The organism is Serpentinimonas barnesii, from assembly GCF_000696225.1.
Lineage (GTDB): Bacteria > Pseudomonadota > Gammaproteobacteria > Burkholderiales > Burkholderiaceae_C > Serpentinimonas > Serpentinimonas barnesii.
In genome coordinates this window covers 1-55,761 of sequence record NZ_BAWN01000005.1, presented here as the reverse complement: position 1 = coordinate 55,761, position 55,761 = coordinate 1, and the positions used below count along the sequence as shown (strand labels likewise).

Annotated in this window: 54 protein-coding genes, 1 tRNA gene and 1 pseudogene (1 of these 56 only partly in view); 16 read left to right on the top strand and 40 right to left on the bottom strand. The window is 65.8% G+C overall.

The features are described from left to right. The 3 genes from aceA to hemN form a co-directional block, all read right to left on the bottom strand. Positions 1-463, bottom strand: the 5' portion of a protein-coding gene (aceA, locus tag SRAH_RS01485; RefSeq protein WP_029461587.1) for an isocitrate lyase. 869 nt of this gene lie to the left of the window's left edge; 463 of the gene's 1,332 nt are visible here — the first part of the coding sequence; the start codon lies at positions 461-463; the stop codon falls past the left edge of the window. A gap of 262 nt (positions 464-725) precedes the next feature. Beyond that, on the bottom strand, positions 726-1,436 hold the full coding sequence (locus SRAH_RS01480; RefSeq protein ID WP_045475789.1) for a sulfite exporter TauE/SafE family protein: 711 nt from the start codon (positions 1,434-1,436) through the stop codon (positions 726-728). A gap of 91 nt (positions 1,437-1,527) precedes the next feature. Continuing rightward, positions 1,528-2,907 (bottom strand): oxygen-independent coproporphyrinogen III oxidase, encoded by a 1,380-nt coding sequence (hemN, locus tag SRAH_RS01475; protein WP_029461585.1) that lies wholly within the window; start codon positions 2,905-2,907, stop codon positions 1,528-1,530. A 149-nt stretch (positions 2,908-3,056) separates the two neighbouring features. Here hemN and fnr point away from each other — a divergent pair, with 149 nt between their 5' ends. Next, a complete protein-coding gene (gene fnr, locus SRAH_RS01470) occupies positions 3,057-3,788 on the top strand; it encodes a fumarate/nitrate reduction transcriptional regulator Fnr (protein WP_029461584.1) in 732 nt (243 codons plus the stop codon). 4 nt (positions 3,789-3,792) lie between these two features. Here fnr and SRAH_RS01465 read toward each other — a convergent pair whose 3' ends face one another. From SRAH_RS01465 to SRAH_RS01430, 8 genes are all read right to left on the bottom strand, one after another. Beyond that, positions 3,793-4,095, bottom strand: coding sequence for a hypothetical protein (locus SRAH_RS01465; RefSeq protein ID WP_045475785.1), 303 nt, complete (start codon positions 4,093-4,095; stop codon positions 3,793-3,795). A gap of 66 nt (positions 4,096-4,161) precedes the next feature. After that, complete coding sequence (gene ccoG / locus SRAH_RS01460; RefSeq protein ID WP_045475812.1) at positions 4,162-5,580, bottom strand: cytochrome c oxidase accessory protein CcoG; 1,419 nt, start codon at positions 5,578-5,580, stop codon at positions 4,162-4,164. Between the two features lie 38 nt (positions 5,581-5,618). Further along, positions 5,619-6,527 (bottom strand): cytochrome-c oxidase, cbb3-type subunit III, encoded by a 909-nt coding sequence (ccoP, locus tag SRAH_RS01455; RefSeq protein WP_029461581.1) that lies wholly within the window; start codon positions 6,525-6,527, stop codon positions 5,619-5,621. 31 nt (positions 6,528-6,558) lie between these two features. Then, positions 6,559-6,696, bottom strand: coding sequence for a CcoQ/FixQ family Cbb3-type cytochrome c oxidase assembly chaperone (locus SRAH_RS01450; protein WP_029461580.1), 138 nt, complete (start codon positions 6,694-6,696; stop codon positions 6,559-6,561). 21 nt (positions 6,697-6,717) lie between these two features. Then, positions 6,718-7,371 carry a cytochrome-c oxidase, cbb3-type subunit II gene (ccoO, locus tag SRAH_RS01445; RefSeq protein ID WP_029461579.1) on the bottom strand — a complete coding sequence of 218 codons (654 nt, stop codon included), beginning with the start codon at positions 7,369-7,371 and terminating at the stop codon, positions 6,718-6,720. Between the two features lie 13 nt (positions 7,372-7,384). Then, entirely contained in the window at positions 7,385-8,875 is a 1,491-nt protein-coding gene (gene ccoN / locus SRAH_RS01440) for a cytochrome-c oxidase, cbb3-type subunit I (RefSeq protein ID WP_045475783.1), read from the bottom strand. Positions 8,876-8,947: 72 nt separating this feature from the next. Continuing rightward, a complete protein-coding gene (gene ccoS / locus SRAH_RS01435) occupies positions 8,948-9,085 on the bottom strand; it encodes a cbb3-type cytochrome oxidase assembly protein CcoS (protein ID WP_029461577.1) in 138 nt (45 codons plus the stop codon). 4 nt (positions 9,086-9,089) lie between these two features. After that, positions 9,090-11,462, bottom strand: coding sequence for a heavy metal translocating P-type ATPase (locus SRAH_RS01430; RefSeq protein WP_045475780.1), 2,373 nt, complete (start codon positions 11,460-11,462; stop codon positions 9,090-9,092). 219 nt (positions 11,463-11,681) lie between these two features. On the opposite strand from SRAH_RS01430, the gene SRAH_RS01425 reads away from it, so the two are divergent. Next, positions 11,682-12,125, top strand: a complete 444-nt coding sequence (locus SRAH_RS01425) for a universal stress protein (protein WP_029461575.1) — start codon at positions 11,682-11,684, stop codon at positions 12,123-12,125. 56 nt (positions 12,126-12,181) lie between these two features. On the opposite strand, the gene lgt is transcribed toward SRAH_RS01425, so the two are convergent. The 3 genes from lgt to nadC all read right to left on the bottom strand — a co-directional run bounded on the left by lgt (position 12,182) and on the right by nadC (position 15,976). After that, positions 12,182-12,985: a prolipoprotein diacylglyceryl transferase gene (gene lgt, locus SRAH_RS01420; protein WP_029461574.1), complete on the bottom strand. Its 804-nt coding sequence runs from the start codon at positions 12,983-12,985 to the stop codon at positions 12,182-12,184. 19 nt (positions 12,986-13,004) lie between these two features. Beyond that, the gene (gene ilvD, locus SRAH_RS01415) at positions 13,005-14,915 is read right to left on the bottom strand and encodes a dihydroxy-acid dehydratase (RefSeq protein WP_029461573.1); all 1,911 of its coding nucleotides are present in this window, start codon (positions 14,913-14,915) and stop codon (positions 13,005-13,007) included. A gap of 134 nt (positions 14,916-15,049) precedes the next feature. Next, on the bottom strand, positions 15,050-15,976 hold the full coding sequence (nadC, locus tag SRAH_RS01405; RefSeq protein WP_045475778.1) for a carboxylating nicotinate-nucleotide diphosphorylase: 927 nt from the start codon (positions 15,974-15,976) through the stop codon (positions 15,050-15,052). A gap of 272 nt (positions 15,977-16,248) precedes the next feature. Between nadC and panB the strand changes: the two genes are divergently transcribed. Continuing rightward, positions 16,249-17,124: a 3-methyl-2-oxobutanoate hydroxymethyltransferase gene (panB, locus tag SRAH_RS01400; protein WP_029461571.1), complete on the top strand. Its 876-nt coding sequence runs from the start codon at positions 16,249-16,251 to the stop codon at positions 17,122-17,124. 11 nt (positions 17,125-17,135) lie between these two features. Next, the gene (gene panC / locus SRAH_RS01395) at positions 17,136-18,020 is read left to right on the top strand and encodes a pantoate--beta-alanine ligase (RefSeq protein ID WP_029461570.1); all 885 of its coding nucleotides are present in this window, start codon (positions 17,136-17,138) and stop codon (positions 18,018-18,020) included. Positions 18,021-18,023: 3 nt separating this feature from the next. Here panC and SRAH_RS01390 read toward each other — a convergent pair whose 3' ends face one another. The 4 genes from SRAH_RS01390 to SRAH_RS01375 all read right to left on the bottom strand — a co-directional run bounded on the left by SRAH_RS01390 (position 18,024) and on the right by SRAH_RS01375 (position 20,358). Continuing rightward, complete coding sequence (locus tag SRAH_RS01390) at positions 18,024-19,088, bottom strand: NAD(P)H-dependent glycerol-3-phosphate dehydrogenase (protein ID WP_029461569.1); 1,065 nt, start codon at positions 19,086-19,088, stop codon at positions 18,024-18,026. Between the two features lie 21 nt (positions 19,089-19,109). Then, positions 19,110-19,574 carry a protein-export chaperone SecB gene (gene secB, locus SRAH_RS01385; protein WP_029461568.1) on the bottom strand — a complete coding sequence of 155 codons (465 nt, stop codon included), beginning with the start codon at positions 19,572-19,574 and terminating at the stop codon, positions 19,110-19,112. Positions 19,575-19,652: 78 nt separating this feature from the next. Beyond that, positions 19,653-19,907: a glutaredoxin 3 gene (grxC, locus tag SRAH_RS01380; RefSeq protein WP_029461567.1), complete on the bottom strand. Its 255-nt coding sequence runs from the start codon at positions 19,905-19,907 to the stop codon at positions 19,653-19,655. A gap of 25 nt (positions 19,908-19,932) precedes the next feature. Next, the gene (locus SRAH_RS01375) at positions 19,933-20,358 is read right to left on the bottom strand and encodes a rhodanese-like domain-containing protein (protein ID WP_029461566.1); all 426 of its coding nucleotides are present in this window, start codon (positions 20,356-20,358) and stop codon (positions 19,933-19,935) included. Positions 20,359-20,438: 80 nt separating this feature from the next. On the opposite strand from SRAH_RS01375, the gene gpmA reads away from it, so the two are divergent. From gpmA to SRAH_RS01360, 3 genes are all read left to right on the top strand, one after another. After that, positions 20,439-21,182, top strand: a complete 744-nt coding sequence (gpmA, locus tag SRAH_RS01370; RefSeq protein ID WP_029461565.1) for a 2,3-diphosphoglycerate-dependent phosphoglycerate mutase — start codon at positions 20,439-20,441, stop codon at positions 21,180-21,182. Positions 21,183-21,313: 131 nt separating this feature from the next. Continuing rightward, the gene (locus tag SRAH_RS01365) at positions 21,314-22,780 is read left to right on the top strand and encodes a S41 family peptidase (RefSeq protein WP_029461564.1); all 1,467 of its coding nucleotides are present in this window, start codon (positions 21,314-21,316) and stop codon (positions 22,778-22,780) included. A gap of 44 nt (positions 22,781-22,824) precedes the next feature. Then, a complete protein-coding gene (locus SRAH_RS01360; protein WP_029461563.1) occupies positions 22,825-23,592 on the top strand; it encodes a HesA/MoeB/ThiF family protein in 768 nt (255 codons plus the stop codon). On the opposite strand, the gene SRAH_RS01355 is transcribed toward SRAH_RS01360, so the two are convergent. From SRAH_RS01355 to SRAH_RS01340, 4 genes and pseudogenes are all read right to left on the bottom strand, one after another. Further along, entirely contained in the window at positions 23,576-24,001 is a 426-nt protein-coding gene (locus SRAH_RS01355) for a BLUF domain-containing protein (protein WP_029461562.1), read from the bottom strand. The two genes, SRAH_RS01360 and SRAH_RS01355, sit on opposite strands and share 17 nt — an antisense overlap. Beyond that, the gene (gene folE / locus SRAH_RS01350) at positions 24,002-24,727 is read right to left on the bottom strand and encodes a GTP cyclohydrolase I (RefSeq protein ID WP_029461561.1); all 726 of its coding nucleotides are present in this window, start codon (positions 24,725-24,727) and stop codon (positions 24,002-24,004) included. Between the two features lie 109 nt (positions 24,728-24,836). Continuing rightward, positions 24,837-26,059: pseudogene (clsB, locus tag SRAH_RS13225) on the bottom strand (cardiolipin synthase ClsB). After that, the gene (locus SRAH_RS01340) at positions 26,056-26,787 is read right to left on the bottom strand and encodes an endonuclease/exonuclease/phosphatase family protein (protein WP_029461560.1); all 732 of its coding nucleotides are present in this window, start codon (positions 26,785-26,787) and stop codon (positions 26,056-26,058) included. Before SRAH_RS01340 ends, clsB begins: the two are co-directional and overlap by 4 nt. A 195-nt stretch (positions 26,788-26,982) precedes the next feature. Between SRAH_RS01340 and SRAH_RS01335 the strand changes: the two genes are divergently transcribed. The 8 genes from SRAH_RS01335 to fliS all read left to right on the top strand — a co-directional run bounded on the left by SRAH_RS01335 (position 26,983) and on the right by fliS (position 37,351). Continuing rightward, positions 26,983-27,834 (top strand): flagellin N-terminal helical domain-containing protein, encoded by an 852-nt coding sequence (locus SRAH_RS01335; RefSeq protein ID WP_029461559.1) that lies wholly within the window; start codon positions 26,983-26,985, stop codon positions 27,832-27,834. 196 nt (positions 27,835-28,030) lie between these two features. Beyond that, complete coding sequence (gene fliD, locus SRAH_RS01330) at positions 28,031-29,482, top strand: flagellar filament capping protein FliD (RefSeq protein ID WP_149028899.1); 1,452 nt, start codon at positions 28,031-28,033, stop codon at positions 29,480-29,482. Between the two features lie 185 nt (positions 29,483-29,667). Continuing rightward, the gene (locus tag SRAH_RS01325) at positions 29,668-30,519 is read left to right on the top strand and encodes a flagellin N-terminal helical domain-containing protein (RefSeq protein WP_029461557.1); all 852 of its coding nucleotides are present in this window, start codon (positions 29,668-29,670) and stop codon (positions 30,517-30,519) included. A gap of 76 nt (positions 30,520-30,595) precedes the next feature. Next, positions 30,596-34,294 carry a glycosyltransferase gene (locus SRAH_RS01320; protein ID WP_029461556.1) on the top strand — a complete coding sequence of 1,233 codons (3,699 nt, stop codon included), beginning with the start codon at positions 30,596-30,598 and terminating at the stop codon, positions 34,292-34,294. Then, complete coding sequence (locus SRAH_RS01315; RefSeq protein WP_029461555.1) at positions 34,291-35,070, top strand: class I SAM-dependent methyltransferase; 780 nt, start codon at positions 34,291-34,293, stop codon at positions 35,068-35,070. Before SRAH_RS01320 ends, SRAH_RS01315 begins: the two co-directional genes overlap by 4 nt. Before the next feature lie 73 nt (positions 35,071-35,143). Further along, positions 35,144-35,749 (top strand): GNAT family N-acetyltransferase, encoded by a 606-nt coding sequence (locus SRAH_RS01310; protein WP_197537839.1) that lies wholly within the window; start codon positions 35,144-35,146, stop codon positions 35,747-35,749. Further along, complete coding sequence (gene rffA / locus SRAH_RS01305; RefSeq protein ID WP_082210003.1) at positions 35,746-36,927, top strand: dTDP-4-amino-4,6-dideoxygalactose transaminase; 1,182 nt, start codon at positions 35,746-35,748, stop codon at positions 36,925-36,927. The genes SRAH_RS01310 and rffA overlap by 4 nt, the downstream gene beginning before the upstream one ends. A 34-nt stretch (positions 36,928-36,961) precedes the next feature. Next, positions 36,962-37,351, top strand: coding sequence for a flagellar export chaperone FliS (fliS, locus tag SRAH_RS01300; RefSeq protein ID WP_029461552.1), 390 nt, complete (start codon positions 36,962-36,964; stop codon positions 37,349-37,351). A 12-nt stretch (positions 37,352-37,363) separates the two neighbouring features. Here fliS and arfB read toward each other — a convergent pair whose 3' ends face one another. The 8 genes from arfB to tolB form a co-directional block, all read right to left on the bottom strand. Further along, positions 37,364-37,765, bottom strand: coding sequence for an alternative ribosome rescue aminoacyl-tRNA hydrolase ArfB (gene arfB, locus SRAH_RS01295; RefSeq protein WP_029461551.1), 402 nt, complete (start codon positions 37,763-37,765; stop codon positions 37,364-37,366). 62 nt (positions 37,766-37,827) lie between these two features. Beyond that, the gene (locus SRAH_RS01290; RefSeq protein ID WP_029461550.1) at positions 37,828-39,198 is read right to left on the bottom strand and encodes a Fic family protein; all 1,371 of its coding nucleotides are present in this window, start codon (positions 39,196-39,198) and stop codon (positions 37,828-37,830) included. Between the two features lie 352 nt (positions 39,199-39,550). Further along, positions 39,551-39,626, bottom strand: a tRNA-Lys gene (locus SRAH_RS01285). A gap of 65 nt (positions 39,627-39,691) precedes the next feature. Further along, positions 39,692-40,552, bottom strand: coding sequence for a tRNA threonylcarbamoyladenosine dehydratase (locus SRAH_RS01280; RefSeq protein ID WP_045475773.1), 861 nt, complete (start codon positions 40,550-40,552; stop codon positions 39,692-39,694). Continuing rightward, positions 40,545-41,654, bottom strand: coding sequence for a YeeE/YedE family protein (locus SRAH_RS01275; protein WP_029461548.1), 1,110 nt, complete (start codon positions 41,652-41,654; stop codon positions 40,545-40,547). The genes SRAH_RS01280 and SRAH_RS01275 overlap by 8 nt, the downstream gene beginning before the upstream one ends. Positions 41,655-41,742: 88 nt before the next feature. Then, positions 41,743-42,582: a tol-pal system protein YbgF gene (gene ybgF / locus SRAH_RS01270; protein ID WP_029461547.1), complete on the bottom strand. Its 840-nt coding sequence runs from the start codon at positions 42,580-42,582 to the stop codon at positions 41,743-41,745. After that, positions 42,582-43,202, bottom strand: a complete 621-nt coding sequence (gene pal / locus SRAH_RS01265; RefSeq protein WP_082210001.1) for a peptidoglycan-associated lipoprotein Pal — start codon at positions 43,200-43,202, stop codon at positions 42,582-42,584. The genes ybgF and pal overlap by 1 nt, the downstream gene beginning before the upstream one ends. A 38-nt stretch (positions 43,203-43,240) precedes the next feature. Next, on the bottom strand, positions 43,241-44,539 hold the full coding sequence (tolB, locus tag SRAH_RS01260) for a Tol-Pal system beta propeller repeat protein TolB (protein WP_029461545.1): 1,299 nt from the start codon (positions 44,537-44,539) through the stop codon (positions 43,241-43,243). Positions 44,540-44,725: 186 nt separating this feature from the next. Between tolB and msbA the strand changes: the two genes are divergently transcribed. Next, positions 44,726-46,513 (top strand): lipid A export permease/ATP-binding protein MsbA, encoded by a 1,788-nt coding sequence (msbA, locus tag SRAH_RS01255; protein WP_029461544.1) that lies wholly within the window; start codon positions 44,726-44,728, stop codon positions 46,511-46,513. Positions 46,514-46,543: 30 nt separating this feature from the next. On the opposite strand, the gene SRAH_RS01250 is transcribed toward msbA, so the two are convergent. From SRAH_RS01250 to SRAH_RS01205, 10 genes are all read right to left on the bottom strand, one after another. After that, positions 46,544-48,214 carry an Rne/Rng family ribonuclease gene (locus tag SRAH_RS01250; RefSeq protein WP_029461543.1) on the bottom strand — a complete coding sequence of 557 codons (1,671 nt, stop codon included), beginning with the start codon at positions 48,212-48,214 and terminating at the stop codon, positions 46,544-46,546. A 23-nt stretch (positions 48,215-48,237) separates the two neighbouring features. Further along, entirely contained in the window at positions 48,238-48,870 is a 633-nt protein-coding gene (locus SRAH_RS01245) for a Maf family protein (protein WP_029461542.1), read from the bottom strand. Between the two features lie 6 nt (positions 48,871-48,876). Next, positions 48,877-49,344, bottom strand: coding sequence for a 23S rRNA (pseudouridine(1915)-N(3))-methyltransferase RlmH (rlmH, locus tag SRAH_RS01240; protein WP_029461541.1), 468 nt, complete (start codon positions 49,342-49,344; stop codon positions 48,877-48,879). Then, positions 49,341-50,135 (bottom strand): ribosome silencing factor, encoded by a 795-nt coding sequence (gene rsfS, locus SRAH_RS01235; RefSeq protein ID WP_082210000.1) that lies wholly within the window; start codon positions 50,133-50,135, stop codon positions 49,341-49,343. Before rsfS ends, rlmH begins: the two co-directional genes overlap by 4 nt. Beyond that, positions 50,132-50,809 (bottom strand): nicotinate (nicotinamide) nucleotide adenylyltransferase, encoded by a 678-nt coding sequence (nadD, locus tag SRAH_RS01230; protein WP_029461539.1) that lies wholly within the window; start codon positions 50,807-50,809, stop codon positions 50,132-50,134. Before nadD ends, rsfS begins: the two co-directional genes overlap by 4 nt. After that, positions 50,806-51,726 (bottom strand): oxygen-dependent coproporphyrinogen oxidase, encoded by a 921-nt coding sequence (gene hemF, locus SRAH_RS01225; protein ID WP_029461538.1) that lies wholly within the window; start codon positions 51,724-51,726, stop codon positions 50,806-50,808. Before hemF ends, nadD begins: the two co-directional genes overlap by 4 nt. Beyond that, a complete protein-coding gene (purD, locus tag SRAH_RS01220) occupies positions 51,723-53,012 on the bottom strand; it encodes a phosphoribosylamine--glycine ligase (RefSeq protein ID WP_029461537.1) in 1,290 nt (429 codons plus the stop codon). The genes hemF and purD overlap by 4 nt, the downstream gene beginning before the upstream one ends. 8 nt (positions 53,013-53,020) lie before the next feature. Continuing rightward, positions 53,021-53,746, bottom strand: coding sequence for a YebC/PmpR family DNA-binding transcriptional regulator (locus tag SRAH_RS01215; protein WP_029461536.1), 726 nt, complete (start codon positions 53,744-53,746; stop codon positions 53,021-53,023). A gap of 112 nt (positions 53,747-53,858) precedes the next feature. Then, positions 53,859-55,328, bottom strand: a complete 1,470-nt coding sequence (gene sbcB, locus SRAH_RS01210) for an exodeoxyribonuclease I (protein WP_029461535.1) — start codon at positions 55,326-55,328, stop codon at positions 53,859-53,861. 110 nt (positions 55,329-55,438) lie between these two features. Next, positions 55,439-55,761: DUF4351 domain-containing protein (locus SRAH_RS01205; RefSeq protein WP_029461534.1), on the bottom strand; the 323-nt coding region annotated here is incomplete at its 5' end.

The following is a 55,761-nucleotide window of genomic DNA, read 5'->3' as shown; positions in this document are numbered from 1 at the left end:
ACTCGGGCGAACCGGGCTCGATGCCACGGCTCCACTGGATTTCGTCGGCGCGCTTGAAGGTGTTGTTGATGCGGCGCACCATGGTGGGCACCGAATCGTAGGCGTAGAGCGACTGGTCCGGGTACATGGTTTCGCTGGTGTTGCCGTCGGCCGCCACTTGCCAGCCCGACAGGTACACCGCTTCCAGCCCGGCCTTGGCCTGCTGCATCGCCTGCCCGGCGGTGATGGCGCCAAAGGCGTTCACATAGCCTTTTTTGGCGCCGCCGTTGACCTTTTCCCACAGGGTGCGGGCACCGTTTTGGGCCATGGTGTACTCGGGCTGCACGCTGCCGCGCAGGCGCACCACGTCGGCGGCGCTGTAGCCGCGCTTGACGCTTTTCCAGCGCGGGTTTTGTGCCCAGTCGAGTTCCAGCGCCTCGATTTGTTGCTGGCGGCTGAGTTGCTTGTTGATGGCAGAGGTCATGCTCACTCCTGAAGGTTAAAAAAAAGTCGGGGGCTTGGGTGCTACCGGTTTGGCACAGGACCGCTGGGGGCCTAGGGGACTCGGCTGCACATCCTTGAGCACTAGTGTACGCCCGAGCAACGGCCGTCGCCAATCTTATGTCTTATATAAGACAAAAATAATTTCAATAAAAATCAATCAGTTGCTTTTTCATTTCCACATTGCAAAATTTTGTTTTCAATATGAAAAAATTTATTGCAGCGCAACAAGTGTGCGTTTTATATTATGAAACTACACAGCCGGCATATAAAAAAGCCACCGGTTCGTCGCACCACAAACCCGTGGGGTGCGCCATGCCCATCCACAGCGCCACTCCCGAGACCAGCATCAGCGCCAGCCCCGCCAGCCGGATGCCCCAGCCGCCGCTGCGCCCGTCTTTGAGCTTGAGCAGCAGCCACGGCGCTGCGGTGAGCGAGACCATGGTGCCCAGCGCAAAAGCGGCCATGATGGCAGCCCCGTTGAGCGCATGGGCCGAGAGCGAGGCCACCAGCAAGGCCGAATACAGCAAGCCGCAGGGCATGAGCGCCCAGCCCACCCCGAGCACCGCCGGGGCCTTGGGGCCGAGCTTGTTAAGCACCGGGCGCGCGCGTCGCCACAGCCCTTGGGCCCAGCCATCGATGAAGGCCGGCTGGCGCGCTTGCAGCAGCAGCATCAGGCCCAAAAACAGCGCCGCCACGTGCATCAGGGTCCAGAGCGGGCGGATGATGGCGGTGTGCTGCCCCATCACAGCCAAGCCCTGCACGGTGCCCGCTGCCACGGCGCCCAACAGCGCATAGCCCAACATGCGGCTGAACTGGAAGGTGAGCAAGGCGCGCGCACGGTGCGGCTCGCCAGCGTGGGCAATGCCGGCACACGCGGCGCCACACATGGCGATGCAGTGCGGGCCACCCACCAGCCCCATCAGCAGGGCCGAGAGCAACATGGACTCAAACATAGGTCTTAGACTCTAACACCATGCTGGGGACATGCCCTAGGACAGGGGCAAGCACAGGGAACGCAGCCAAGCGACCGATGGGCCATCGGGCTCAAATGATCTTGGAAAAGCGCGCCCGATCCCGATCCAGCTGCAGATACTTGTCGAACACCATGGCGATGGCGCGCACCAAGTACCAGCCGCTGTCGCTGATTTCAATGCTGCCCTCGCTCAGGCGCAGCAAGCCCATGGCCTCGAACTCGTGCAGGCGCTCCAGTTCACGCGCGAAATACGACTTGAAATCGATCAGATGCGCCAGCCCGACGGACTCGAAATCGAGCCGCCCCTGGCACATCAGGGCCATGATGACGGCGCGGCGCAGCAGGTCGTCGCGGTTCAAGGCCAGCCCGCGCACGATCGGCAGCCGCCCTTGATCGAGGCTATCGTAGTACTCCTCCAGCGTCTTGGCATTCTGGCTGTACGTGGCCCCGATGCGGCCGATGGCCGACACACCGAGGGCGATCAGGTCGCAATCGGGCTGGGTGCTGTAGCCTTGAAAGTTGCGGTGCAGCCGCCCTTGGCGCTTGGCCACCGCCAGCGCGTCGTCGGGCAGGGCAAAGTGATCCATGCCCACGTACACATAGCCCGCTTGGTTGAACACATCGAGCGAGATCGCCAGCATGGCCAGCTTGTCGGCCGCGGGCGGCAGCTCGGCCGCTACGATGCGCCGCTGCGGCTTGAAGCGCGCCGGCAGGTGGGCGTAGGCGTAGAGCGCGATGCGGTCCGGGCGCAGCTCGCGCACGCGCTCCAGCGTGTGTCTAAAAGACTCGGGCGTTTGCTGCGGCAGGCCGTAGATCAGATCAACGTTGACCGACTCGAAGCCGATGCGCCGCGCCGCCGCCACCAGCTCGAACACCTGCTCGGCGGGCTGTATGCGGTGCACCGCCTTTTGCACCGTGGGATCGAAATCTTGCACCCCAAAGCTCAGGCGGTTAAAGCCGAGCCGGTGCAGGTGTTCCAGCCGTTGCGGCGTGACGGTGCGCGGATCGACCTCGATCGAGTATTCGCCCCCCGGCACCAAGGTGAAGTGGCGCTGCGCCATGGCCACCAGATCGGCCAGTTCCTCGTCGTTCATGAAGGTCGGGGTGCCGCCGCCTAGGTGCATCTGCGACACGGTGTGGCCTTGCCCCAGTTGCTGGGCCTGCAACTCAAGCTCGCGCGTGAGGTAGCGCAGGTACTCGGCCGACTTGCTGTGGTGCTTGGTGATGACCTTGTTACAGGCGCAGTAGTAGCACAGCGACTCGCAAAAGGGAATGTGGACGTAGATCGACAGCGGCAAGGCCAGCGAACCGGCTTGGCGCTGGCGCAGCGCCTGCAGATAATCCGGCTCGCCAAAGGCTTCCACGAAGCGATCGGCGGTGGGGTACGAGGTGTATCGGGGGCCGGGCACATCAAAGCGCCGCAGCAACCCCTCGTCGATCACATGTTTCACAAATGGCTCTCCTAGCGGTGGACTATGCACGGGTGCGCCCTCGACACCCTTGACTTGAGTCAAATCCGCAGCATTTTTCCCTATTTTTTGTGCCGACCAGGCCAGTACCGCACTTGGGTTAAGCTCAAGGCTTGTCTAGCTGCCTTTCTATGGATATCCAGAGCCTCAAAGTTGCCTGTTCCAGCTGCAATCTGCGCGAGCTGTGCCTGCCGATGGGCTTGAGTGCGCCCGAGATGCTGCGCCTCGAAGACGTGGTGTCGAACCGGCGCCGGGTCAAGCGTGGCGCGGCGTTGTTTACTGCCGGTGAACCGTTTACAGCCCTCTATGCCGTGCGCTCGGGCTTTTTCAAGACCTGCATCACCAGCATCGACGGACGCGATCAGGTCACGGGTTTTCAGATGATGGGCGAGATTATCGGCATGGACGGCATCGTGCACGACCAACACGCCTGCGACGCCGTGGCGCTTGAAGACGCCGAAGTCTGCGTGCTGCCCTTTAACCAAATCGAACAACTCTCGCGCGAGTTCAGCGCCCTGCAGCACCACGTACACAAGATCATGAGCCGCGAGATCGTGCGCGACCAGAGCGTGATGCTGCTGTTGGGCACCATGCGCGCCGAGGAACGGCTGGCGGCCTTTTTGCTCAACCTGGTGCAGCGCCTGCACGCGCGCGGCTTTTCTCAATCCGAGCTGGTGTTGCGCATGACGCGCGAAGAAATCGGCAGCTACCTGGGCATGAAACTCGAGACAGTGAGCCGCACCTTCTCGCGCTTCATGGATGAAGACATTATTGAAGTCAAGCAGCGCTATGTGCTGATCAAAAACACCCAAGCGCTGGAGGCGCTGGTCAACCCCCCCAATGGCCGCGAGGCCTTGCTTTAACGATCTAGGGACGGGGCGGAGGCATTTCCGGGCTGGCCGCGTGGTTGCGCGCCTCGCGCGCCGGGCGCAAGCTGGCTTCGTAAATGGCCCGTTGCTCGGGCGTGAGCACCCGCAGCTTGTGCGGATCGAGCTGCACCATGGGCACATCGCGGTCAAGCACTGGGTCGCGGTTGTTGACCGCGATGGTGACGAGCGTCAACGAGGTAACGATCGAGGTGGCTGGCAGACCAAACACCAACCACGTGAAGGGCTCGCGATACCACGGGCGCGACGGCTTGGCTGGAACTGACGAAGTGACTTGGGTCATGATGCGCTCAGTGTAGAGGAAGTTTGAAACAAACGCAATAAACGGGTGATTTGAACACCCAATGTATCAGCGCGGCACCATGAAAACCGAATCGGTTGTGGCACGTAAGGATGGATCGGCTTCGGCTTGCACCTCGATGCGAATGGGGTGCGCGCCCGCTGCGCTGCTGCCCGGTGGCACCCTCAAGGTGAGCGCCATGCTGCGCGCCGCAGTGGGCTCTAGGCTAAAGCGGCTTTCAGACTCAATCTGCACGCCTGGCAAGCCCTGCACCGTGATGCGGTAGTGCTGCACCTGCTCGGTGGCATTGAGCACGCGCAAGCGGAACACGTTTTCTATGTATCCTTGCTGCACCAAGCGCGACATGACACCGGAATCGCGCACCACATCGATCTTGAGCGGGGTGCGCATATACAAGCTCGCAAACAGGGCCACTGTCAGAAGCAACAATATGGCACTGTAGACCAAGACCCGGGGCCGCAGCACCCGGCGCCAGATCTGCCGCGAAGACCATCCCTGCTGCAAGCCGTTTTGGGTGGTGAAGCGCACCAGCCCCTTGGGGTAGCCCACCTTGTCCATGACCGCATCGCAGGCGTCGGCGCACACACCGCAGCCTATGCACTCGTACTGCAAGCCTTTGCGGATATCGATACCCGTTGGGCAAACCTGCACACACAAGGTGCAATCCACGCAATGCCCGAGCTTGAGCTGCGACAAGTCGGCCGTGCGCGAGCGCCCTCCCCTGGGTTCACCGCGCCCGGCGTCGTAGGTAACGATCAGGGTATCGCGGTCAAACATCGCGCTTTGGAAGCGCGCATAGGGGCACATGTATTTGCAGATTTTCTCGCGCAAAAACCCGGCGTTGCCATAAGTGGCAAAGCCATAAAACAAAATCCAGAAAGTTTGCCACGGCCCGAGCGAGGCTTGCAAAACCGCTTGCCCAAGCTGGTCGATGGGCGTGAAATAACCCACAAAGGTGAAGCCGGTCCACAGCCCAAAGCCCAGCCAAAGCAGGTGCTTGAGCGTTTTTTTGCCGAACTTCTGGAATGAATGCCCGGCTTGATCAAGCCGCATGCGGGCTTGGCGATCGCCTTCTACCAGCTTTTCCATCCACAGATAAATTTCGGTGTAAACCGTCTGAGGACAGGCAAAACCGCACCACAAACGCCCGGCTACGGCGGTAAACAAAAACAAGGAGAGCGCCGAAATGATCAGCAAGACCGTCAGGTAAATCAGGTCGTGCGGAAATAGAACGAGGTTGAAAAGATAAAAGGTTCGGACTTCGAGATCGAATAAAACCGCTTGGCGATTGTTCCATTCGACCCATGGCAGGCCATAAAAAATGATCTGGGTGACCCAAACCATGATCCAGCGCCAATTGGTAAAGACACCAGAAACCGAGCGCGGGTGAATTTTGTCTTCCGCCGCCACCACCGGGACCGGAAAAGGCTTGGTGGTAGCGACAGAAGATGCGCTTTTTTTATTGATGCTTGACTCAGTCAATGGAACACCGCAAAGGGCCCTGCTTAGTTAGGCGCTGGGTTGGACTTGGCCCAAACGTAGGCGGTCAACACATGAATCTGATCTTCAGACAGCAGCACGTTTTGCGGCGGCATGACGTTCATGATGCCCATGTTGATGCTGCGCACCACTGCATCGACCCCAAAGCCGTGCAACCACACGTCGTCGGTCAGGTTGGGTGCACCCATGGCGGTGTTGCCCTTGCCTTCGGCGCCGTGGCAGGCAATGCAGGTGGCGAAGTTGGCCTTGCCTGCGGCCGCACGCACGCTGTCGTGCGGCGCACCCGACAAGCTCATGACGTAATGGGCCACGTTGGTGACATCATCCGGCGTGCCCACCGCTTCGGCCAATGGCGGCATCACAGCCACACGTCCTTGGGTGATGGAAACCTTGATCGCCTCTGGATCGCCACCCCACAACCAATCGCCATCCGTTAGGTTGGGAAAGGTCAGGCTACCGCGCGCATCGACGGCGTGGCAAACCGCGCAATTGTTCATGAACAGGCTCTCACCGATTTGCAGCGCTGCGGGGTCGCGCGCCAATTGCTCGACCGGCATTTGGCTGAAAGCGGCAAACTTGGGCGCGACTTCAGCCAAGTTGGCTTCTTTTTCAGCCTGGTACTGGCCCGCAGAAGTCCAGTTCAACAAGCCCGGAAACTTGCCCAACATGGGATACAGCAGTGCGTAGATGAGGCCGAACAGCAAGGTAATGACGAACATATAAACCCACCACTTGGGCAGCGGGTTGTTCAGTTCGGTCATGTCTTCGTCCCAGACGTGGCCGGTGGAGTTGCCTTCGTTGGACTTGACATCGACTTTGCCGCTGTACCACAGCAGAAAGAAGCAGGCCAAGATACTGATCAGGGTCACACCGGCCACCCAGTAGTGCCAGAATTCGCTTGTGAAGTCGCTCATGATGATTCTCTAGTTAATGAGGTCGCGCGGCTCAATCTTCCTTGAAGGGCAGTTGGGCGGCGTCATCGAACTGCGCCTTGTTGCGCTTGGACCAAGCCCACCAAACGATGCCCAAAAACAGCACCAAGCTGATCACGGTCACGATGCTGCGGTAGTCGTTTACGTCCATATCCCATGCCCTCCCATTCAATCAGCGGACCGCTGTGCCCAAAATTTGCAGGTAAGCGATCAGGGCGTCCATCTCGGTTTTGCCCTCTACCGCCTGAGCCGCTCCGGTAACTTCCTCGTCGGTGTAGGGATGGCCCAAGAGTTGAAGCGCATTTAAGCGTGCCGGCATCGATTGGGCGTTCACCATCCGGTCAGCCAACCATGGGTAGGCCGGCATGTTCGAGTACGGGCGCAAAGTGCGCGGGTCCATCAGATGCTGGCGGTGCCATTCGTCAGAGTAGCGGCCACCGATGCGGTGCAGGTCGGGGCCGGTGCGCTTGGAACCCCACTGGAACGGCCGGTCGTAGACGAACTCACCCGCCAGCGAGAAATGCCCGTAGCGCATGGTCTCGGCGTGGAAGGGGCGAATCATCTGCGAGTGGCAGGTGAAGCAGCCTTCGCGGATGTACACATCGCGCCCGGCCAATTGCAAGGCGGTGTAGGGCTTGAGGCCATCGACCGGTTGCGTGGTGGATTTCTTGAAGAACAGCGGGACGATCTCGACCAAGCCGGCGACCGAGATCACCGCCAAGATGAGCACGATCATCAGGAAGCTGTTGGTCTCGATCTTGTCGTGCGAGCGCCCAATTCTGGAGCTCGGGCCAATCTTGGCGCTGGAATTGTTGCTATCAGCCATGTTGTGATTCTCCTCAAGCGTGAGCCGGGGCTACTGTGGGGATGCGAACTTGCGGCACCGGGCCGGCTTTCAGCCCCATGCGCACCGTCATCCAGACGTTCCAAGCCATGATGCACATGCCCGCAAAGTACATGGCACCGCCCACCAGCCGAATGGCGTAGAAGGGATAGGTGGCACGCACCGACTCGCTGAAGGTGTAGGCCAAGGTGCCGTCTTCGGCCAGGGCACGCCACATCAGGCCTTGGGTCACGCCGGCAATCCACATCGCGGCGATGTAGAGCACGATGCCCACGCAGGCAATCCAGAAGTGCAATTCGATGGCCGGCACCGAGTACATTTTCTTCTGGCCAAACAGGCGCGGAATCAGGAAGTACAGCGCACCCATGGAAATCAGGCCGACCCAGCCCAGCGCGCCGGAGTGCACGTGGCCAATGGTCCAGTCGGTGTAGTGGCTCAGGGCGTTGACGGTCTTGATGGACATCATCGGCCCTTCGAAGGTCGACATGCCGTAGAAGGACAGCGAGACGATCAGGAAGCGCAGGATCGGGTCGTCGCGCAGCTTGTGCCAAGCACCCGAGAGCGTCATGATGCCGTTGATCATGCCACCCCAAGAGGGGGCCAGCAGAATGAGCGAGAACACCATGCCGATGGATTGGGTCCAGTCGGGCAGCGCGGTGTAGTGCAGGTGGTGCGGGCCGGCCCACATGTAAGTGAAGATCAGGGCCCAGAAGTGGACGATCGAGAGCCGGTAGCTGTAGATCGGGCGCTCAGCCTGCTTCGGAATGAAGTAGTACATGATGCCCAAGAAGCCGGCTGTGAGGAAGAAGCCCACCGCGTTGTGGCCGTACCACCACTGAATCATGGCGTCTTGCACCCCGGCGTAGGCCGAGTAGGCGTGCCAGAAGCTGGTTGGGATCGCCGCGCTGTTGACCACGTGCAGCAGCGCCACCGCCAGAATGAAGGCCCCGAAGAACCAGTTGGCGACGTAGATGTGCTTGATCTTGCGCGTAGCCAAGGTGCCAAAGAACACCACCGCGTAGGAGACCCAGACCGCCGTGATGAGGATGTCGATCGGCCAGATCAGTTCGGCGTACTCTTTGCCAGAGGTCAGGCCCAGCGGCAGCGTGATGGCGGCCAGCACGATGACGAGCTGCCAACCCCAGAAGGTGAAAGCAGCCAGCGGGCCCAGAAAAAGCCGGGTTTGGCAGGTGCGCTGCACCACATAGTAACTGGTGGCAAACAGGACGCAGCCGCCAAAGGCGAAGATCACCGCGTTGGTGTGCAAGGGTCGCAAACGACCAAAGGAGAACCACTCCAGACCGAACTGCCCAAGGTTGAGTGCGGGCCAAATCATTTGGGCGGCGATGATCACGCCGACCAACATGCCCACCACACCCCAGACCACCGCCATCACGGAGAACTGTCGGACGACCTTGTCGTTGTAGATGCCGGTCTGGGCATCCGGTTGGGCCCTAGACAGGGCATCTGCCGTTATTGCACTCATGGTTACTCCTCTACTCTAAAAAACACACTGGGCGAGTGTCACCGCTGGGGGGACGCTGCCACTTGACTTAGATCAATCGTCCTTCAAAATCCGCTCGCCCTCGCGCTCGATGTTGTCGTACTGCCCGTTGTAGAGCGCCCACCAGAACAGGCCCATGATGGCCAGCACCAGCACCACCGACAAAGGGATGAGCAAAAACAAGGTTTCCATGGCTTTACCTCACAGAAAGGGCCGCAGCCGCAGCGGCTGGCTCGGGCACAGGCATGTCCGGCAAGCTAGACAGGCGCATGGCATTGCCAATAACCACAAATGAACTCAGGGCCATACCCAAACCGGCCAGCCAAGGAGGCACATAGCCTGCGATCGCCAGCGGAACCATGCTGGCATTGTATCCGCCGGCCCAGCACAAATTCTGTTTGAGGATGCGCAAAGTGCGGCGCGCCTGGCGCACGGTTTGCACCAATTCGGACAGCCGGCCGCTTTGCACCACAAAGTCGGACTGCGACTGCGTCAGCGGCGCCCCGTGGCCGAGGGCAAACGAGACCTGGGCACGCGCCAGCACAGGCCCATCGTTCATGCCGTCGCCGACCATGGCAATTTGCGCGCCCTGCTGCTGCAAGGCCGCGACCACTTCGAGCTTGCGCTCGGGGCTGGCACCGGCCACCACCTGCTCGATGCCGAGCTGTTGCGCCACCCGCTGCACCGCACCAATCCGGTCTCCCGAAAGCAAATGCACCGAAAAGCCCATGGCTCGCAGCTCGGCCACCGCAGCGGGCGCATCGGCGCGCACGCCTTCGTCCATGACGAAGGTGGCGACCCAGCCGTGCTCGTCGCACAGGTAAGCGCAGGGCGAATCGGATGCGCTGCGCCCCTGCGCCAGCAGTTGCGCCTCGTCGAGCCCGCACAGGGCCGCCGAACCGAGCCGCCACTCACCCCCGCCCGCACGCTCCAGCACCAGCCCTGCCCCGGGCCGCTCTTGCACCAGATCGACTGGCTCTGCGCTTGGCGTTGCACCAGGCCCGGCTGGATTGGGCGCGCTGACCAAGGGCTGCGCTTGCACCGCAATGGCGCGCGAGACCGGATGCAGCGAAGCCGAAGCCAGCGGCCATGCCATGCGCAGCGCCTGCTCGCGCGCCAAGCCGGGGCGCACGATCACTTCGCGCAGCACCACCCGATCCTGTGTGAGGGTGCCGGTTTTGTCGAACACCACGGTGTCGATCTTGCACAGGGCTTCAAAAGCCAGCAGGCGGCGCACCAAGATGCCGCGTTGCGCCAACGCCCCGGCTGAGGCCAGCATGGCCGAGGGTGTGGAGAGCGCCAAAGCGCAGGGACAGGTGACCACCAGCACCGCCACGGCGATCGGCACCGCCAGCGCCGGGTCGATCTGCCACCAATACCAAGCGCCAAACCCAGCACTCAACAACACCACGATCAAGAACGGGCCGGCGATGCGGTCGGCCAGCTTGACCAAATCGGGCTTTTCGGTCGAGGCCTGCTCCATGAGCGAGACGATCTGGCCAAAGCGGGTGTCGCGGCCGATTTTGTCTATGCGCACCAAGGCTGTTCCGGCCAGGTTGTAGCTGCCGGCGACCACGGTCTGGCCACGCAGGCGCGTGACGGGCTGCGACTCGCCAGTGAGCAGCGCCTCATCGACGGTGGCGCTCTCACCCAGCACGGTGGCGTCGCCGGGGAAGGCCTGGCCGGCCTGCACCCGCAGCACATCGCCCACGCGCAGCCGCTTGAGCGAGATGGTCTCGAAACCGCCGTCGGACAGTTGGCGCTCGCACTGCTCGGGCAGGCGGTTCATGAGCGCGTCGAGCGAGCCGGCGGTGCGGTCGCGCATGCGCGACTGCAGGTAGCGCCCGCCGAGCAGGAAGAACACGAACATGGTGAGCGAGTCGAACCAGATTTCGTGCCCCCAGACGCCGGTCGGGTCGAAGGTGGCGCCGGTGCTGGCAATAAAGGTGACCAAAATACCAATGGAAACCGGCATGTCCATGCCGATGCGCCCATGCCGCAGATCGCGCCACGCGCTCTGGAAAAAGGGCATGCTGGAAAACATCACCACCGGCACGCTCAGCATCCAGTTGGCCATGCGCAGCAACTGGTCGTAGACGGCCGGGATCTCGCCCGGTTCGGTGACGTAGAACGGCCACGAATACATCATGACCTGCATGGTGCAAAAGCCGGCCACGAACAGGCGCCACATGAGCATGCGGGTTTCGGCCAGGCGCTGCTCGACACTGAGCGCGTGGCGCATGGGCAGCAAGCGGTAGCCGGTTTGCCCCACGTCGCGCGCCAGCGCCGAGAGCAGGGTTAGCGCCGGATCCCAGCGCAGCGTGACGCGGCGCGTGGCCGCATGCACCAGCACCGACACCACGCCTTTGCGGCCTGCCAAGGCGGCCTCAACGGTTTCGGTGCAGGCCGGGCAGTACATGCCCTGCACCATCAGGACCGACTCTTGCAGCGGCCGGCCATCGACCTCCACCGCATGACTAAAGTCTTCCTGCTCCAGCGGGTCGTCGAGCACCAAAAAATCGTCATCGACCGTGAGCGGACCCCGGTGCTGGCCCAGCAGGCCCGACAAACCGGCCGGCGATTCGGGCCCAAGGGGGCCCGGTACCGCAAGCGCAACCTGACCAGCGACAGAAGAATTTGCCATGCAGTCGAGCATAACATTGCCCTGCGCTCTGCACGCTTGATTCATATCAAAGCAAGGGGAATTATGAACACCGCTGCGCTTCAATTCCGCCTCCAATGCAGGCACAATGGGCGCATGGCTTGCACTTAAAGGAGAAACTGCACCATGTACCAACGCATACTCGTCACCACCGACGGATCGGAACTGTCAGATCAGGCCGTGGCACACGCCCTTCAGTTGGCCAATGCCACCTGCGCCGAATTGATTGCGCTGCGGGTGGTGCCGCCCTACCCCAAAACCTACTTTGAGGGTGGCGTGGCTTTGGGCGAAGAAGAAATTGCACGCATCGAGCAACAATGGCACGAGGAGGCCATGAGCAGCCTGCACACCATTCAAGACCAAGGCCAGAAGCTCGATGTGAAGGTGCGGCCGGTGGCGATCAAATCGGACCTGATCGCTGAGGCCATCATCGCCGCCGCGCAGCAGCACAAGGCAGATTTGATCGTCATGGCCTCGCACGGGCGGCGCGGGCTCAAGCGGCTGCTGCTGGGCAGCGAAACCCAGCAGGTGCTGACGCACTCGCACACGCCGGTGCTGGTGCTGCGCTAAGCCAGAGCCTAGGGGGCTGGTGCCGCCCCCTCCTGCCCTCTGCGGTTTTTGACCACTCAGGTGGCGCTGCGTTGCTGCCGGTGTGCCCAGCCCCACAGGGCGGCCCCGGCCAGCACCATCGGCAGGCTCAGCCATTGGCCCATGCTCAGGCCCAGCCCGAGCAGGCCAAGGTGCGCGTCGGGCTCGCGGAAAAACTCGGCGATGAAGCGAAACGTGCCATAACCCATCAAAAACGCCGCCGACACCTCGCCTAGGCTGCGTGGCCCGCGCGCGTACAGCCACAGCAGCACGAATAGCAACAGCCCTTCGAGCAAGGCTTGGTAGAGCTGCGAGGGGTGGCGCGGCAAGTCGCCAGCGCCACGAAACACCATGCCCCAGGGCAGCGTAGGGTCGGCCACCCGGCCCCACAGTTCGCCGTTGATGAAGTTGCCGATGCGCCCGCTGGCCAGCCCGATGGGCACGCAGGGCGCAATGAAGTCGGTCACGCGCAGCCAGTTGACGCGCCTGCGGTAGGCAAACCAAGCCATGGCCAGCAGCACGCCGATGAAGCCGCCGTGAAAACTCAGGCCCCCTTCCCAGACCGCCACGATGCGCAGCGGATCGGCCAGAAACTCCAGCGGCCGGTAAAACAGCACATAGCCGAGCCGGCCGCCGATGATGATGCCCAGCACCCCAAAAAACAGCAAGTCTTCGACGTCGCGCCGGCCCCAGCCCAAGCTGGCGTAGGTGGGGTGCCGCAGGCGGCGCAGCGCCAGCAGAAAAAACAGCCCGAAGGCCACCAAGTAGGTCAGCCCGTACCAGTGGATGGACAGTGGCCCCAGTTGCAAGGCAACCGGGTCGATTTGCGGGTGAATCAGCATGGTGGTGGGCGGTGGCCGATCAGTCGAGCAGCGACAGGTCGCGCACCGCGCCCTTGTCGGCCGAGAGCACGAACTTGGCGTAGACCTTGAGCGCCGCCGAAACCTTGCGCGGGCGCGGCGCGGCCGGCTTCCAGCCCAGCGCGTCTTGCTGCAAGCGGCGCTGCGCCAGCTCCTCGTCGCTCACCAGCAACTCGATGCGGCGCTGCGCGATGTCGATGCGGATGCGGTCGCCCTCGCGCACCAGCCCGATCGTTCCGCCCGCAGCCGCTTCGGGCGAAGCGTGGCCGATCGACAGGCCCGAGGTGCCGCCCGAGAAGCGCCCGTCGGTGAGCAGCGCGCAGACCTTGCCCAGCCCCTTGGACTTGAGGTAGGAGGTGGGGTAGAGCATTTCCTGCATGCCAGGGCCGCCGCGCGGGCCTTCGTAGCGAATCACCACCACGTCGCCCGCGACGATGCGGTCGCCCAAAATCGCCTCGACCGCCGCGTCTTGGCTCTCGAACACGCGCGCCGGGCCTTCGAAAGCGCGCAGGGTCGAGGTCGGGACGCTGGTGGTGTAGCGCAACTGCTCGGCCTCGAACATGCTCTGATCAACCCCGGCTGTTTTGACGATGCAGCCATCCTGCGCCAGGTTGCCGTACAGCACCGCCAGCCCGCCGTCGCGCGAGTAGGCGTGTTCCAGGTTGCGGATGCAACCGCTGGCGCGGTCGGTGTCTAGGCTGGGCCAGCGCTGGCTCTGGCTGAAGGCGATTTGGGTGGGCACGCCACCGGGGGCGGCGCGGTAGAAGGTTTGCACCTCGGGCGCGGGGGCGCGGGCGATGTCCCACTGCGCCAGCGCCGCCGCCAGCGTGGGGCTGTGCACCGTGCCACAGTGGGCGTGCAGCAGCCCGGCGCGATCCAGTTCGCCCAAAATGGCCATGATGCCGCCGGCGCGGTGCACGTCTTCGATGTGGTAGCGGTCGGTGTTGGGGGCTACCTTGCACAGCGTGGGCACGCGGCGCGAGAGGCGGTCGATGTCGGCCATGGTGAAGTTCACCTCGGCCTCGCGCGCGGTGGCCAGCAGGTGCAGCACGGTGTTGGTCGAGCCGCCCATGGCGATGTCGAGCGCCACGGCGTTCTCAAACGCCTCGAAGGTGGCGATCGAGCGCGGCAGCACCGAGGCGTCGTCGCCCTCGTAGTGGCGCCGCGCCAGTTCCACGATCAGGCGCCCGGCGCGGCGGAACAACTGCTCGCGGTCGGCGTGCGTGGCCAGCACGGTGCCGTTGCCGGGCAGGCTCAGGCCCAGCGCTTCGGTTAGGCAGTTCATCGAGTTGGCGGTGAACATGCCGGAGCAGGAGCCGCAGGTGGGGCAGGCGTTGCGCTCGACTTCGGCCAGTTCGGCGTCCGACACCTGGTCGTTGGCGGCCATGACCATGGCATCGACCAGATCGAGCTTTTTGAACTCGATGGTCTGGCTGCCGGGGGCGCTGCGCTGCACCTTGCCCGCCTCCATCGGCCCGCCCGAAACGAACACCACCGGAATGTTGAGCCGCATGGCGGCCATCAGCATGCCGGGGGTGATTTTGTCGCAGTTGGAGATGCACACCAGCGCGTCGGCGCAGTGGGCGTTGACCATGTACTCGACGCTGTCGGCGATCACCTCGCGGCTGGGCAGCGAGTACAGCATGCCGTCGTGCCCCATGGCGATGCCGTCATCGACGGCGATGGTGTGAAACTCTTTGGCCACGCCACCGGCGGCCTCGATTTCGCGCGCCACCAGTTGGCCCAGGTCTTTGAGGTGCACATGACCGGGGACGAACTGGGTGAAGCTGTTGGCAATGGCGATGATGGGTTTGTCGAAATCGCCATCTTTCATGCCGGTGGCGCGCCAGAGCGCGCGCGCACCCGCCATGTTGCGGCCAGCGGTGGAGGTTTTGGAGCGGTAGGTGGGCATGGGAGGCGTCTGCAAAAAAGGGGGGAGCTCAGGGCAGTGGGCACTGGTTTGCACAGAGTTGGTGCGGCATTATCGCTTGCAAAAAGCGCAGCCGATGCGATTCAAAGCCTTTGGCACCAGCGCCCAAGGGCGCATCAAAGGGGCGGGGTTGGGTCGAAACGCAAGGAAAAATCCACCGCCTTGATGTCTTTGGTCAAGGCCCCGATGGAGATGCGATCGACCCCGGTTTCGGCCAGTGCGCGCACCGTGTCGAGGTTCACCCCGCCCGAAATCTCGAGCAGCGCCGGACCGCCCGGGTGGGTGGCATTGCAGCGCACGGCCTCGCGCAGGGTGGGCAAATCCATGTTGTCGAGCAAGACCATGCGCGCCCCGGCGGCAAGCGCTTGGTCGAGCTGGGCCAGCGTTTCGACCTCGATCTGCACGAAGCGTGCTGCGGCCTTGCCTGGCTGGACGGCCTGCTGCGCTTGGCGCAGTGCCAGCGTCACGCCCCCGGCGGCGGCAATGTGGTTTTCTTTGATCAGCACCGCGTCGTACAGACCCAGGCGGTGGTTGCTGCCACCGCCCACGCGCACCGCGTATTTTTGCGCCAGCCGCAAGCCCGGCAAGGTTTTGCGGGTGTCCACGATTTGCGCCCGCGTGCCTGCCACGCGCTCCACGTAGCGCGCGGTCTGGGTGGCCACGGCGCTCAGGGTCTGCAAAAAGTTGAGCGCGGTGCGCTCGGCGCTCAGCAGGGCGCGCGCTTGGCCTTCGATGCGCAGCACCACCTGGTTGGCGGCGCAGCGCTGGCCCTCGGGCACCAGCCAGTGCAACTGCGCCTCGGGGTCGAGCGCCTGCATGGCCGCCTGCACCCACGGCGCGCCGCAAAGCACGGCGGACTCGCGCGCCAGCAGGTGGGCGTGGGCGCGGCGCTCGGGGGCGATCAGGGCGGCGCTTAGGTCGCCATCGCCGAGGTCTTCGGCCAAGGCACGGGCCACGTCGGTGCGCGCCAGCTCGGCCACGGCGGCGGGGGTGAAGGGGTCGGGGTCGGGTGCAGAGGTGGGGGCGGGGTTTGGATGGCTCATGGTGCGCGAAATTTAACCCGGATTGTCCCTCAGAGCGCGCTGGGGGCGTCCTGGTAGCTTGTGCCCTGTGCCTTTGCGCAGCGCTGCTGCCTTGGCCCAAACCAGTAGGCGCATCGTGTGGCTCAGCACCTGTAGCTCAAACCGCGTAGCTCAGCCCGCAGGCGCAGATTAAACTCGCCCCCGCATCCACCGGGCCACCAGCCCGCCTGAGTCACAATCCGGGTCATCGCCCCCTACCGCCTCCAGCCACAGCCTTCAGCCGCACCCACACCATGAGCGAAGCCACCGCCAGCACCCCCTACGGCACCCTGCCCACCGCCTCGCCGCTGCCGCCGCGCAAGCCGGTGAGCCTGCCGCGCCTGCACGAGCTGCGCCAGCGCGGCGAAAAAATCACCATGCTCACCGCCTACGACGCCACCTTTGCCGCGGTGGCCGACAGCGCCGGGGTTGAGTGCCTGCTGGTGGGCGACTCGCTCGGCATGGTCTGCCAGGGCCTGAGCAGCACCGTGGGCGTGTCGCTCGAAACCATGTGCTACCACACCCAGAGCGTGACGCGCGGGCTGCGCCGCGTGCAGGGCACCGCCTGGGTGATTGGCGACTTGCCCTTTGGCAGCTACCAGGAGTCGCGCGAGCAAGCCATGCGCAGCGCCATCGCCCTGATGCACGCCGGCGCGCACATGGTCAAGCTCGAAGGCGGCGGCTGGACCGCTGAGGTGGTGCGCTTTTTGGTCGAGCGCGGCATCCCGGTCTGCGCGCACCTAGGCCTGACGCCGCAAACCGTACACGCCTTGGGCGGCTACCGGGTGCAGGGGCGCAGCGAGGCCGACGCCCAGCGCCTGCAAGCCCACGCGCTCGAACTGCAAGACGCCGGGGCCTCCATGCTGGTGCTCGAAATGGTGCCCGCCAGCTTGGCCAGCGCCATCACGGCGCAGTTGCCGCACTGCCACAGCATCGGCATCGGCTCGGGTGCTGGCACCGCTGGCCAGGTGCTGGTGATGCACGACATGCTGGGCGTCAATCTGGGCAAGGCACCCAAGTTTGTGCGCAACTTTATGGACGGGCACAGCAGCGTGGCCGCCGCCATGGCGGCCTACGTGCGCGCCGTGAAAGACGGCAGCTTCCCCGACCCGGCCCTGCACGCCTGGTGAGGAAGGGCGCTATGCACATCTTCCACCGCATCCCCGAACTGCGCGCGCACCTGGCGCGCTTTGACCGCCCCGCTTTCGTGCCCACCATGGGCAACCTGCACGCCGGCCATTTGGCGCTGGTGCAGCAGGCGCGCCCGCTGGGCGACGTCACGGTGGCCAGCATCTTTGTCAACCGCTTGCAATTTTTGCCGCACGAAGATTTCGACAGCTACCCGCGCACCTTCGAGGCCGACTGCGCCCAGCTCGAAGCCGCGGGCTGCCAGGTGCTGTTTGCGCCCTCGGAGCCCGAGCTGTACCCGCAGCCGCAGCGCTACCAGGTGCAGCCCCCGCCGGATCTGGCCGATATTCTGGAGGGCCAGTTTCGGCCCGGCTTTTTCACCGGCGTTTGCACCGTGGTGATGAAGCTGTTCCAGATCGTGTTTGGGCAGAGCAAGGGCGGCGGCCACGCCGTGTTTGGGCAAAAGGATTACCAGCAGTGGCTGGTGCTGCGCCAGATGGTGCAGCAGTTTGCGCTGCCGGTCACGGTGCATGGCGCACCCACCGAGCGCGCCCCCGATGGCTTGGCTTTAAGCTCGCGCAACGCCTATTTGTCGGCGGCCGAACGCGCCGAGGCGGTGCAATTAAACCAGGCGCTGCGCAGCTTGGCCGATGCCGTGATGGGCAGTGTGGGCGGCGCGATCGATCTGGCCGCACTGGAGCAGCAAACCGTAGCGCGCCTAAACGCACGCGGCTGGCAGACCGACTACCTCACGGTGCGCCGTTGCAGCGATTTGCAGCCGCCGACAGCCACGGAATTGGCGGGTGCAGGTGCGGGTGGGAGCCATCCCGGCCAGTTGCTCGCCCTCGGGGCCGCGCGGCTTGGACGCACGCGCCTGATCGACAACTGGGTGTTTTGAGCCTCAAGGCCGCTCGGGCGTGGGCTCGCGCCCCATCAGCTGCTGCACCGCCTGCGCCGGGCTGAGCTCGGCGTCGAGCAGCGCCACCACGGCTTGCGTGATGGGCATGTCCACGCCCAAGGTGCGGGCGCGGTGCGCCAGCGTGCGCGCGCAGTAAACCCCTTCGGCCACATGGCCCAGGGCATCGAGCGCTTGCGCCAGGCTCTGGCCCTGCGCCAGCCGCAGCCCCACTTGGCGGTTGCGGCTCAAGTCGCCCGTGGCGGTGAGCACCAGGTCGCCTAGGCCACTCAGGCCCATGAAGGTCTCGGCGCGCGCGCCCAGCGCCAGCCCGAGGCGCACGGTTTCAGCCAACCCGCGCGTGATCAGGGCCGCGCGCGCGTTGTGCCCCAGTTGCAGGCCGTCGCACAGGCCGGTGGCAATGGCCAGCACGTTTTTCACCGCGCCGCCCACTTCCACGCCCACCACGTCGTCGTTGGCATACACGCGCAGCGTGCGGCTGTGCAAGGCCTGCACCAGCCGCTGGCTCACGTGCGCATGCGCGCTGGCGGCCACCAGCGCGGTTGGGGCGGCGGCGGCCACCTCTTTGGCAAAGCTGGGGCCGCTGAGCACGCCCACGGCCAAGCCCGGGGCCTCTTGCAGCGCAATCTCGTGCCCGAGCAAGCCGGTGCGCTGCTCAAAGCCCTTGCACAACCAGACCACGGGCACCTGGAGCCCGCGCAAGCGGCGCAACAAGCCGCGCAGCGCCGCCATCGGGGTGCCCAGCACGATCAAATCTTCACCGGCGCACAGCGGCGCCAGCTCGGCCTCATCGGCCGCGCACAGCTCCAGCGCAGCGGGGAAGGGGCTGCCCGGCAGGTAGCGCTCGTTGCAGCGCGCGGCCTGCATGGCGGCCACCTGAAGCGGGTCGCGCGCCCACAGCCGCACGCGCTGCACCTGCTGCACGGAGTCGCCTGCAAGCGCCGCTGCGGCTTCTTGCGCAGCGCCGACGGCATCCGCACCCGGTGTGCGCGCCGCCGCAATCGCCAGCGCCGTGCCCCAGGCACCGGCCCCCAGCAGGGTGATCTTCATGCCCAAGCGCCGCGCCGTGCCTTACTGCACCGTGGGTGCAGCAGCGGCCGCCTCGCCTTCGCGCGGCAGTTGCTGGTCGTACATGCCTTGGAAGTTGATTTCGGCCAGGTGCACCGGCGGGAAGCCGCCGCGTTGGATCAGGTCGGCCACGTTGCCGCGCAAATAGGGGTAGATGATCTGCGGGCAGGCAATGCCCAGAATCGGGCCGATTTGCTCTTGCGGCAGGTTGCGCACTTCAAAAATACCGGCCTGCTTGGCCTCCACCAGATACAGGGTTTTGTCCTTGATCTTGGTCGTGACGGTGCAGGTCACGGTGACTTCGTACACACCCTCGGCCAGCGGCTCGGCCGCCACCCCGAGCTGAATATCCAGCGCGGGCTGCTCTTGCTGCAGCAGGATGTCGGGCGAATTGGGCTGCTCCAGCGAGGCCTCTTTGAGGTACACGCGCTGGATTTGAAACACCGGGGCGGCGGAGGTATCGGTCATGATGAATCTCTTGGTGACAAAAATAAACCCACTTGGGGCAAGCAAGCTAACGCGCGCCGGTTGCGCAACAGCGCTGGATTATCTCAGCAAGGGCAGCAGCCCCCCGCGCGCATCGAGCGCGTGCAAGTCGTCGCAGCCGCCGATGTGCTGCCCGGCTATAAAAATTTGCGGCACGCTGGTGCGCCCGGCGCGCTCGGTCATGGCGGCGCGCAGATCCGGCCGGCCATCGACCACGATTTCCTCCCACTCTTGCACTCCGCGCGCGCGCAGCAGCGCCTTGGCGCGGTGGCAGTAGGGGCAGTAGTCGCTGCTGTAGACCGTAATGTGTGCCATTTGCCAAGGCTCCCTGCGGCAGTGCTCAGTTTTTACCCGGCGGCCCTTTTTGCACCGGCAGGGCGGCAGCGCGCCAAGCACCCATGCCGCCAGCGAGCGAATGCACCTTTTCGTAGCCCAGCTTTTTGGCCACGCCCACGGCGCGCTTGGAGCGCATGCCCGCGGCGCAGACCATGATCAGCGGCGTGGCCTTGTTTTTCACCACCTGCGCCAGGCGCTTGTCCAGCTCATCGAGCGGCACGTGCTTGGCCTGCCCGATGTGCCCGGCGGTGTATTCGTCGGCCGAGCAGACATCGATCACGGCCGCCTTTTCGCGGTTAATCAGCTGCACCGCCTCGGCCGCCGTGAGGCTGCCCGCGCCGCCCCCGCCCGTGACCATAGGCCACAACAACAGCGCCAGCGCCGTCACGGCAATCAGCACCAGAACCCAATTTTGTACGATGAAATCCACGACTGTCCTCAAAAACACAAGCAGCCGGTATTTTAGAATCACATGTTCACCCTGCCCCGGCCCCTCAGCAGAAATTCCTTATGCACAAGCTTGTCCTGATCCGCCACGGCGAATCCACCTGGAACCTAGAAAACCGCTTCACCGGCTGGACCGATGTGGACCTCACCCCCACCGGCGTGGCGCAGGCGCTGTCGGCTGGGCAGTTGCTCAAAGCCGAAGGCTGGACGTTTGACTGCTGCCACACCAGCGTGCTCAAGCGCGCCATCCACACCCTGAACCACTGCCTGGATGCCATGGACTGCGCCTGGCTGCCGGTGCTCAAAGACTGGCGCCTCAACGAGCGCCACTACGGCGCCCTGCAAGGGCTGAACAAAGCCGAAACCGCGCGCCAGTACGGCGAGGCGCAGGTGCTGCTGTGGCGGCGCAGCTACGACACCCCACCCCCGCCCTTGGCCGCCAACGACGCGCGCAGCGAGCGCTCCGACCGCCGCTACGCCGCCTTGGCACCCAGCCAGGTGCCGCTCACCGAATGCCTGAAAGACACGGTGGCGCGCATGGTGCCCTACTGGGAGCAAACGCTGGCGCCGGCCATAGCCAGCGGGCAGCGGGTGCTGGTGTCGGCGCATGGCAACTCCATTCGCGCCCTGATCAAGCACCTCGACGGCGTGTCGGATTCCGACATCGTGCAACTCAACATCCCCAACGGCATTCCGCTGGTCTATGAGTTCGACGCCGCCCTGCGTCCGCTGCGGCGCTACTACCTGGGCGATGCCGCTGCAGCCGAGGCAGCCGCCGCCGCCGTGGCGCGCCAGAGCCGCGGTTGAACTCGGCTTGGGCGCACCAAAGCCTGACCCCCTGCTTGCGGACACGGTTTTTCTCGGAACGCCGCGCCCCCAAGGCCCTCCAAGCGCTATAGTGTGATGCAAATGGCCCGCTGCGGGCCGAGGTTGAGGCAATGGGATACAAATTGAAAGTTGCGGGCTGGGTCGCCATCGGGGCCTTGGCGGGCGCGCTGACCACCATGCAATTGCAAGCGGTCGCGCGCGGTGCCGTCACGCCGCTGCCACTGGAGCAGTTGCAGCAGTTGGCCGCCGTCTATGGCATCATCAAAAGCGATTACGTCGAGCCGGTTGACAGCGCCGAGCTGCTCAACGACGCCATGTCGGGCATGGTGGCGGGGCTCGATCCGCACTCGCAGTTCCTCGATCCGCGCCATTTCCGCGAATTCCGCGAAGGCACGGCGGGCCGCTTCGTCGGCGTCGGGATCGAAATCTCGATGGAAGACGGGCTGGTCAAAGTGGTCTCGCCCATTGAGGGCTCGCCCGCCTTTCGCGCCGGCCTGATGGCCAACGACCTCATCAGCCAGATTGACGACACCCCGGTGCGCGGCATGACCATCGGTGAGGCGGTGCGGCGCATGCGCGGCGCGCCCGACACGCAGGTGCGCCTGATGATCATGCGGCGCAGCGAAAACCGCAGCTTCAGCGTGACCATCACGCGCCAAGAAATTCGCACCCAAAGCGTGCGCAGCCGCATGGTCGAGCCCGGTTTTGCTTGGGTGCGGGTGTCGCAGTTCCAAGAGCGCACGATCGAGGACTTTGCGCGCCAGGTGCAGGCGCTGTATCAGCAAGACCCGCAGCTCAAGGGTTTTGTGCTCGATTTGCGCAACGACCCGGGCGGCCTGCTCGACGCAGCCGTGGCCATGTCGGCGGCTTTTCTGCCCGAAAATGCGGTGGTGGTCACCACCAACGGCCAGTTGCCCGAAAGCCGCGCCACCTTCCGCGCCGCGCCGCGCTACTATTTGCGCAGCGGCCCTGACCACATCCAGCGCCTGACCGAAGCCACCCAAGGCCGGCTGCGCACCGTGCCGCTGGTGGTGCTGGTCAACGAAGGCTCGGCCTCGGCGAGCGAGATCGTCGCCGGCGCGCTGCAAGACCACCGCCGCGCCACCATCATGGGCAGCCAGACCTTTGGCAAGGGTTCGGTGCAAACGGTGCGCCCGCTCGGCCCCGAAACCGCTGTGAAGCTCACCACCGCGCACTACTTCAGCCCCAGCGGGCGCTCGATTCAAGACCGTGGCGTCGTGCCCGATGTGTGGCTAGACGAAACCGCCGCCGGTGATGTGCTCGCCGCCCTGCGCCCGCGCCAGGCCGACATCAGCGCCGGCCGCAGCGACGCCCCGGCGCGCGAACTGAGCGAAGAAGAACGCGCCCGCGAACGCCAGCGCGAGCAAGAACGCGAAGCGGCGCGCCAGCGCTTGGAAGAGCAGCAGCGCCTCAACCCGGGTCAGCGCCTGCTGCCCGAGTTCGGCTCGGCCGACGATTTCCAACTGCGCCAGGCGCTGAACCACTTGCAAAACCTGCCGGTGCAAGTGAGCCAGACCGGGCGCGAGCGCCCCGCCCCTGAGCGCACCCGCAACTGACACGGCCGAGGCACCCCAGCGCCGCCGTGTCTGCCCTGCCCGATCTGAGCGACGCGCAACTGCTGCGCTACTCGCGCCACATCCTGCTGGAAGAACTCGGCATCGCCGGGCAGCAGCGGCTGCTGGCGGCGCACGCGGTGGTGGTGGGGGCCGGGGGCTTGGGCTCGCCGGTGGCGCTGTATCTGGCGGCAGCCGGCGTGGGGCGCATCACTTTGATCGACCACGACACGGTCGATGCCACCAACTTGCAGCGCCAGATCGCGCACACGCTGGCGCGCGTGGGCCAACCCAAGGTGCATTCGGCGCAAACCGCCATGCTGGCCATCAACCCCGAGCCGCGCATCGAAGCGCTGGCGCAGCGCGCCGACGACGCCTTGCTCGACCGCTTGCTGCCCCGTGCCGACGTGCTGCTCGATTGCAGCGACAACTTTGCCACCCGCCACACCCTCAACCGCGCCAGCGTGCGGCACCGGGTGCCGCTGGTCTCGGGGGCGGCGATTCGCTTCGACGGCCAATTGGCGGTGTTCGACCCGCGCCAGCCCAGCTCACCCTGCTACGCATGCGTGTTCCCCGAAGCCCAAGCCCCCGAAGAAACGCGCTGCGCCACGCTCGGCGTGCTGGCACCGCTGGTGGGGCTGGTGGGCTCGCTGCAGGCGGCCGAGGCGCTCAAGCTGCTGGCCGGTATCGGCTCGGGCATGGTCGGGCGCCTGCTGCTATTCGACGCCCTGCGCACCGATTTTCAGCCGTTGCGGCTGGCGCGTGACCCGGCTTGCCTCGTGTGCGGGGCGTCGCCGATCAGGCCCGGCCTATGATGCAGGCGGTGGCCATGAGCTCTTCGAGCAGCGCCAGCGACACCCGGCCCGACATGCCGTACGGGTTGAACTCGGGTTTTTCGCAGTATTTGAGCACCACCGAGGTGTTGAGCCGGCTCAGGTTCACCTGCCCCATGGTCCAGCCCCCAAAGCGGCGCTCGGTGATTTCTTCGTAGTGCAGCAGCTCCACATCGGTGTGGCGCGCATCGGAGACGATCTGGCGGTAGAGGCGGTTCACCGCCACCCGCCCACCCTCGATGGCCTGCACGTAAATGCCACCGCCGTAGCACAGAATGCCGGTGATGCCGTTTTGCAGGTTGTGCAGCCGTGCGCTGGCCATAATGGACTCGATCGAGGCCTCGAGGTCGCGCTCACTGGCGCGGCTGACGTAGAGCAGGCGCACCAGCATTTACTTGCCCCTTGAAATGAGTGACAAAAACTCGCGCCGCAAGTTGCTGTCTTTAAGGAAAACGCCGCGCATGACCGAGTTGATCATGCGGCTGTCCATGTCTTTGACGCCGCGCCACGCCATGCAGTAGTGGCTGGCTTCCATCACCAGCGCCAGGCCGTCGGGCTGGGTTTTTTCTTGGATCAGGTCAGCCAGTTGCACCACCGCCTCCTCTTGGATTTGCGGCCGCCCCATCACCCATTCGGCCAAGCGGGCGTATTTGGACAGGCCAATCACGTTGGTGTGCTCGTTGGGCAGCACCCCGATCCAGATTTGGCCGATCACCGGGCACAGGTGGTGGCTGCAGGCGCTGCGCACCGTGATGGGGCCCACGATCATCAGCTCGTTGAGGTGCTCGGCATTGGGAAACTCGGTAATGCTCGGGGCTTTCACGTAGCGGCCCGCAAACACCTCTTTGAGGTACATTTTGGCCACGCGCCGCGCCGTTTGGTCGGTGTTGTGGTCGTGCACGGTGTCGATCACCAGGCTGTCGAGCACGCCCTGCATTTTGCCGGTCACTTCGTCGAGCAGGGCTTCGAGCTCGCCGGGTTGCACGAAGTCGGCGATGTTGTCGTTGGCATGAAAGCGCTTGCGGGCCGCCTGCAGGCGCTGGCGTATGACCACCGACATGGGCACGCCTTCATGGGCGGCGCGGTCGGCCTCGAGGTGGGGGGCTGGCATCAACATGTGCGGCATCCTATCACCATCGGCGCTGCGCCCGCGCCGCGCAGGCTGTGGGCGGCCCCACGTGGGCTGGGGCTATGTGCGGCCCTGTGCCAGGCACCCAAGGGCAATCTCAGTAGCGGTAGCCGCCCAAGTAGAGCATGGCACGCATGATGCCAAAGGCCAGCCGATCCAGCAAGCGCTGGCGCCACGGCCGGCTGGCCAACCGGTCGGCATCGACGCGTTCGCCGGCGCTGCCCAGCAGCTCGTGCAGGCGATTGCGCAGCAGGCGCGCAAAGGTGGGGTCGGTGGTCACCACATTGGCCTCGCGCGTGAGCAACAGGCTCACTGGGTCGAGGTTGCACGAGCCCACCGTGGCCCAGCGCCCATCGACCACCGCCACCTTGGCGTGCAGCGAGCTGGGGGCGTATTCGTAAATGTGCACCCCAGCGGCCAGCAATTGGTGATACACCGGGCGCGCGGCGTGGTATTGCAAAAAACGCTCGTACTTGCCGTGCAACAGCAGCCGCACCTGCACCCCACGCTGCGCCGCCCGCGCAAGCGCCGCCCAGGAATGAAGTAGGCGTTGGCCAGCACGATTTCGGTGCGTGCCTGGTCGATTGCGCCCAGGTAGGCGCGCTCGATCTCGTGCCGATGGCGCAGGTTGTCGCGCAACAAAAACGCGGCGGTGGCAGCCGCCACCGACTGCTCCAGCTGGGGCCGGCCCGGGTGCACCGCATGCTCCCACCACGGCCACGGCTCGGGGCTGGGCAGACCAGCGCGCAGCGCTTCCCAAGCGGCGCGAAATTCGCGCTGGCGCGCCGACCGCAGCGCCAGCATGCGCCACCAGAGCTGCTCCATGGCTTCGAGCATGTCGAGCACCAGCGGCCCACTCACTTGCAGCGCGTAATCCAGCCGCGGGGCAGCCAGGCGCCCGAGCACCACGTCGTCGCGGTCGTCGATCAGGTTGATGCCGCCGCAAAAGCCCAGCAGCCCATCGACCACGCACAGCTTGCGGTGCAAGCGGCGCCAGTTGCGCGGCAGCAGCAGCCCCACCCGGCCCAGCGGCCGGTAAAAGCGCCACTGCACCCCGGCGGCAGCAAAGCGCGCGCGCCACTCGGGCGGCACATCAGGAACCCCAAAGGCATCCAGCACCAGCCGCACCTGCACCCCGCGCTGGGCGGCGCGCTCGAGCGCCTCGGCCACCTGCAGCGCGTCGTGAGCAAACTCGAAAATATAGGTTTCCACATGCACCAGGTGCTGCGCGCGGTCGATGGCCTGCACCATGGCCGCAAACAGCGCCGTCCCGCCTTCGAGCAGGCGCAGGCGGTGGCCGGGTTGCAGCGCCCGTTTCATGTCCACCCCAGATGCGCGATCAGCGGCAGGTGGTCCGACATGCGCCGCCACGCAAGGCCATGCGGCACGTGCGCGTGCAGCAGGTGCAGGCCGCGCACATACACGCGGTCCAGGTGCAGCAGCGGCAGGCGCGAGGGGAAGGTGGGCAGCCGCAGGTCTTCAAACGTGCGCAGGCCGAACTCGGCCATGGGCCGGTGCAACTGCACCCCCCAGTCGTTGAAGTCGCCCGCCACCACCAGCGGCTCGGTCTCGGGCACATGGACCTGCAAAAAACGCCCCAGCGCCTGCACCTGGCGCGCACGGCTGGCGTGGATGAGGCTCAGGTGCAGCACCACCACGTGCACCGTGCGCTGCTGCACCTGCACCGTGGCGTGCAGCAGACCGCGGCGCTCGAAACGGTGGTCGGTCACGTCGTGGTGGCGGTGTTCGAGCACCGGCCAGCGGCTGAGCAAGGCGTTGCCGTGCTCGCCGTGGCGCGTCACCACGTTGCTGCGGTACACGGCTTCGTAGCCCTCGGGGGCCAGAAAATTGGCCTGCCCACCCGTGGGCCAATGAGAAAATAAGCGCTGCATCTTGCGATTCACGCCGCGCACCTCTTGCAGGCAAACAATGTCGGCGTCGAACTGCTCCACCGCATGCCCAAGGTTGTGGATTTCAAGCCGGCGCGCCGGCCCCAAGCCCTGCACGCCCTTGTGAATGTTGTAAGTGGCCACACGCAAGCTATCCATGGCCCGATCATGCCAGCCTCGCCGGGCATTTATCCGAAATTCGCTCCAAGCCGGGCTAAAGTTTTGCTGGGCACAACCGAAAACCTACATAACGGACTTGCACAAGGGTTCGTCGTCAAACCAGCATGGGGTTGGTTTTGACCCCCGGCCCAAGCCGGCGCTGTTTGCACCTGTTTGCTTCAAAGGAGCTTCATCATGGTCATGTCGATCAACACCAACGTCAACTCGCTCACCGCGCAGCGCAACGCGGCAGCCACGCAGAACTCGCTGGCCGTCTCGCTGCAGCGCCTCTCTTCGGGCCTGCGCGTCAACAGCGCCAAAGACGACGCCGCCGGCTTGGCGATTGCCGAGCGCATGAACACCCAAGTGCGCGGCATGAACGTGGCCATCCGCAACGCCAACGACGGCATCTCGCTGGCCCAGACTGCCGAAGGCGGCTTGGCCACCATTGGCGACATGCTGCAGCGCATGCGCGAGCTCTCGGTGCAGTCGATCAACTCGACCAACACCTCGGGCGACATCGCGGCACTGAACCAAGAATTCACCCAGTTGCGCGATGAAGTCAACCGCACTGTGAGCGCAGTGCAGTTTAACGGCACCTCGCTCTTTACCACCACCAACGACTTCAGCTTCCAAGTCGGGGCCAACAGCGGCCAGATCATCACCATTGCCGGCTCGGCCATGAACATCAACGCCGCCGCTGGCGGCATGTCGGGCGTGACACAGGCTGCGGGCGGTGCCTCCGGCCTCAACACCACCGCCAACTCCGCCAACGCCGCCGTGCTGGCGGCGCTCGACACCGCCATCGCCACCGTCAACGACACCCGCGCCACCTTGGGTGCGGTGCAGAGCCGGTTCGAGAACACCATCAACTTCCTGCGCACCTCGGTCGAGAACCAAGCCGCCGCCCGCGGACGCATCATGGACGCCGACTTTGCCTCTGAAACCGCCAACCTGAGCCGCAGCCAGATCCTACAACAGGCCGGCACGGCCATGATCGCGCAAGCCAACCAGTTGCCCCAAGGCGTGCTGGCCTTGCTGCGCTGACCGTTGCCCTTCGGCAGCGCAGGGCCGACCTCGAGGCCAACCCCGGCAACGGCTAGGGTTGGCCTTTGTGGTTTTTGGTCTGTGGCCGCTTGGCCGGCTTTTTTGGCTTTCAAAAAACCGCCGTTGCTGCTAGAGTAGCGCAAGTCCATTGGCAGCGCGCAGGCTGCGCAAACGCCCTTACCCGCAGGAGTGCACCATGGCCATTTCATCACCCGGCATCGGCAGCCAACTCGACGTCAACGCCATCGTGCGCCAGTTGGTGGACATTGAGCGGCGCCCGATTCAGCAGCTCGAATCCCAAGCCGGCAGCCTGCGCACCCAGCTCTCGGCCTTTGCGCGCGTGCGCTCCGACCTCTCCGGCCTGCAAGACGCGGCCGCGCGCCTGCTCGACCCCAGCCTGTGGGGCAGCCGCAACTTCAGCTCCAGCAACAGCGCCGCACTCACCGGCAGCGCCGGCAGCTCGGCCTTGGCCAGCAGCTTTTCGGTGCAAATCGCCCGGCTGGCGCAGTCGCAGGGGGCGGCTTCGGCCGGCCGCGCGGTCGATGCCCCCATCGGGGCCGCGGGCACGCTGGAATTTCGCGTCGGCACCTGGAGCGGCAACAGCTTTTCCGGCGGCACACCCGTGGCGGTGGCGGTGCAGGCCGGTGACACGCTCAGCACGCTGGCGGCGCGCATCAACGGGAGCAACGCCGGTGTGTCGGCGCTGGTGCTGCGCAGCGGCGGGCAAGAGCAGCTCATGTTGCGCGGCAGCAACACCGGCGCGGCGGCGGGCTTTGAGGTGCGCGCCCTCGATGGCGGCGGTGCCCCCATCACCGATTCCAGCAGCGCCTTGGGTAGCCTAAACCACTTCCACAACGGCACCGCCATAGTCGGCATGGGGCGCACCCAAGAGGCGCTGGATGCGCAGTTCACCGTCGATGGCGTGGCCCTGAGCTCACCCACCAACACCGTGAGCAATGTGGTGCCGGGCCTGACGCTCAACCTGCAGCAAAGCACCACCGCCACCCTGCCCGGCAGCCCGGCCACGGCGGTGCAGGTGTCGGTGCAGCAAAACAACACCGTGGTGCGCGATGCCATCGAAGCCTTCCGGGTCGCCTACAACCGCATCAACACCACCTTGTCGGAGCTCACCCGCGCCGACCCCACCGGCAACGCCGACGGCCCGCTGCAGGGTGACGGCACCGCCCGCCGGCTGCAAACGGCGCTGCGCCAGTTGCTCATGAGCGACGGCCCGAGCGGCTCGCCCTTGGGCCGCCTGAGCGATATGGGCCTGCAAGTGCAGCGCGACGGTTCGCTGGGCGTCAACACCACCCGGCTCGATGCCGCCATGGCCAACCAAGAGGGCATGCGCCGCTTGCTCGCCCACACCGGCAGCAACGGGGCCGATGTGGGTATTGCGCGGCGCCTGCGCGACTTCGCCTTGGCCGCCAACGGCACCGAGGGCGCGGTGAACAGCCGCAACGGCGCCATCCAAGCCGCCATCGAGCGCAAAAACGACCGCATCGAGCGGCTCGAAGACCGGCTGGTGCGCACCCAAGCCAGCCTGTTGGCCCAATACAGTCGGCTCGACGCCAATATGAGTGCCCTCAACGGCCTCGACAGCTTCGTGACGCAGCAACTGGCGCAGTGGAACCGCAGCAACAACTAGACCCGCCTCCTTTAAGCCTGTCAAGGCCACTAATGCCCCCGCAAAGCCCCGTTTATCGGGGCTTTGTCGTTGCAGCACCCATCTCACAATCTCCCCAACACCCGGTTCATCAGGTCAAACTTGGCGACCACAACGCAAACCGAGTGATTTGATCTGAACCCCCGATCCTTCAAGGAGATTGCACCATGGCCCTGACCATCAACACCAACGTGATGTCGCTCAACGCGCAGCGCAACACGGCCCAAACCCAGGGCCAGATGGCCGTTACCTTGCAGCGCCTCTCCTCGGGCTTGCGCGTCAACAGCGCCAAAGACGACGCCGCTGGGCTGGCCATCGCCGAGCGCATGAACACCCAAGTGCGCGGCATGAACGTGGCCATCCGCAACGCCAACGATGGCATCTCGCTGGCGCAGGTGGCCGAAGGCGGCTTGGCCACCATGAGCGACATGCTGCAGCGCATGCGCGAACTGGCGGTGCAGTCGATCAACTCCACCAACACCTCGGGCGACATCGTGGCCCTGAACCAAGAGTACACCCAGCTCAGCCAAGAAGTGGCGCGCACACTCAGCTCGGTGCAGTTCAATGGCCAATCCTTGTTTACCACCAACGCCGACTTCACCTTCCAAGTGGGTGCCAACAGCGGTCAGACCATCACCATTGCCAGCGCACAAATCAACCTGCAATCGGGCGCTGGCCTGTCGGGCGTCATTGCTGGTGGGGCCGTGGTGAGCGCCCTCGTTCCCAGCGCCAATCTGGAAAACGCGGCCAACCTGACGGCCTTGGATGCGGCCTTGGCCACCATCAACTCCACCCGCGCCAACCTTGGTGCGGTGCAGAGCCGGTTCGAGAACGCAATCAACTACCTGCGCACCGCAGTTGAAAACCAAGCCGCTGCGCGTGGGCGCATCATGGATGCCGACTTTGCTGCCGAAACCGCCAGCCTGAGCCGCAGCCAGATCCTGCAACAGGCTGGCACCGCCATGATCGCCCAAGCCAACCAGATTCCCCAAGGCGTGCTGCGCTTGCTGCAGGGCTAAACCCCTGCTGGCGAACCATCGCCGCGCTTACCACGGCGGGGCAGCAGCCTGCACCCGCCGCATAATCGCCTGCGCCATGCAACACCTCCTGCCCCAACTCCAAGCCCTGCGCACCGGCACCGGCGTTTATCGGCACACGACGCAGCCCTACTACATCGTGGCCCCGGCCTATGCCGAGCGCTCGGCTGGCGTGCGGCTGCTGCACCAGTTGTGCAGCCTGCTAAACCGGCTCGGCTTCGAGGCCTACGTGCAATCGCCCCAGACCAGTGGCGAACTCTGGACGCCGCAACTCACGCCGGGCATTCAATTGGCGCACTGGAAGGCCGGCAAGGTGCCGGTGGTGGTGTACCCAGAAGTGGCCGCCCGGCACGCGCTGGAACTGGGCCTGGCGGTGCGCTACCTGCTCTACTACCCCGGCGTGCACGGTGGCCCCAAGGCATTCGATCCCGACACGCTGGTGTTCAAACTCGCTGCCGATGTGCTCTACCCCGGCGGAGACAATTTGGAATTGCCGACCATTGACACCGCGTTGTTCCAGCCGCCCCCGGCAGGCACACCGCGCGACCGGGTGTTGTATTACTACAACCGCTACTCGGGCCTGCTGCGCGATTTCGGACCCGATGCGGTGGAGATCTCGCCCAAAAAACCCAAATCCTTGAGCGAAACCGCCGCCCTGTACCAGCGCGCGCGGGTTTTGTACGCTTACGAATACTCCACCGCCGCCCAAGAGGCGCGCCTGTGCGGCTGCCCGGTGGTCTATCTGCCCAACGAGGAACGCCTGCCCACACTCGACCGCCTGATCGGCTTTTGGGGCTTGGCCGGCCTGGCTTGGGGCGACGAGCCCGACCAGGTGCTGCAAGCCCAACGCAGCGTGGGCGACTTTCCCGAGCAATACGCGCAGAGCATGGCCCATTGGCGCGAAGACTTGATCGCTTTCATCGAAAAAACCCAGCAAGCCGCCACCGCCCTACCCTTCGAGCAAGCCTGGCCGCAGACCACCTTGGACAAATTGCCCGGGGTTTGCAACACCGCCGCCGAAAAGGCCGCCCGCGCCGACCGCCTGCTCTGGCAGCGCCTGCACACGCAATACGACCTGTGGCGCCAGCGCAGCACCCTGCGCGAGATCGATGCCGACATCTACGCCGGGCACTTGGTCGCAGGCCGGGTTGAGCCGCTCACCGTGCTGATCGACCAACGCGGTGCCCCGCTCGATGCGCTGGCCGACACGCTCGACAGCCTAGCCCAGTGCCTGGGGCAGCCGGTGCAGGTGCAGATTGTGTCCGACTCCAGCGCGCCCGAGGGCTTTGCAGAAGCGTCCGGCATCGTCTGGCACCAAGTGGCCGCAGGGCAGCCGTTGCAGGCGCTGCCTGCGCTGGCCCTGCCCACGGCCTGGGTGCTGCTGCTGACCAGCGGCACCACGCTGGCCCCACGCGCGCTCATGGAGTGGGGGCTGGCCGTGGCCGAGTTCCCGCAGGCGCGCCTGATCTACGCCGACGAAGACCTGCACCAGGGCGACTCCAAAGAGCGCTACCCGCACTTCAAGCCCGATGCCAACGTCGAGCTGCTGCGCTGCATGAACTACCTTGGCCCAGCCGTGGCCATGCAGGGCGCGCTCTGGCAGCAAATCGGCCAGCCGCTGCCGGGGGCCGAACTTTACGCCGCCGCGCTTGCGCTGCTGGCCCGGCATGGCCGGCCCGTGCTCGGGCACATCGACACCGTGCTGGTGCACGGCGGGCGCGGCATGGCCAGCGCCGCCGAGGCGCAAGAGTTCGACTTGGCGCAGCAGGTGCTGCAGCAGCAAGGCTTGGCCGAGCGCTTGCAGCCGCTGCCGCGCTGGGGCACCTGGCTGGTGCCACACCGCTTGCAGGGGCCGGCCCAGGTTTCGTTGGTGGTGCCCACGGGCCTGCAAACCGGTTATCTGCGCAGCCTCTTGCTGGCCGCCGAAAAGCTGAACGACTTGCCATTGGCCGAAGCCATCCTAGTCTGCCAGCCACAGCACGCCGAAGAAGTGCGCCTAGCCAGCGCCGACACTTTGAGCGCACCCGTGCACATCGTGCTGCTGCCCGAGGGCGAGTACAACCATGCCGCCGCGCTCAATGCCGGCATTGCGCGCGCCAGCGGCGAATTCGTGCTGGTCTGCGACGACGACACCGAGCCGCTGCACGCCGGCTGGCTGGAGCGCCTGGTGGCGATCGCCCAGCAAAGCGATGTGGGCTTGGTGGCCCCGCGCCTGCTCTCGTCCAAAGAGGCCGAACCCAAGGTGGTGGGCGGCCCGCTGCTGCTCGGGGTGCAGGGGCTGGCGGCGAGCTACTGCGGCGAAGAAGGCTGGCTCGACGAAGCCGGGGCTTATTCGCGCCTGCAACTCACGCAAGACACCAGCGCCGTGAGCGGCCACTGCTTTGTGCTGCGCAAAGCGCACTGGGAGCGCGTGGGCGGTTTGCGCGAGCAGCGCTACCCGCTGTTCTTGGGCGTGCTCGACCTGTGCCTGCGCCTGGGTGCGCTGGGCCTGCGCCACGTCTGGACGCCGCTGAGCAGCCTGGTACACCACGGCGGCAAAACGCTGCAGGTGCGCCGCAGCGAAATCCACGATCAGATACGCTTGGCCGATCAAGAACTGGAGGAGCGCCGCCAGATCATCGACGACTGGGCCGCCGAACTGGCCCAAGACCGCTGCTACAACCGCCAGCTCTCACTGCTGCGCCCTTTCGACATCGAAGCCGACATCGTGATCGACTGGAACCCGCGCCGGCACGACCGAGCGCGTGCGCTGGCGCTGCCGCTGCACAGCGGGGCCGGGCAGTACCGGGTGATTGAGCCGCTGCACGCCTTGCAGGATGTCGGACTGGTGCAAAGCTGCGTGGTGATGCCCATGGCGGGCGGGGCGCAGCGGGTGCTGCAGCCGCTGGAGTTGCGCCGCGCCCAGCCCGATGTGCTGGTGCTGCAACACGCCGTCGATGACGGGCAGCTTGGCCAGGTGCGGCACTACAAACGCGCCGCGCCCGCCACCCTGATCGTGCAAATGGTGGACGACCTGCTGGGCGAAGTGCCCGACAAGCACCCCAACCGCGAATTCCAGAGCCGCGAGGGGCACCGGCGCATGGTGCAGGCGCTGCGCGCCAGCGACCGCTTGATCGTCACCACCGACACCCTGCTGCAGCACTACCGCCAGTACGTGCCCGATGTGCGCTTGGTGCCCAACAGCCTGGACAGGCCTTGGTTTGCGCTCGACGTCAAGCGCGCGCCGGGGGAGCGCCTGCGCATTGGCTGGATCGGGGCCGGCCAGCACCAGGGCGACCTCGAACTCATTGCCCCGATCGTGGCCGAGTTCGCCGCCGAAGTCGATTGGGTGTTTATGGGCATGAGCATCGACGCCATCAAGCCGCACCTGAAGGAATTTCACTCCTTCGTCTCGATTGCCGACTACCCGGCCAAGATGGCCACCCTGAACCTCGACATCGCCATTGCGCCGCTGCAAGACAACCTGTTCAACCGCTGCAAAAGCAATCTGCGCCTGCTCGAATACGGCGCCATGGGCTGGCCGGTGGTGTGCTCTGATGTGTTCCCCTACCGCACCGACGATGCGCCGGTGCTGCGCTGCAACACCCCCGAAGCATGGCGCGCCGCGCTGCGCCGCCTGATTGACGATGCCGCCCTGCGCGCCCAACTCGGGCATCAGTTGCAGCAATGGGTGCAAGAGAAATACGCCCTGCAAGGGCTTACCCAGCGCTGGTTCGAGGCCATTTTTGCCCCCTCCCAACCCACGAGCCCGCCATGAAAGTCTGCCACTGCGACCGCCAGTATTTCTACCAGATTCTGGGCGTGGCCTTCAAGGCCCTCAAAGTGCGCCCGCGCGTGGCCGAACTCGGGGTGCTGCGCGGCGAAAACGCAGCCCGGCTGCAGCAGGCCCTGGAGCCGCAGACCCTATTGCTGGTCGACCCCTGGAGCAGCGCCGCCACGGCGCTGGCCACCCACCCCTTTGAGGACACCCTGCCGTGGATCGACCCGCCGCAGGCTTACCACAGCTACTACGGCGGCGACCTGGGCGAGCAAGCCACTTTCGACCGCCTGTACGAGGAATGCCGCCAGCGCTTCGCCGGGCACAGCAACGTCGAGATATTGCGCCAAAGCGCCGACGCCGCCCTGCGCACCCTGAAAAACCGCCACGAGCCGGCGCTGGACCTGATCTACATCGACGCCAACCACCAGTACGAGTGGATTTTGCGCGACCTGCTGCTGTGGAGCGAACTGTGCGCCCCCGACGGCATTCTGATGCTCAACGACTGCTGCCACAGCGCCGCCGGCATCCGGCAGAACCTGGGCGTGCTCGAAGCCGTGGGCTCCTTCGTCAAGCGCAGCGACTTCATCCCCGTGCTGCTGACCCACACCGACTGGTCAGACCTGATCCTGTGCCGCAAGGCCGGCGTGATGGAGCTGCTGCTCGATCAAGTGATCTCCAACATCGACCTGCGCTACGTCGAGGTGCCGCACCAGTTGCTGCCCGCAGCGCGTGTGGTTCAATGCGTCAATGGCTACAACATCAGCTTCAAGTGATGCCTCCGCGCACCCGCCGTGGGCGCGCCCAACGCCGTGGGACGCGGCAGTGCTGGGGCAGCCCAGCTTTGAATTGAACGACACCAGTGAGCAGGCCCTGCAATGGGCTGTGAAGAACCGTGGGCACCACACCGTTCGCGTCGATCCGTTGGCCTGTACCCGCGCCCTGCACGCACATGGCTTTTACTACTGCGACACCCTGGTCGAGCCCTATTGCCAAGCCGCATGGTTCATCGAACACCCGCATCCGGCGGTGGCCTTGCACGCATCGCCCGCGCTGGCCGAGCTGGAAGCCATCGCGAGCGGGGCCTTTGTGCATGGCCGTTTTCACCGCGACCCGCATGTCCCTCGTGAGCAGGCCGAGCAGCGCTACCGGCAATGGCTGGAGCAGTTGCACGCCGCCGGCCAGGTCTGGGGCATCTCGATGCAGCAGCAGGTGCAGGGCTTCGTCGCCTTCGAAGGCAACCAGTTGGTGTTGCACGCGCTAGCCGAGGGCGCGCGCGGCCGTGGCTGGGCCAAGTATTTCTGGTCACCGCTGTGCCGCCTGCTGTTCGAGCAGGGGCACACCGAGCTGCGCAGCTCGATTTCAGCCAGCAACCTGGCGGTGCTCAACCTGTACGCCTCGCTTGGCTTCAAGTTTCGCCACGCCCAAGACATCTACCACCGCCTGAGCCCATGAACATCCCCTTCAACAAGCCCTACATGACGGGCAAGGAACTGTTCCACATTGCCGAGGCGCACTTCAATGGCAAGCTGGCCGGCGACGGCCCCTTCACCCAGCGCTGCCACCAGTGGCTGGAGCAGCGCACAGGCACCCGCAAGGCGCTGCTCACCCACTCGTGCACGGCGGCGCTGGAAATGGCGGCGCTGCTGCTCGATTTGGGCCCGGGTGACGAAGTCATTATGCCGTCCTACACCTTCGTCTCGACCGCCAACGCCTTCGTGCTGCGCGGGGCCACGCCGGTGTTCGTTGACATTCGGGCCGATACGCTCAACATCGACGAGACGTTGATTGAGGCCGCCATCACCCCGCGCACCAAGGCCATCGTAGTGGTGCACTACGCCGGCGTGGGTTGCGAAATGGATGCGATCATGGCACTGGCGCACCGGCACGGCCTGTTCGTGGTGGAAGACGCGGCGCAAGGCCTGATGGCCAGCTACCGCGGCCGCCCCTTGGGGTCGATCGGGCACCTAGGCTGCCTGAGCTTTCACGAGACCAAAAACATCATCGCGGGCGAAGGCGGTGCGCTGCTGGTGAACGACGCGCGCTGGGTCGAACGCGCCGAAATCCTGCGCGAAAAAGGCACCAACCGCAGCCAGTTCTTTCGTGGCGAGGTGGACAAATACACTTGGTGCGACGTGGGTTCGAGCTTTTTGCCGGGCGAACTGGTGGCGGCCTTTCTGTGGGCGCAAATGCAGGAGGCCGACCGCATCACGCAGCAGCGGCTGGAGCTGTGGCAGCGCTACGACCGCTTTTTTGCCGCCGCCAGCCGCTCGCAGCGCTTTCAGCGCCCTGCAGCGCCAGTCCATTGCCAGCACAACGCCCACATGTACGCCATCCGTCTGCACGATTTGGCGCAGCGCAGCGCCTTTATCGCACACCTCAAAAGCCACGGCATCCACAGCGTGTTCCATTACGTGCCGCTGCATTCGGCCCCGCAGGGCAAGCGGCTTGGGCGCTGCCACGGCATCTTGGCCGTGACCGAGCGCGAGGCCGAGCGGCTGGTGCGGCTGCCGCTGTGGCTGGGGCTGGAGGCGCATCTGGAGCACGTGCAGGCGGCGATCGATGGCTTTGTGCCAAGCCGACCGCAGGCCGCGCAATCAAAGCCTTCAAACTTGCCCCGCCCTGACCGATAATGATGCAGCACCCCTTGTTTGCCAGCACCCCACCATGATTCCACCCGCCAACCGTTCCGCCCGCGCCTACGCCTCTGTGGCCCTCGACAGCCGCGCCGATGGCAGCGGCCCGCGCGAGGTCGTCATGCTGCTGTTTGAAGGCCTGCTGGAGCGCATTGCGCTGGGTCGGCTGGCAATCGAGCAGCGCGACGTCAACAACAAAATTCGTCACCTCGACAAGGCGCTGCAAATTTTGGGTGAGGGCCTGCGCACCCACCTCGACACCAAGGCCGGGGGCGAACTGGCCTTGCAGCTCGACGGCTTGTACGCCTATTGCTCGGTGCGCCTGCTGCACGCCAACGCCCACAGCGACACGGCCGCCCTCGATGAGGTGCATGGCCTGATCAAACAGGTGGCCGACGCGTGGCGCGAAACGCGCCCGTAAGCGCAGGCCTTGCTACTCTGAAACTTTGCCGCGCCCGAGTTTGACCGACGACCGTTGCGCCTTGCCCTCGAGGCGGCGCTGCTGGGAGCCGTAGGTGGGCTTGGTGGGTTTGCGGGGCTTGGGCACGTGCGCGGCGCGCTCGATGAGCGCGTGCAGACGGGCCATGGCCTCGGCCTTGTTGCTCTCCAGGCTGCGCGAGCCCTGCGCCTTGATCACCAGCACCCCATCGGCAGAGATCCGGCTATCGGAACGGGCCAGCAGCCGTTCTTTCAGCTCAGCGGGCAGTGAGGAGGCCGCAATGTTGAAGCGCAGATGCACGGCCGTGGAGGCCTTGTTGACGTGCTGCCCACCCGGGCCCTGCGCACGGATGGCGCTGAACTCGACTTCGGCTTCGGGGATGGGGTGGTGGGGCATGGGGGATCAGGGTCAAGGCAGCGCCCGCTGCGCAAGCAAAACGTGAACCATCCAATTTCCCCTCATCGGCTCCGCCCAGCGTCTATCCATCGCTGTGTCATGCCACGGGCAAGGTTGTAGCGGGCGCAGTTGTGCTGTTCCAGTTGATCGAGTTCGGTGTTCGCGATGAGGCGCAGCGCCGAGATGTCCGGGGCATCGACGTACACCTCGGCAAATGCGGCCTCCAGCGTGCGGCCATGGAAGACAACGAATTGCATCAGCTCGTTCAAGGTCTGCCGGTACTTGGTCCGAATCGGGTCGGGCGCCGACAGAGCGGCGCGCAGCACGCTGTACTTCTGCATCGAGCGACGGTAGATGAACTCGAACAAGTCCACCGCCGCCGCCACGTTGCGGTGCTCGTAAACACCGAGCATGGCGGTCGCGTAGTCCGAGCGCTCCACATCCAGAAAGGACAGCGGCGCGCAGTTGTAGAGCATGAGCGGCATATTTGCGCACAGCCGACTAGTGCGTTTGTTGCCGTCCGCAAAGGGCTGTAGGTAGGCCAAGTTGAGCCACAGGAAGAAAGCGGCCTCAACCGGATTGCGGATGTTGCGCACCTTGTCGACAATGGCCTTCAGCGTCTCTTCTAGGAGCGTGGGGATGTGGCTGGGGCTGTAAACCGAGCCGTCGATGTTCACCACGCGCCGACGGATGCTGCCGATGTCCCGCGAGTCGCGAAGAAGGTCCCGCATCAGCTTGGCCTGCAGATCGACGATGACGGCTACGGTAATGCCCTCCGTGGGCACCGCATCGACCATGAACTCGATGGCGCTTTTGTGATTGAGCAGCATCAGCGTGTCGTCATCGAGCGGCCCGGCTTGTTGGCCGAGCTCGAAGAGTGCCCTGGTGTCGAGCAAGCTTTTGTTGTTGCCCTCAAGGCGCGATGACGACCAGGACAGGTCGATGAGCAACTGCTCAAGCACCTCGCGCGCGTAAGTTCCAGCGGGTTGCTGGTCTGGGCTGCGGCCAGCGTGGTACAAGTCCGTGGCCAGTTGGGGCGGCAGCAAGCTGGACTGATTTGGGATGTAGCTGCTCACAAACCCGCTGTCGTAGCCTACGGGGGTGCGGGTGCCCAAGGGTGCGCCCAGCGCCTCCACAAGGCGCTGCGCAGATGCTGACCACTGAAGGGCTGCAGACCGAAGCGGTGTTTGGAAGCCTGGAGGCAAAAAGCGCAGCGCCACCACGGCCGCTTCGGTGGCCAGGTATCGAGTCGAGCGGCCATCCCCCTGCTTCTTCAGAAAACCGGCGGCAAGAAGGTTGCGCAAGTCCCGGTTGAGGGTGGGCCGAGAGACTTGGAGAGCGTGCTCCAGGGCGCTTGGCGCAACGGGCTTGCCTGCGACAAGGACTTGGCGCAGCAGCGCCTCATGGCGGGGCGACAGCGTGGGATGTGTCATGGCGCAGCGAATTTTGGCGATCTCGTCAATCTCGTCACACGATAAGAATAATCCGTAATCTTATCTAAAAAACGCTGGATTGATAGGGTTTTGACGAAATTAAGCTCTGCGTGACAAGAATCATCCGGGAGCAGGATGGCGCTGATTAGCCCTATCTGTTCCATGATAGCCGGGCCAAATTTTCAGCTACCGCTGGCTTGGTGTCCCACTGCACTTTGAGAAAAACTGGCTCGCGGCTCAGGCCAAGCAAGCCAATTCGTGACTCGGCTATGGGATATGGATTCTAGGGGCATGGTCACCCCAGGCAACAAAAAAGGCCAGTCCGAAAACTGGCCTAAGTTGTTGATTTTACTGGTAGGTCGTGCAGGATTCGAACCTGCGACCAACGGATTAAAAGTCCGCTGCTCTACCAACTGAGCTAACGACCCACTTTGCACCGACAACGCCAACAAGCAGCGCTGCGAAGCCTTGAATTATAGCTTGGTTTTTTATCTCAAGTGGCGCGTTTTGGCACCGTCTGCGATTTTTTTGGGACGGCAGCCGTGGCGATGCGCTCCAGCACCCACCCTGCTGCCACCATGCCAAAACCCGCCGTCACCGCCACGCTGGAGCCGTAGCCGTGGCAATTGAGGCTGCCGTCGCCAGCGCCTGGCACGGCGCAGGAAGGGTCGGGGCTGGCCACGGGTTCGCGGCTGAACACGCAAGCCAGCCCCATCGGCCCGCGCGCCGCAGCGGCATGGGCTTGGCGCAGGCGGGCCCGCAGGCGGGCCAGCAGCGGGTCGTGGGTGGTGCTGGACAAATCGGCAACCTCAATCCGGTGCGCCTGCCGCTTGCCCCCGGCTGCGCCGCAGGTGATGAAGTGCAGCGGGGCTTGCAAGGCCCATGCCGCCAGCGTTTCCTTGGCGCTGCGCTGGTCGCAGGCATCGATCAGGGCCAGTGGGCTGCCATTGCAGGCCTCAATCTGCTGCATCAGAGCGCCCCAGTTGGCAGGGGTCACGAATTCGTCCAGCGCGTGCACCTGCGCGGCCGGGTTGATCTGCGCAATGCGCTGCTGCATGGCCAAGACCTTGGATTGCCCTAGGGTATCAGTCAAGGCGTGCAGTTGGCGGTTTATGTTGGATTCGGCCAGATGATCGAGGTCGATCAGCGTCAGGCGCCCGACCCCGCTGCGCGCCAGCGCCTCGGCCGCCCACGAACCCACGCCCCCGATGCCGACCACCACCACATGGGCGTCAAAAATGCGCTGCGCCCCCACGCTGCCATAAAGGCGCCGCAAGCCGCCAAAGCGGCGCTCGAAGCCCTCAAAAGGCTCTTGCGCAGAATCGGCGGTGGACGGTGGCGCAGCCTCAAGCACGCTCGAGCAGCCAGATTTGCAAGCGCAGCGCCGCCACCGCCCCCAAGCCGATGCCCGCCACCGCGATCAGGCTGCCCAGGCTTAGGGTGGAGAGGCCCGAGAGGCCCTGCCCGATGGTGCAGCCCATGGCGGTGACGCCCCCGACGCCCATGCAAACGGCCCCGATCAGGTGCAAGGCCGTGTCTTGGGTGCTGCCAAAACCTTCCCAGTGAAAGCTGCGGCTGAGCAGGGCGTAAACCAATGAACCCAGCACCACCCCCAACACCGACACCACACCGATGGTCAGCACCTTGGAAGCGTCGCTAAAAAAAATCAGCCACTCCAGCGCATAGGCCATGGGCGCGGTGAAGGTGAGCGATTCCATCACGCCGGTGTCGGTGGTGAGGAACACCGCCTCCAGCGTTTCTGGGTGTTCGGGGACGAAGGCCAGCACGCCCGTGACCCACCACAGCGCCACCACCGTGGCCCCGATGCCAATGCCGGCCAGCCAGTTGTCGATCGAGGCGCGAAAATCGCGGCTTGCCAGCGCCCAGACGACCAAGGCCAAGCCGACCAAACCCGCCAGCCCGAGGGCGGCACCCGGCACACCCCACTGCCCAGCCAACCACAGCGGCAAGGCTGCACTGGAATCGAGGTGCAGCACCACCTGATCGACGCTGCGGTCGCGCAGCACCGCCGTTACGCCGCTGAGGGTGGCATAGGCCGCCAAGCCCATGACGACAAACACCACCAGCGATTTGAGGTTGCCGGCGCCGATGCGCACCAGGGTTTTGCTCCCGCAACCCGAGGCCAGCACCATGCCAAAACCAAACAACGCCCCCCCCAACAGAGCCGAGAGCCAGAGCACCCGGCTGCCGCTGTAGATGGTCTGCATCGGGTCGATCCAGCCCAGCGCGGCCATGCCATAAAAACCCAGCATGGCCACACCGGCGGCCATGCCCCACATGCGCAGCCGCGTCCAGTCGCCCATGTTGACGACGTCGCTGATGGCACCCATGGTGCAAAAATGGGTGCGCTGCGCCAGCGCGCCAAACACCAAGGCCACCACGAAGGCGGCCCACAGCACGAGCGTGGTTTGCGCTTGGATTTCGGTCATTTCCATGGCGAGCAATTGTAGCGGCCCCAGCATTTGGATGCCGGGTTTTGGTTACCGGTCCAAGCCGCAGCGCACGGCCCTCAAAGGCAAGCGCTCAGCGCAGCCGCGTTAGCCGCTCACGCGCCACCGCAGCGGCTTCGGTGTTGGGGTGCGCCTGGATCAGCTCTTGCAAGGCGGCGCGCGCGGCGCGGTTGTCGCGCTGCTCGATGTGGGCGTTGGCAATGCCGAGCAGCGCATCGGGCACCCGGGGGTGGCGCGGCGATGCGGCGATCATGCGCCTAAAGGTTTCGACGGCTGCGGGGTGCTGGCGCGCCGCGTACTGCGCGTTGCCTTGCCAGTAAAGGGCCGGGGCCACGTAGCCGCTGCGCGGGAATTGGGCCACCAGCTCGCCAAACAGGCGCGCCGCGCGCACGAAGTCGGAGGCGCGCAAGGCCACCATGGCGGCATCGAAAGCCTGCACTTCGTCGGGCCGGGCCTGAAACTCGACCCCCTCGACCGTGACCGTGAGCGGCTCCAGCGGGCGCAGGCGCTGGTCGAGTTGTGCCTGCCAGTCGCGCTGCAAATCGCGCTGCTGGCGCTGCAACTCGGCCACCAGATGCGCCAGCCTTTCGTTGTGGCCGCGCAGATCGGCCAATTCGCGGCGCAAGGCGTCGTTCTGCGCCCCAAGCTCGACCAGACTGCGGCGCAGGCCCAGCAGATCTTCGTCGAGGCGTCGGGTAAGTTCGGCATCTTGCTGCTGCAGGGCTTGGTTGGCTTGCTCGGCCGCGCTGCGGTTGGCCTCGACGCGCTCGCGCAGCTCGATGATGGCGCGCCGCGCCTGGTCGTCGCCACCAAACAACTGCGCCTGCACCGGCAGCGCCCACGCCGCCAGCGCCAGCAGCAACAGGCCCAACACACCGCGGCGGACCAAACCGAAAGCAGAAAGGGCTTGCATCAGCGATAGACCAGTTCAACGCGCCGGTTTTGGCTGTGCGCCGCCTCGTCGGCGCCGGCGTTGGCGGGTTTTTCCTCGCCAAAGCTGACCGCCTCCATCTGCGCGTCTTGCACCCCCATCAGGGCCAGCGAACGGCGCACCGCCTCGGCGCGCTTTTGACCCAGCGCGAGGTTGTATTCGCGGCCACCGCGTTCGTCGGTGTGACCCTCGAGCGCCAAGCGGCGCTGGCGGTCGGCAGCCAAAAAGCGCGCATGCCCTTCCAGCAAAGGAACGAACTCGGGGCGCACGGTGTATTCGTCGAAGTCAAAAAAGACCAGCCGCGCTAGGTGCGCAGGCGGCTGCCCCATGACGGTGGTGCCGGCCTGCACCGGGGCCACGGCGCGCTGGTCCACCGCCCCTGCAGCGGCTCCCGCTGCGGCCGGGGCAGGCGCGACACCGATAGGCTGCACCGGCACCGCCGTGCGGTCCTGCACCGGCACGTCTTGGGCCAGGTTGACGTTGGAGCCGCAGGCCGCCAAGAGCAGCGCCGCGCACAGCACGGTGGCGGCTTGGAGGGCGCGTGACACCGGAAGGGCAAAAGTGCCGCGGCGCTTGCGAACGGTGCTGGGTTGGGCTTGCATGGTGGTGTTACAAATGAAAAAAGGTCAATCCACTGTCTTTAACGCTGAAACGGGCCCCAATCCGGCTCGCGGATGCCACCCGGGAGGTTGGCCAGCCGGGTTTTGATGCGGCCATCGAGCGTGGTGGTCATCAGCGTCTCGCGCCCCTGCATTTGGGTGGCGTACAGGATCAGGCGGCTGTTGGGGGCAAAGCTGGGGCTCTCGTCGGCGCTGGTGTCGGTCAAGACCGTGATGCGGCCATTGGCCAGCTCCATCGCACACACCCTAAAGGCCCCGTTGATGCGCGACACATAAGCCAACCAACGGCCATCGGGGCTGACGGTGGGCGAGATGTTGTAGTTGCCCTCGAAAGTGACGCGCACGACATCGGCGCCACCGGGGCTCATGCGGTAGATCTGCGGCGAGCCGCCCCGGTCGCTGACGAAATACACCTGGCGCCCGTCGGGGGTGAAGGCGGGCTCGGTTTCGATGCCGCTGGTCTGGGTGATGCGCTGCGGCTGGCCGCCGCCCGCGGCGTCGATGGCAAAAATCTGCGACGCGCCACCGAAGGTGAGCGTAGCCAGCAGCCGCCGCCCATCGGGCGACCAAGCCGGCGCGCTGTTGGAGCCACGAAAACTGGCCAGCAAACGGCGCCGCCCGGTGGCCACTTCGTGGGCGTAAATGACGGGTCGGCGCGCCTCGAACGACACGTAGGCCAGTTGTTGCCCGTTGGGCGACCAGGCTGGCGAGATGATGGGCTCGCCGCTGGCCAAGGCGGTTTGGGCGTTTTCGCCGTCGGCATCGGCCACCCACAGGTGGTGGCGTTCGCCGTGGCGCGAGACGTAGGCGATGCGGGTGGCAAACACGCCCGGGTCGCCGGTCAGGCGCTCGAACACATAGTCTGACAGGCGGTGCGCGGCCAGCCGCAGGTCGCTGGCGGGCACCGGGAAGCTCAAGCCCCCAAGGTCTTGCGCCCGCACCACGTCCCAGAGCCTGAAGCGCACATCGAAGCGGCCATCGGCCAGGCGCATGGCGCTGCCGGTGATGAGCGCATCGACGCCGGCGGCGCGCCACGGCGCCAGATCGGGCCGCGCCGTTTCATCGAGCACGGCGCTGCCCCCGGGCAAAGCGCGCAACTGGCCGCTTCGTTCGAGGTTGGCGCGCACGATGGCGGGCACGTCTTGGGGCAGACCCGGGCTGAGCCTGAAAGGCGCAATGGCAAAGGGAATTTGTTGCAAGCCGACCCCGGTCACCTCGACCCGGAACTGCGCCTGCGCGGCGCCCCAAGCCCCCAAGCCCAAACCTGCCCCACCGAGCGCAGCCCATGCGTGGAAGCGGCGCCGCGTTAGGGCGGGCATTGGGGGCAATGCGGTCTGAAAGGGCAATTGGTGCATGAAGAAACAAAGGCAAACAGAAAAGACGGCAAGTCGGATCTGACCAGCAGCAAGCGCCCCTGCCGCCGACCCGACAGACCGATAATAGCGGATGCGCTGTGCCCCGTGCCACCGCAGCGCTTGAGGCCCACTGTTTTTTCCGAATCGACCTTGTACGACCGCCCCGCCCCCGAAGCCGCCAGCGCTCCCGCCGCCACCGACCCCCGCACCTTGGGTCAGCGCCTGCTGCGGGTCTGGCCCTATTTTCGCTCGCACAAGGGCGCCTTGGGGCTGGCCTTTCTGGGTGCCTTGATCGCCGCCCTGACCGAACCGGCCATTCCGGCGCTGTTGCAAATCTTGCTCGATGAGGGCTTTGTGGCGGGCAGTTTTCCGCTCTGGATGGTGCCGGTGGCGCTGATGGGGCTGTTTGCAGTGCGCGGGCTGGCCACTTTTGCCGCCAAATACGCGCTCAGCTACGTGGCGGCCGGGGCCATGGTGCAACTGCGCCGCGCCATGTTTGAGCGCCTCAACGACGCCGATCTGTCGCTTTTTGGCGAGCAAAGTGCCAGCAAACTCTCCAACACCCTGGTCTATGAGGTGCAAACCGGGGCCCTGATGCTGGTCAACAGCGTGCTCACGCTGGTGCGCGATGTGCTCACCGTGATCGCCCTGCTGGCCTATTTGCTGTTTTTGAACTGGCAACTGACGCTGATCGTGCTGGCCGTTTTTCCACCGCTGGCCTGGGTGATGCGGGTGCTCTCCAAGCGCCTGTACCGCCTCACGCGCAGCAGCCAACTGGCCACCGACGAGCTGGCCTATGTGGTGGAAGAAAACGCGCTGGCGCACCGCGTGGTGCGGCTGCATGGGGCGCAGGCGCAGCAGACGCAGCGTTTTGACCGACTCAACCTGGTGCTGCGCCGGCTGGCGCTCAAAGCCACCGTGGCCGGCGCCGCCGTGGCCCCGCTGACGCAGATGCTGGCCGCCGCCGCGCTCTCGACCGTGGTCATGATTGCGCTCTGGCAAAGCACCACCAGCGGCGTGACAGTGGGCAGCTTCGTGGGCTTCGTCACCGCCATGCTGATGCTGATCAGCCCGATCCGCCAACTGGCCGACCTCGTGACCCCGATCACGCGCGGGCTGGCGGCGCTGGAGCGCGGGCTGGAGCTGATCGAGCAGACCCCGATCCAGCGCGGTGGCACGCACCAGGCCGAGCGCGCCGTGGGCCGCTTGAGCCTGGAGCAGGTCTGGGTGCAGTACGACAGCAAAGGCGACGCAGCGCTGCGCGGCATCAGCTTGGAGGTGGCGGCGGGCGAGGTGCTGGCGCTGGTGGGCCCATCGGGCTCGGGCAAAACCACCTTGGCCAACCTGCTGCCGCGCTTTGTCGAGGCCAGCGGCGGCGTGCTGCGGCTCGACGGCGTGGCCCTGCCCGACTGGGACCTGGCCAATCTGCGGCGCCAGTTTGCCATGGTCAGCCAAGACGTGGTGATGTTCAACGACACCCTGGCCGCCAACGTGGCCCTAGGGTCCGAGTTCGACGAGGCTCGGGTGCGCCAAGCGCTGGAATTTGCCAACTTGGGCGAGCTGCTGCAAACCCTGCCCCAAGGCCTGCACACCCCCGTGGGGCACAACGCGACCGAGCTGTCGGGCGGCCAGCGCCAGCGGCTGGCGATTGCGCGCGCCATCTACAAAGATGCGCCCATTTTGATCTTGGACGAAGCCACTTCGGCGCTCGACAACGAATCGGAGCGGCTGGTGCAAGAGGCGCTGCAGCGGCTCATGCGCGGGCGCACCACGCTGGTGATCGCGCACCGGCTCTCGACCATCGAACACGCCGACCGGGTGCTGGTGCTGGCCCAAGGCCAGATCGTCGAGCAGGGACGCCACGACGAGCTGCTGGCGGCCAACGGCGTGTATGCGCGGCTGCACGCGCTCAGCCTGGGGGGCAGGCTGTCGGAATGAGAGGCCGCGCCCGCCGCAGGGCGACGCAGCTTAAAGCAGCACGATGTCGTACTGGTCCGGGCGCAGCGCGGCCTCGCTTTGCAGCGAGATCGGCTTGCCGATGAACTCGCTCAAACCGGCCAGGTGCGCGCTTTCTTCGTCCAACAGCAGCTCGATCACCGGCGCCGCCGCCACGATGCGAAACTCGCGTGGGCTGAAGGCGCGCGCCTCGCGCAAGATCTCGCGCAAGATGTCGTAGCAGACGCTGCGCGCGGTTTTCACCCGGCCGCTGCCGCTGCAGGTTGGGCAGGTTTGGCTCAGCAGTTGCGCCAGCGACTCGCGGTTGCGCTTGCGCGTCATCTCCAGCAGCCCGAGCTGCGAAAACGCGCCGGTGGTGGTTTTTACGCGGTCGCGCGCCAGTTGTTTGCGCAACTCGGCCAACACCGCCTCGCGGTGCGCCTCGCGCAGCATGTCGATAAAGTCCACGATCACGATGCCGCCCAAGTTGCGCAACCGCAACTGGCGCGCAATCACCTGCGTGGCCTCTAGGTTGGTGCGAAAGATGGTGTCGTCGAAGTTGCGCGCCCCCACGAAGCCGCCGGTGTTGACGTCGATGGTGGTGAGCGCCTCGGTCTGGTCGATCACCAGGTAGCCGCCCGACTTGAGCTCGACCCGGCGCCCGAGTGCGCGCGCGATTTCTTCGTCGATTTGATACAAATCGAAAATCGGGCGCTCGCCCCGGTAGTGGCTGATGCGCTCCAGCGTGGCCGGCATGTACTCGCGCGCAAACTGCTGCAAGCGTGCAAACTGCTCTTGGGAATCGACCTGGATGCTTTGCGTCTGGGCGCTGACGAGGTCGCGCAGCACGCGCTGCAGCAGGCTCACATCCTGCTGCAGCAGGCTCGGGGCGGGCAGGCGCGCGGCCGCGCTTTTGATGTGGGCCCAGCTTTTGCGCAGGTAGGCCACGTCCTCGGCCAGCTCTTCGTCGCTGGCGTCTTCGGCGTTGGTGCGCAAAATGAAACCGCCGCCCTCGCCCGCCGTGAGCGCTTGCAGGCGCTGGCGCAAGGCCTCGCGCTGCGCCGGCGGGATTTTCTGCGACACCCCGAGGTGCTGATCCTGCGGCAAAAACACCAGTTGCCGGCCCGCGATGCTGATCTGCGCTGTCAGGCGCGCGCCCTTGGAGCCGATCGGGTCTTTGAGCACCTGCACCAGCAGCGCCTGGCCCTCGAACAACTGGCGCTCGATGGGCAAGGCGCTGGCGGCCTGCCCGTTGCCTGCTGGCATCGGGGTCGTGCTTTTCGGGCTATCCGCGCCACCCGTGTTGGCCGGGTTTTGCGCGCCTTGCGGGTCGGCTTCGACCGGTGCCAGCGGGCTGGCAGCGGGCACCGTGCTGGACCGCTCCGTCGCCGGGGCACCCCCATTGGACTCGGCCTCACCGGCAGGCAAAGGTGCCAGCGCCTGGGGCCGCTCTTTGGCGGCAAAGCGGGCGTTGATATTGGGCAGCAGGTCGGCCACGTGCAAAAAGGCGGCGCGTTCGAGCCCGATGTCGATAAAGGCCGACTGCATGCCCGGCAGCACGCGCGCGACCTTGCCCAGATAGACGTTGCCGACCAGCCCGCGCTCAAGCGCGCGCTCGATGTGCACCTCTTGCACCGCACCGTGCTCCACCACCGCCACCCGCGTTTCTTGCGGCGACCAGTTGATCAGGATGTCTTGGCTCATGGGGCTTTGGGGTAGAAAGGGGCTTAGGGCTGCGCCAGACCGGCGGCGCGCAGCAGTTGCGCCGTCTCGTAGGCTGGCAGCCCGACGATGCCGCTGTGGCTGCCGCTGATGCGCCGTATCCACTGGCTGGCGCGCCCCTGGATGGCGTAGGCCCCGGCCTTGCCCAGCGGCTCGCCGCTGGCCACGTAGCGCTCGATCTCGGCCGCGCCCCAAGGGGCGAACTCGACCGTGGAGCGGCTCAGCGCCTGCCAGACTTGACCCTGGTGCGCCAGCGCCACGGCGGTGAGCACCTGGTGGCGCTGCCCGGCCAGGCTTTGCAGTATCTGCACGGCATGGGCGGCGTCGGCGGGTTTGCCAAAAATTTTGCGCCCAAGCGCCACCGTGGTGTCGGCGCACAACACCGGGCCCGGTGGCCAACCGCGCCGCTCCAGGCGTGGCAACGCCGCTTGCAGCTTGAGCCGGGTCACGCGCTGCACGTAACGCGCCGGGGCTTCGTGGGGGCGCGCCTGCTCCAGCGCCTCCAGGGCGTGCAAATCTTCGTCGGCCTCGGGCAGCAGCAGCTCCACGCGCCAGCCCCACTGCGCCAGCAGCTCGCGCCGGCGCGGGCTCTGCGAAGCCAAATACAGCCAAGGGGCTTGGGCGCTGCTGTCGTGCATCGGCTTTTACTCGCGGTGATACGGGTGCCCGGCGTTGAGCGACCAGGCCCGGTACAGTTGCTCGATCAGCAGCAGCCGGGCCAGCGCGTGCGGCAGCGTGAAGTCCGACAGGCGCAGGCTCTGCTGCGCGGCGGCCTTGAGCGCTGGATCGAGGCCATCGGGGCCGCCGATGAGCAGGGCCACGTCGTCGCCCTGCTGCTGCCATTGCAGCCACTGGCGCGCCAGCGCGGCCGTGGTGAGGGTGCTGCCGCGCTCATCCAAAACCACCAGCCGCGCCCCTTTGGGCAGGGCGGCTTCGATGCGCTCGCGCTCGGCCGCACGCAAGGCCGCCACGGTCTTGTGGCCGCGTGGTTCGGCCTTGACGGTGCGCAGTTCGAAGCGCGCGTCGGGCGGCAGCCGCTTGGCAAAATCGTCGCAGGCGGTCTGCGCCCAATCGGGCAGGCGCTGCCCGACGGCGACGAGAACCAGCTTCATGCGGCAGGTTTGGGCTTGGGGCTGGTGCGGGGGCGTGCTGGACGCTGCTTGGCGGGCGTGGCGGCGGCTGGCTCGATCGCGCTGGCTTTGGCCGGCTTGACGGGCTTGGCTCTGGCTGCAGCAGGCCTGACCGCCTTGGCCCGAGCTGGAGCCGCCTGGGCTTCGTCATACTTGGCTGGCTTGGCTGGCTTGGCTCTGGCTGCAGCAGGCTTGGCCTTGGCGCTGGGCAAGGTTGCGGCTTGGTCAGCTTTGGCGGGCTTGGCCTTGGCCTTGCCCACGGCGGCTGCTGGGCGCACTTGGGTGGGAGCCGGGGCACCGAGCTTCAAGCGCACCGGCTTGCTGCCCCAGATTTCTTCCAGCCGGTAATACTGTCGGATAGTGGGCTGCATCACGTGCACCACCACCGGCCCGCAGTCGACGACGATCCATTCGCCGTTGTCTTCACCCTCCACGCGGGGTTTGTCAAAGCCGGCTTCGCGCACCGCGTCGCAGACGCTGGCCGCCAGCGCCTTGGTCTGGCGGTTGGAGCTGCCGCTGGCAATGATGACGCGCTCGAACAGCGCCGACAGCGCCTCGGTGTTGAAGACTCGGATGTCTTGCGCCTTCACGTCTTCCAGCCCATCGACGGCGGCGCGCTGCAGCTTTTGGGTGTTGCGCTTGGCCGTGGTCTCGCTCTGGGGGCCACCCGCAGGGGCTGCCTGCGCCCCTTGGGGCCCTTGGGCCGCCTCGGCGCTGGAGGGGTTCGGGCCGCTGGCTGGGGGGCGGGGTGCGTTGCTGGGCTGACTGCTCATTCTGGCTGGTGGTAAAGGTGATGGTCTGAAATATACCGCGCCACGGCGGCGGGCACCAGCAAATCGAGCGCTGGTGCTGCCGTGGAACATTCGCTAGGGCCGACTACTGGGCCGCCCGCGCCCCGCACCCGCGCGCGCACCGCCGTGGCGCTGACTGGGTGCAGCGGCATGTGCAGGCGCTCGAAGGGCAGGTCGATGCCGCTCAGGTCGGGCTCGGCCACCGGGCCAGCGGCGGCGCTGCCGTCGGCGTGCAGGGGCCGGTTGGCCACCGCCAGCGTGGCGTGGCGCAGCACCTCCGGCCAGCGCTGCCAGGTTTGGAAGGCGAGCAACTGGTCGGCCCCCAGCACCAGGTAAAGCTGCGCCCCTGGGTGCTCGGCGGCCAGCTCTTGCAAGGTGTCGGCGGTGTAGCTGGGGCCGGGGCGCTGGGTTTCGCGCGCATCGATTTGCAGCCGGGGCAGCCCTTCGAAGGCCAGCCGGCACATCGCCAGCCGGTGCGGCGCGGGCGAGAGCACCCGGCTCTTGTGCCAGGCCTGACCGGTGGGCAAAATGAGCAGCGCGTCGAGCCCGAGTTGCGCCAGCGCCGCTTCGGCCAGCGCCCGGTGTGCCCGATGCGGCGGGTCGAAAGCCCCGCCAAACACGCCGATGCGCTGCACGGCCGCAGGCGTGGCGCTCACAGCCAGTCCCGCCGCGGCAGGAATTCGCTCGTCAGGCGGTATTCGGGTGTGCCCACGGCGGGCTGCTCTTGATAGGCCCAGCGCACCAGCGGCGGCATCGAGAGCAAAATGGACTCGCTGCGCCCGCCCGATTGCAGGCCGAAGTGGGTGCCGCGGTCCCACACCAGGTTGAATTCGACGTAGCGGCCGCGCCGATAAAGCTGGAACTGGCGCTCGCGCTCGCCGTAGGGGGCCTCGCGGCGCCGCTGCACGATCGGCAGGTAGGCGTGCAAAAAGGCGTCGCCCACCGCCTGCGTGAGCGCCAAGCCGCCCTCGTTGCCGAGTTCGGACAGGTCGTCGTAAAAGATGCCGCCGATGCCGCGCGCCTCGTTGCGGTGCTTGAGGAAAAAGTAGTCGTCGCACCAGGCTTTAAAACGCGGGTATTTGTCGGGCCCGAAAGGGGCCAGCGCGGCGGCGCAGGTGCGGTGAAAGTGCTGCGCGTCTTCTTCGAAGCCGTAGTAGGGCGTGAGGTCCATGCCGCCGCCAAACCAGCTCACTGGCGCGCCACCGTCGAGCGGCAGCGCGCTGATCTGGCGCACGTTCATGTGCACGGTGGGCACGTAGGGGTTGCGCGGATGAAACACCAGCGAGACACCGAGCGCCTCGAACGGGGCCCCGGCCAGTTCGGGCCGGTGCTGCGTGGCCGAAGGCGGCAGGCGCTGGCCTTGCACATGCGAAAAGCCGCAACCGGCGCGCTCGAACACCGCGCCGCCTTCCAGAATTTGCGTCACGCCGTTGCCTTGCAAGGGCTCGCCGGGGGCTTTTTCCCAGGCGTCGGAGACAAAGCTCTGGCCGTCGATTTCGGTGATGGCCGAGGTGATGCGCTGCTGCAAGCCGAGCAGGTAGTCGCGCATGGCGGCGCCGGGCGTGCCGCTCATGCTGGCAAGGCCCGGTAGCCGATGTCTTTGCGGTACTGCATGCCGTCAAAGTGTACGCCTTGCAGCAATTCATAGGCACGGCGTTGCGCCTGCGCCACATCGCTGCCCAGGGCGGTTGCGCAAAGCACGCGCCCACCGGTGCTGCGCAGTTGCCCTTGCTGCAGCGCGGTGCCGGCGTGAAACAGCACGGCGTCGGGCCCTTGGGCCAAGGCCGCAGGCTGCAGCTCGATCGCATCGCCCTTGCGCGGGTCGTGGGGGTAGCCGTGCGCGGCCAGTACCACCCCGAGCGCCACCCGCTCATCCCATTGCAGTTCGATTTGGTGCAGGCGCTGCTCGGTCGCGGCCAGCAGCACCTCGGCCAAGTCACTTTGCAGGCGCAGCAGGATGGGTTGCGTTTCGGGGTCGCCCAAGCGGCAGTTGAATTCGAGCGTGCGCACGCTGCCGTCGCGGCCGATCATGAGCCCGGCGTAGAGGAATCCGGTGTAGGGGATGCCGTCGGCCGCCATGCCGCGCACCGTGGGCCAGATCACTTCATCCAGGGCGCGCTGGTGCACCTCGGGCGTGACCACCGGGGCCGGTGAGTAGGCGCCCATGCCGCCGGTGTTGGGGCCTAGGTCGGCGTCGAGCAGGCGTTTGTGGTCTTGGCTGGTCGCCAGCGCCAGCACCTGCTGGCCGTCGCAGAGCACGATGAAGCTGGCTTCTTCGCCCTCCAGAAAGGCTTCGATCACCACCCGCGCCCCGCCGGCGTTGTGGGCCAGCCCCGGCGCATTGCCTTGCAGCATGAAGTCGATGGCGGCATGCGCCTCGGCCAGCGTCTGCGCCACCACCACGCCCTTGCCGGCAGCCAGCCCGTCGGCCTTGACCACAATCGGCGCGCCCATCTGCTCCACGTAGGCGTGGGCGGCGGCGGCGTCGGTAAAAGCCTGGTAGGCCGCAGTCGGGATGCCGTGGCGCTGCATGAAGGCTTTGGAGAAGGCCTTGGAGCTTTCCAGTTGCGCCGCCGCCTGCGTGGGACCAAAAATGCGCAAGCCCCGAGCGCGAAAGGCATCGACGATGCCCGCCGCCAGCGGTGCCTCGGGGCCCACCACCGTCAGGGCTATGCCCTGCTGCAGCGCCCAGCGCGCCAGCTCAGTCACATCGCTGATCGGCACATTGATTAAAGCGGGGTCGAGCGCGGTGCCGCCGTTGCCCGGCGCCACGAACACCTGCGCCACCCGGCTCGATTGCTTGAGCTTCCAGGCCAGCGCGTGTTCGCGTCCGCCACCGCCCACCACCAGCACCTTCATCTTCGCGTTCATGGGTTGAGTTCTGCGTTGTGATAGACGTTTTGCACGTCGTCGAGGTCTTCCAGCGCGTCGAGCAGCTTTTGCATGCGCGCAGCGTCCTCGCCATTTAAAGTGACCGGGTTGTCGGCGCGCAGCGTGATTTCAGCCAGCTCGGGGCGCAGGCCCGCGGCTTGCAAGGCCTGCTGCACCGCTTCGAAATCGGCCACGGCGGTGAGCACCTCGAAGGCGCCGTCGTCGCTGCCGAGCACGTCCTCGGCCCCGGCCTCTAGGGCGCGCTCGAACAGGCGCTCTTCGTCCACACCGGGCGCAAAAACAAGCTGGCCGCAGTGCTTAAACTGAAACGCCACCGAACCCTCGGTGCCCAGGTTGCCGCCATGCTTGCTGAAGGCGTGGCGCACCTCGGCCACCGTGCGCACGCGGTTGTCGGTCATGGTTTCCACAATCACCGCCGCGCCAGCTATGCCATAGCCCTCGTAGCGGATTTCTTCGTATTGCACGCCTTCGAGGTTGCCCGTGGCCTTGTCGATGTTGCGCTTGATGGTGTCGGCCGGCATATTGGCCGCCTTGGCCTTGTCGATCGCCAGCCGCAGGCGCGGGTTGGCGCTCGCGTCGCCGCCGCCCTGGCGCGCCGCCACCATGATTTCGCGGATCACGCGGGTCCAGACCCGGCCGCGTTTTTCATCTTGGCGGCCTTTGCGGTGCTGGATGTTGGCCCATTTGGAATGCCCTGCCATGGCTAAAGCCTCGCGTATCGAATTTGAATAACCCTCCATTGTACGGTGCCGGCCACCGCACCCCAGCCCCCTTGCCGCCAGCGCCCTGCGCCGGCGTGACCCGGGGGCGGGTTCAGAGGGTCTCGGCCAGGCTCTGCGCGTAGTCGTGCAACTCGCCCAAAATGGCTTCGGCGCGCTCGTCGCCGCGCTCCATGGCCTGCTCGGCCAGTTCGTCGATGCGGGCCATCTGGCGCTCCAGCGTCAGCGCGCCACCCTGCCCATGCAGCAGCCGCGCCTGGCAGTGTGCCAGCCAGCGCGCCTGCTCGTCCGCGCTGAGCTGCTCGGGGAAGTTGCGCGCCCGGTAGCGCCACACCAGTTCGCCCAAGCGCTCGTCCTCAAACTGCGTGCGCAGCCAAGCCGGGTCGGCAGGAGGGCGCTCGCGCAGCTCCAGCAGGCGCAGGCGGTCGGCATCGCCCACGAAGCCGCCGTACAAATCCTGCTCGGGGTCGGGTTCGGGCTCGGCGTTGCGGCTGCCTCCGTTGCGCTCATAGACGGCGCGCCAAAGTGCGCTCAAATCGGGCAGCGCGGCGGCGCGCTCGGCATGCAGCAGCCCCTGCTCCAGATCAATGCCCCAGCGCTGCGCCAGCTCCGGGCGCAGGGCGCGCAGATTGGCCACCACCATCGGCGATTTGTTCAGGTGCACGCTCTTGAGCGGCAGGCGCTTGACCCCGACGGGCAGATCCTCTTGGCGCACAAACAGCCGGGCCCGCACCTCGGCGGCGTTGAGCGTGGCCAGCTCGGCCGGGTCGTGCGCCAGGTCCCAAGCCAGCAGCTCGTTGCGGTTGCTGGGATGGCTGGCCAGCGGCCACATCAGCCCCAGGCAGCCGCGCTCGGGCGGGAAAAACCCCGACACGTGCAAAAATGGCTTGGCCTGCTGCGGCGTGGTCGGCAAGCCCAGCTCGGCCGCCACCCGCTCTTTTTTGTGCAAGCCAAAAGCGAAGTCGAACAAGCGTGGTTGGCGCTGGCGCAGCAGCCGCGCCAGGCCCAGCGTGGCGTACACATCGGACAAGGCATCGTGCGCCGCCCTGTGCTCGATGCCGTTGGCGCGCGCCAGGTCTTCGAGCTTGAAGCTGGGCCGGCCATCGGCCTTGAGCGGCCACTCCAGCCCCTCCGGGCGCAGGGCGTAGCACAGGCGCAGCACGTCGAGCAAGTCCCAGCGGCCGCAGCCGTTTTTCCACTCGCGCGCGTAGGGTTCGAGCAGGTTGCGCCAGAGCAGGAAGCGGGTGAATTCGTCGTCGAAGCGGATGGTGTTGTAGCCCACGCCCACGGTGCCGGGCTGCCCCAGCTCGGCCTCGATGCGCCGGGCAAACTCGTGCTCGGGCAGGCCGTGCTGCAAACACTGCTGCGGCGTGATGCCGGTGATGAGGCAGCTCTCGGGGTCGGGCAGGTAGTCGGGTGCCGGGCGGCAGTAGAACATCAGCGGCGCGCCGATGGGATTGAGCTCGGCGTCAGTACGCACGGCCCCAAACTGCGCCGGCCGGTCCAGCCGCGCCTTGGCGCCAAAGGTTTCGTAGTCGTGCCAGAGAAAGGTATGGGGCTGCATGGGATGCTGGCAAAGGTGAAGCAGGGGCTTGGAGCCGGCGCAAATTGCAGGTTTAAGGGCGGCCGCGGCAAAAAATGCAAAAGGGGCGACCCCAGAGCCACGCTAGTTGCTCAGTGGTCAACAAAAACCTCGGCCAGCGTGCGCGCATCGAGTATGCGGTCGGCCCACGCCTCCAACTGCATGGCCGTTGCGCTGTCCAGCCGAGCACGGGTGCTCGGTGTGATAGGGCCAAAGCGCCGGGCGAGCTGGCGCTCCAAAAGTGCGGCTTCGCCTTCGAGCTTGCCTTCGGCCATGGCTTCAGCGGCGGCGCGCTTGATCAGGCGTTTAATATTGGTTTCGAGCATGTGGGTGATCTCCAGCAGGTTGTCGGATTGGGCCAGTTCGGACAGTTGGGGCAAGGTGTGGCCGCTGCGGTGGCGCAGCCATTCGATCA

Bases quoted from the DNA above. Each gene is read 5' to 3' on its own strand.
- fliS (WP_029461552.1), top strand. From the start codon at position 36,962: ATGATTCCACCCGCCAACCGTTCCGCCCGCGCCTACGCCTCTGTGGCC.
- lgt (WP_029461574.1), bottom strand. From the start codon at position 12,985: ATGCTGATTCACCCGCAAATCGACCCGGTTGCCTTGCAACTGGGGCCA.
- SRAH_RS01325 (WP_029461557.1), top strand. From the start codon at position 29,668: ATGGCCCTGACCATCAACACCAACGTGATGTCGCTCAACGCGCAGCGC.
- SRAH_RS01320 (WP_029461556.1), top strand. From the start codon at position 30,596: ATGCAACACCTCCTGCCCCAACTCCAAGCCCTGCGCACCGGCACCGGC.
- fliD (WP_149028899.1), top strand. From the start codon at position 28,031: ATGGCCATTTCATCACCCGGCATCGGCAGCCAACTCGACGTCAACGCC.
- panB (WP_029461571.1), top strand. From the start codon at position 16,249: ATGAGCGAAGCCACCGCCAGCACCCCCTACGGCACCCTGCCCACCGCC.
- fnr (WP_029461584.1), top strand. From the start codon at position 3,057: ATGGATATCCAGAGCCTCAAAGTTGCCTGTTCCAGCTGCAATCTGCGC.
- SRAH_RS01465 (WP_045475785.1), bottom strand. From the start codon at position 4,095: ATGACCCAAGTCACTTCGTCAGTTCCAGCCAAGCCGTCGCGCCCGTGG.
- purD (WP_029461537.1), bottom strand. From the start codon at position 53,012: ATGAAGGTGCTGGTGGTGGGCGGTGGCGGACGCGAACACGCGCTGGCC.
- SRAH_RS01275 (WP_029461548.1), bottom strand. From the start codon at position 41,654: ATGGAAATGACCGAAATCCAAGCGCAAACCACGCTCGTGCTGTGGGCC.
- arfB (WP_029461551.1), bottom strand. From the start codon at position 37,765: ATGCCCCACCACCCCATCCCCGAAGCCGAAGTCGAGTTCAGCGCCATC.
- SRAH_RS01355 (WP_029461562.1), bottom strand. From the start codon at position 24,001: ATGCTGGTGCGCCTGCTCTACGTCAGCCGCGCCAGTGAGCGCGACCTC.
- grxC (WP_029461567.1), bottom strand. From the start codon at position 19,907: ATGGCACACATTACGGTCTACAGCAGCGACTACTGCCCCTACTGCCAC.
- ilvD (WP_029461573.1), bottom strand. From the start codon at position 14,915: ATGCCCACCTACCGCTCCAAAACCTCCACCGCTGGCCGCAACATGGCG.
- sbcB (WP_029461535.1), bottom strand. From the start codon at position 55,328: ATGCAGCCCCATACCTTTCTCTGGCACGACTACGAAACCTTTGGCGCC.
- hemF (WP_029461538.1), bottom strand. From the start codon at position 51,726: ATGAGCGGCACGCCCGGCGCCGCCATGCGCGACTACCTGCTCGGCTTG.
- folE (WP_029461561.1), bottom strand. From the start codon at position 24,727: ATGTTGATGCCAGCCCCCCACCTCGAGGCCGACCGCGCCGCCCATGAA.
- panC (WP_029461570.1), top strand. From the start codon at position 17,136: ATGCACATCTTCCACCGCATCCCCGAACTGCGCGCGCACCTGGCGCGC.
- ccoS (WP_029461577.1), bottom strand. From the start codon at position 9,085: ATGGAAACCTTGTTTTTGCTCATCCCTTTGTCGGTGGTGCTGGTGCTG.
- rffA (WP_082210003.1), top strand. From the start codon at position 35,746: ATGAACATCCCCTTCAACAAGCCCTACATGACGGGCAAGGAACTGTTC.
- SRAH_RS01290 (WP_029461550.1), bottom strand. From the start codon at position 39,198: ATGACACATCCCACGCTGTCGCCCCGCCATGAGGCGCTGCTGCGCCAA.
- SRAH_RS01340 (WP_029461560.1), bottom strand. From the start codon at position 26,787: ATGGATAGCTTGCGTGTGGCCACTTACAACATTCACAAGGGCGTGCAG.
- SRAH_RS01250 (WP_029461543.1), bottom strand. From the start codon at position 48,214: ATGAGCCAAGACATCCTGATCAACTGGTCGCCGCAAGAAACGCGGGTG.
- ybgF (WP_029461547.1), bottom strand. From the start codon at position 42,582: ATGCAAGCCCTTTCTGCTTTCGGTTTGGTCCGCCGCGGTGTGTTGGGC.
- SRAH_RS01215 (WP_029461536.1), bottom strand. From the start codon at position 53,746: ATGGCAGGGCATTCCAAATGGGCCAACATCCAGCACCGCAAAGGCCGC.
- SRAH_RS01365 (WP_029461564.1), top strand. From the start codon at position 21,314: ATGGGATACAAATTGAAAGTTGCGGGCTGGGTCGCCATCGGGGCCTTG.
- ccoO (WP_029461579.1), bottom strand. From the start codon at position 7,371: ATGGCTGATAGCAACAATTCCAGCGCCAAGATTGGCCCGAGCTCCAGA.
- nadC (WP_045475778.1), bottom strand. From the start codon at position 15,976: ATGAGCCATCCAAACCCCGCCCCCACCTCTGCACCCGACCCCGACCCC.
- rlmH (WP_029461541.1), bottom strand. From the start codon at position 49,344: ATGAAGCTGGTTCTCGTCGCCGTCGGGCAGCGCCTGCCCGATTGGGCG.
- SRAH_RS01390 (WP_029461569.1), bottom strand. From the start codon at position 19,088: ATGAAGATCACCCTGCTGGGGGCCGGTGCCTGGGGCACGGCGCTGGCG.
- tolB (WP_029461545.1), bottom strand. From the start codon at position 44,539: ATGCCCGCCCTAACGCGGCGCCGCTTCCACGCATGGGCTGCGCTCGGT.
- SRAH_RS01245 (WP_029461542.1), bottom strand. From the start codon at position 48,870: ATGCACGACAGCAGCGCCCAAGCCCCTTGGCTGTATTTGGCTTCGCAG.
- SRAH_RS01450 (WP_029461580.1), bottom strand. From the start codon at position 6,696: ATGGACGTAAACGACTACCGCAGCATCGTGACCGTGATCAGCTTGGTG.
- SRAH_RS01315 (WP_029461555.1), top strand. From the start codon at position 34,291: ATGAAAGTCTGCCACTGCGACCGCCAGTATTTCTACCAGATTCTGGGC.
- SRAH_RS01480 (WP_045475789.1), bottom strand. From the start codon at position 1,436: ATGTTTGAGTCCATGTTGCTCTCGGCCCTGCTGATGGGGCTGGTGGGT.
- gpmA (WP_029461565.1), top strand. From the start codon at position 20,439: ATGCACAAGCTTGTCCTGATCCGCCACGGCGAATCCACCTGGAACCTA.
- pal (WP_082210001.1), bottom strand. From the start codon at position 43,202: ATGCAAGCCCAACCCAGCACCGTTCGCAAGCGCCGCGGCACTTTTGCC.
- ccoP (WP_029461581.1), bottom strand. From the start codon at position 6,527: ATGAGCGACTTCACAAGCGAATTCTGGCACTACTGGGTGGCCGGTGTG.
- SRAH_RS01425 (WP_029461575.1), top strand. From the start codon at position 11,682: ATGTACCAACGCATACTCGTCACCACCGACGGATCGGAACTGTCAGAT.
- SRAH_RS01335 (WP_029461559.1), top strand. From the start codon at position 26,983: ATGGTCATGTCGATCAACACCAACGTCAACTCGCTCACCGCGCAGCGC.
- secB (WP_029461568.1), bottom strand. From the start codon at position 19,574: ATGACCGATACCTCCGCCGCCCCGGTGTTTCAAATCCAGCGCGTGTAC.
- ccoN (WP_045475783.1), bottom strand. From the start codon at position 8,875: ATGAGTGCAATAACGGCAGATGCCCTGTCTAGGGCCCAACCGGATGCC.
- rsfS (WP_082210000.1), bottom strand. From the start codon at position 50,135: ATGAGCAGTCAGCCCAGCAACGCACCCCGCCCCCCAGCCAGCGGCCCG.